Genomic DNA, 55800 nt, shown 5'->3' on the forward strand with positions numbered 1-55800 from the left:
TGGGCCGGCAGTCTGCGGGCCACCGAGTACCTGATCGGGCTGGGACACCGCCGGATCGGGTTCGTCGCCGGCCTGCCGCAGTTGATGTGCAGCCGGGCCCGGATGGACGGCTACCGCGCGGCACTGGAGACGGCCGGTATCCCCGTCGACGACCGGTTGATCCAGGTCGGTAACTTCTATCACGAGGCCGGGTTCTCCGGCGGGGTGCGGTTGCTCGGGCTGGCCGATCCACCGACGGCGATCTTCGCGTCCAGCGACCAGATGGCGTTGGGGGTGTACGAGGCGGTCCGGCAGCGGGGTCTGCGGGTGCCGGACGACGTGAGCGTGGTGGGTTTCGACGACCTTCCCGAGGTGCGCTGGTCATCGCCCCCGCTGACGACGGTGCGTCAGCCGTTGGCCGAGATGGGGATGCTGGCGGCGCGTACGGTGCTGCGGTTGGCCAAGGGCGAGAAGGTGGAGAGCCCCCGGATCGAGCTGGCCACCGAATTGGTCGTCCGGGACAGCGCGGCGGCACCGAGGAGCTGACCGCCGACGGCCCGACGGATCTGCCCCACCTCCCGGTATGCGGGTGAAAATTCCGGCACTAGGGTGGGGGTTGTCGGCTGCCTCGCCGGGTGGGTCGCCGTACCGGGTTGGGTGGGTGGAGCTGTGGTTGCCAGAGAGACCCCCAGGGTCACGATTTCGGCGATCGCCGATCTGGCCGGCGTGTCGGTGCCGACCGTGTCGCGGGTGATCAACGGGCGTTCGGACGTGGCTCCGCAGACGCGTCAGCGGGTGGAGGAGTTACTCACGCGGCACGGGTACCGGCGGCGTCCGCCGAGTATGCGGGCGAGTTCGGGGTTGGTGGACCTGGTCTTCAACGATCTGGACAGTCCGTGGGCGGTGGAGATCATTCGGGGTGTGGAGGATGTCGCGCACGCCGCCGGGGTGGGCACGGTGGTCTCCGCCATCCACCGGCAGGCCGCCTCCGCCGAGCAGTGGTTGACCAGCCTGCGTGGGCGGGGCACCGAGGGCGTCATCTTCGTGACCTCGATGGTCGAAGCGCCGATGCGGGCCGAGTTGCGCCGGATGGACGTCCCGGTGGTGATCGTCGACGCCGACGGACTGCCGCCGCAGGACGCGCCGACGGTCGGCGCCACGAACTGGGCCGGAGGGCTGCGGGCCACCGAGTACCTGATCGGGCTGGGACACCGGCGGATCGGGTTCATCGCCGGGCCGCCGCAGTTGATGTGCAGCCGAGCCCGGATGGACGGCTACCGGGCGGCGCTGGAGGCCGCCGGGTTGGGCTTCGACGACGCGTTGGTCTGCCCGGGCGACTTCTATCACGAGTCCGGTTTCGTGGGCGGCACCCGGCTGCTGGGGCTGGCCGATCCACCGACGGCGATCTTCGCGTCCAGCGACCAGATGGCGTTGGGGGTGTACGAGGCGGTCCGGCAGCGGGGTCTACGGGTGCCGGACGACGTGAGCGTGGTGGGTTTCGACGACCTTCCCGAGGTGCGCTGGTCATCGCCGCCGATGACGACGGTGCGTCAGCCGTTGGCCGAGATGGGGATGCTGGCGGCGCGTACGGTGCTGCGGTTGGCCAAGGGGGAGAGGGTGGAGAGCCCCCGGATCGAGCTGGCGACCGAGTTGGTGGTCCGGGACAGTGCCGCCGCCCGACCGACGATCGGTTGATCTACCGATATTTTTCCGGAAGTTGTTGACGGGCGTCTCGGTGGCGACGACGATTTAGCGTGCCAACCTTCGATGAAGGAGCCGGCCAGGGGTGCCCGCCGTGCCCGCGGCACCGCCCTGCCGAAGCCCGTGCCCGGCGCACGCCACTGGCGGACGCCGGGCACGGCACTGTCACGTCGGGCACGGTGCGGTCCGGCTTCTGCCCAGGGCAGATCCGCTGAGGGTGAACGATCTGTCCCACCACGCCCGACACCCGGCAGGGTGGACCACATGAGAATGCTCATGCTGGGCGGCAGCGGGTTCGTGGGCCGGGCGACGGTCGCCGAGGGCGTCCGTCGTGGATGGACGGTGGCCGTGTTCAACCGGGGGCGGCACGGGGCTCCTCCGGCGGGTGTACGGCACCTGACCGGCGACCGCACCACAGCGGACGGGCTGGCCGCGCTGGCCGACGGCGAGTGGGACGTGGTGGTCGACACCTGGGACGGTGCGCCTCGGGACGCCCTCGCCGGCGCACGGATGCTCGCCGGGCGGGTCGGGCACTACGTCTACGTCTCCTCCGGATCGGTCTACGCGCCGCCGGTGCCCGCCGGGGTGACCGAGGACGACGCGGTGGTCGACGCCGACCCGGCCGCCGCCGACGGCGACTACCCGACACTCAAGCGCGGCAGCGAGCGGGCGGTCCAGGAGGTCTTCGGCGACCGGTCGTTGTTGGCCCGGGCCGGGCTGATCCTCGGCCCGGGCGAGGACATCGGTCGGCTGCCGTGGTGGTTGACCCGTGTCGCCCGGGGCGGTGACGTGCTCGCGCCCGGTCCCGCCGACCTGCCGGTGCAGTACGTCGACGTGCGCGACCTGGCCGGCTTCCTGCTCGACGCCGGGGCCGCCCGCCTCGCCGGCCCGGTCAACGTGGTGGACCGTCCCGGGCACACCACCATGGGTGGACTGCTCGCCGCCGCCGTCACGGCGACCGGTGCCGACGCCTCGCTGCGGTGGGTCGCGCCGGAGCGTCTGCGTGACGCGGGCGTGTCCCCGTGGAGCGAGTTGCCGGTGTGGCTGCCGCCCGGCCACGAATACCGGTGGATGCAGCAGATCGACGTCAGTCGGGCGTACGCCGCCGGGTTCACCGGTCGGCCGGTGTCCGACACCGTCACCGACACCTGGGAGTGGTTGCGCCGAGTGGGCGAGGTGCCCGCGCGGGCGGGGCGGCCGGCCCGAGAGCCGGTGGGTCTCGACCCGACCCGGGAGGCCGCCCTGCTCGCCGAGTTCGGCACGGGCGACCCGGCCCGCTGAGCGTCGGCCCGGCCCTCCCCGCGACGTCGCCCGGTCCACCCCTCGTCGGCGGTCAGCCGAGGTGCACCGGCAGGTCCAGCGTCTCGTCGACCGGGCGGCGTGGGGTGGGCCGGCCGGGCCGACCGAACCCGATCCGCATCACCATCTGCGGGGTGCCGAACCGGCCCAACGACATCCGGAGCTGCTCACGGGCCGAGGGCACCTCGATCGGCTGGGACAGCATCGACACCGACAGCCCGGAGTCGGTGGCGGTGAGCAGGACCCGCTGCAACGCCTGTCCGGCGACGACCTGGTCGACGGCGGTGTTGCCGGCCGAACCGAGCACCGCCACCAGGGGCTCCGGCTCGAAGTCGCGGCCGGGTGCGCGCGGGGCGCCGCCGAAGCCACGTGACGGCAGCAGGTCCTGCGGTTCGGCCTGCGGCCCGCCGGCCAGTGCCGGCACCCCGTCGGGCGCGGGCTCGGCGCGTACCCAGGTGAGGCGTTCGGCCCGGTAGGCGGGATCACGTTCGAGGACGCGGTGCGCGCCACGGGCGATCTCGGCGAAGGCGGTGACCGCGCTCACCCCGATCAGCAGTTCCAGCCAGCAGTGCTCGGCGCGGGCCGCCTCACCGAGGCGCCAGCGGGTGTCGGCGGGCACCGGGTCGGGCCAGAACGGGGCGCGGTTGCTGAACCGGCGGTGGATCGCCGCGTGCAGGTTCTGCTCGGTCGGGGTCGGTCGGCGCGGCAGGTCCGGCACCAACCGGGCCAGCACGGTCGGTTCCGCCGGGTACGGCCGCAGCCGGACGGTGGCCGGGTTTCCCGCCACCGCCAGCGCCAGACGCAGGTTGAACAGTGCCGCGCCACCGGCGACCCGGGCACCCCAGCCGCTCGGGTCGGTGGCGGGTAGTCCGCGTCGCGGGTCGAGAAGCACCTCGATGCCGCCGTCGCGCAGCCGGAACCGCCAGGGCTGGACGTTGTGCAGGGACGGCGCCCGCACCGCGTCGGCCGCGGCGACCCGAAGCTGCTCGGCGGTGTAGCCGTTCTCCATGGTCCTGCCCCCTCACGCTCGCCGGTACCACCCCACGGTGCGCCTCGGCGACCCCCGCCCAGCAGGGCCACACGTCCCGAACCCCCGGGACACCCCGCCCCTCACCCGGGACCGTGCACCGGCGTCGACTCCATCTCCGACCAGGGGACGGTGGTGGGTCGGGACCTTCGGCCCGTGCGTGCGGTGGGGGAGAACGGGTAGAAACGAAGGATGATCCGGGTGTTCCTGCTCGACGACCACGAGGTCGTCCGTCGTGGCCTTGCCGACCTGCTCCAGGCCAGCGGCGACATAGAGGTGGTCGGCGAGTCCGGCTCCGCGCCGGAGGCCGCCCGCCGGATCCCGGCGCTCCGCCCCGACGTGGCAATCCTCGACGCCCGGCTACCCGACGGCAACGGCATCGACGTGTGCCGGGACGTGCGGGCCGTGGACTCCTCGATCAAGGGCCTGATCCTCACCTCGTACGAGGACGACGAGGCGCTGTTCGCGGCGATCATGGCCGGTGCCTCCGGGTACGTGCTCAAGCAGATCCGCGGCACCGACCTGGTCGACGCGGTGCGCCGGGTGGCGGGCGGGCAGTCGCTGCTCGACCCGGCGATCACCACCCGCGTCCTGGACCGCATCCGCAGCGGCGTGGAGCAGCCACGCGAGCTGCAGTCCCTCACCGAGCAGGAACGGCGGATCCTGGAGTACGTCGCCGAGGGCCTGACCAACCGGGAGATCGCCGGCAAGATGTTCCTGGCCGAGAAGACGGTCAAGAACTACGTCTCCAGCGTGCTGGCCAAGCTCGGCCTGGAACGGCGTACCCAGGCCGCCGTGCTCGCCACCCGGCTGCTCGGCAAGTCCCGCTGACCGTACGCCGGCACCCGCCGGTCAGTCCCGCAGCGGGATCGACCAGCGCAGTTCGGTGCCGTGCGGACGGGCCGGGCGGACCTCGAAGGTGCCGTCGTGGCGTTCCGCGCGCTCGCGCAGGTTCACCAGCCCGCCCCGGGCGGCGGCCGGGTCGCATCCCACCCCGTCGTCGGTGACGAGCACGGTCACCCGACCGCCGTCGACCCGTACCGACACCGTCACGGCCGACGCCTCGGCGTGGCGTACCGCGTTGGACAGGGCCTCGCGGAGCACGGCGGTGAGATCGGGGCGGACCGCGTCCGGGACGGCGCTGTCGACCGGGCCGTTCAGCTCCAGCCGGGGACGGAAGCCCAACGACTCGGCCGCCACCTCCACCGCCTCGCGGATCTCGGTGCGCAGCGCCGCGCTCACCGGACTGCGCAGCTCGAAGATGGTGCGGCGGATGTCGGAGATGGTGGCGTCCAGGTCGTCGACCGCCGCGTTGATCCGTTTGGTCAACTCGGGCCGCGTGGCCAGCGGCACCGCGCTCTGCAGGTGCAGGCCGGTGGCGAACAACCGCTGGATGACCACGTCGTGCAGGTCACGGGCGATGCGTTCGCGGTCCTCCAGGACCACCAACTGCTCGCGTTCCTCCTGGCCGCGTGCGCGTTCCATGGCCAGCGCGGCCTGCCCGGCGAAGCTGCCGAGCAGCGCCACGTCCTCGTCGGTGGCGCCACCGTGCTCGACCGCGTGCGCGATCACCAGGACACCGTGCAGGGTGTCGGCGGTGGCCAGCGGCGAGATCACCGCCGGCCCGGTGTGCAGCACCGCCGGCCAGGGAGCGGCGTGGGCGAGGTCGTCCACCGAGTCGTGCCGGCCCTCGGCGATCGGCCCGGCGAAACTGGTGTCCGCCGCCGGCAGCACGGTGCCGACCAGCGCGCGGGCCTGGCTGCCGGCACCGTCGACCACCTCGACCGTGAAGTGGTCGGCCTCGTCGTCGTAGAGCAGCACCAGGGCCAGCTCGGCCTCGGCGACCTCGCGGGCCCGTCGCGCCACCAGCGTCAGCGCGTCGGTGCGGCGGACCTCGCCGAGCAGCAGTGAGGTGATCTCGGCGGTGGCGGCGAGCCAGCGTTCCCGCCGGTGCGCCAGCGCGTACAACCGGGCGTTCTCGATCGCCACCCCGGCCGCCGCGGCGAGGGCCACGACGATCTCCTCGTCGTCGTCGGTGAACTGCGCGCCGCCCTGCTTCTCGGCCAGATAGAGGTTGCCGAAGACCTGGTCGCGGATGCGGACCGGCACGCCGAGGAAGGTGTGCATCGGCGGGTGGTGCGGCGGGAACCCGTAGGAGCGCGGATGCTGGGTGATGTCCGGCATCCGCAGCGGCTTCGGATCGTCGATCAGCAGGCCGAGCACGCCCCGGCCGTGCGGCAGGTCACCGATGGTGGCGTGCAGCTCGGGGGAGATGCCGTGGGTGATGAAGTCGTGCAGCGTCCGGTCGGTGCCGATCACGCCGAGCGCGCCGTACCGGGCGCCGGCCAGGTCGCAGGCGGACTGCACGATCCGTTGCAGGGTGCTGCGCAGGTCCAGGTCGGTGCCGATGCCGACCACCGCGTCGAGCAGGGCCCGCAGCCGTTCCCGGCTGGTCATCACCTCCCCGACCCGGTCGAGCATCTCCTGGAGCAGCTCGTCCAGGTGGACGCGGGAGAGCGGGCTGAGGCCGAGGGAGGGCGGCTCGTGCCGGGGGTGGGGTTCGCCGACGGTCACCCGGCGATGCTAACCGGCGGGCGGCCGTCGGCTCATCCCGCTGTTCCCTCCACCGCCGAGGTGTCCACCACCTGCGCGCGATCCAGTCGCTGGGTGTGCGGCGGACCCGCGTGCGCCGGGTCCGCGACGCCGAGTCGCAGGACGAGGTACGGGTGGCCGAGCCCGGCCAGCACCCCCCGCAGGACCTGCCGGGTCGCCGGCACCTCGACCACCCCGCTCAGCGGCACCACCGAGACACCCAGCCGGGTGGCGGTCAGCCAGGCGGCGGAGAGCGCCTCACCGGCGCGCAGCCAGTCCACCGGCTCGTCCTCGTCGCCGTAGAGCACCGCGTACGACGCGGCCCGGTCGTGGCCCGGCCCCACCGGCAGCGTCCCGGGGCGGCCGAAGTCCCGGCCCGGCACGGTGGTCTGCGGGGCCTGCTCGGGCAGCACCTCGGCGGTCAACCCGGTCCCGGCGGCCCGGCTGGTCCAGTAGTCCAGTTCCTCGCGCAGCCGGGAGTCGTCGGCCTCGACGGTGGCGGCGCGCGAGGCGGCGGCGGCCAACTCCAGCACCTGGTCGCGATCGAGGATCTCCAACCGGGCGCCCTCCTGGCGGGCGGCCGTGCTGACCGCGTCCAGTCGTTCGTCGCCGACCGGCTCGTCGCTGACCGGTCGACGGTCGGTGTGCCTGACCTGCATGCACTGGACGGTCCGCATGGCGTCCGGGTCGGCCCCGCTGGGCCGCAGGTCGGTCAGCCGGGCGAGCAGCTCCGGCTCGGCCGGGTCGGGCATCCGCCGTACGGTCGTCGTCCACCCCTCGGCGGCCAGCGCCAACCGGGCGTGGTGCAGTGCCGCCCCGCAGCTCAACCGGACCAACTCGCCGTCCGGATCGGTCGCCGCCAACTGCGGGTCGTGGACCATCCGCAGCTCCAGCGCGTCGGGCAGGACCCGCCAGCGCCACGGCTGCGCGTTGTGCACCGAGGGCGCCCGACCGGCCATCGTGGCGGCCTCCGCGAGCGCGGTGGGCAGCGGGCGATGCGTGGCCGGCGTCTGGTGGCTCATTGTCACGACCTTTCGTCTCTGCTCATCGTGCCGCACCTCGGTGCGGCCGTGGGCCGGGTCTGGCCCATCATGCGACATCCGCCGGGGGTCACGCACGGTCCCAACGTCCCGGCACCGAGGGGTAGTTCGGCCCGGGATCTGGCCGGAGTGCCCGACGGTGGGGCGCGGTGCCTGCGACGATCCGCGCATGGCGGAACCGACGTCGGACGCGCCGGACCACGGTCCCCGCGAGTGCCTGGCGCCGCGCCCCGTGCCGTCGGGTGGACCACGGTGGTGGTGGCTGTGGGCGCCGCTGACCGCACTGACCGCGTTGGTCCTGGCCGGAGCGGCGGCACGACTGGCGGGACGGGTCGGGGTCGCTGACGCGCTGTGGGCGGCGGCCACTTTCGTCGCGTTGCTGCCGGCGGCCGCCTCGATGCTGCGCGAGCTGTGGCGGCGACGTTTCGGCGTGGACGTGATCGCCGTCCTCGCGTTGGCCGGGGCGCTCGTCGTCGGCGAGTACCTGGCCGGTGCGGTGGTCGCGCTGATGTTGGCGACCGGCCGGACCCTGGAGGCGTACGCGCACCGGCGGGCGACCCGTGACCTGCGCTCCCTGCTCGCCCGTGCCCCGCGTACCGCCCGTCGGCGTACCGCCGACGGCGGCGTCGAGGTGGTGCCGGTGGACCGGCTGGCGGCCGGGGACCGGTTGCTGGTCGGCCCCGGTGACGTGGTCGCCGTCGATGGTGTCGTGGAGTCCGCGGCGACCCTCGACGAGTCGGTGGTGACCGGGGAGTCCCGGCTGGTCGAGCGGGCGGCGGGGGAGCGGGTGGCCAGTGGGGTGGTCAACGCCGGGGCGGGCTTCGGACTGCGGGCCACCGAGAGCGCCACCCGCAGCACGTACGCGGGGATCGTCCGGTTGGCCGAGGAGGCGACCGCCCGCAAGGCGCCGACGGTGCGGCTGGCCGACCACTACGCCGCCGCCTTCGTGCCGTTCACCCTCGTCGTGGCCGGCCTGGGCTGGTTGCTGTCCGGTGAGTTCCTGCGGGCGGTGGCGGTGCTGGTGGTGGCGACCCCGTGCCCGCTGCTGCTGGCCACCCCGATCGCCATCGTCAGCGGGCTGTCCCGGGTCGCCCGGCGGGGGATGCTGGTGCGCGACGGCGGGTCGCTGGAGGTGCTCGGTCGCGCCCGTACCCTGCTGGTCGACAAGACCGGCACGCTCACCCTGGGCCGACCGAGGGTGGCCGACCTGGTGGTGGCCCCCGGCGGCGACGCCGACGAGATGCTGCGCTCGGCCGCCTCGGTGGAACAACTCTCCCCGCACGTGTTGGCGGCGGCGCTGGTCCGTGATGCCCGGGGACGCGGGATGCGGCTGGTGACGCCGACGGAGGTGACCGAGGAGGCGGGCCGGGGAGTGCGCGGGCGGGTGGGTGGACGACGGATTCGCGTCGGTCAGCTCGACGCCGACCCGCCGCCGTGGGCGGTGCCGGTCCGTACCCGCGCCGAACAGGCCGGACACAGCGTGGTCTGGGTGTCCGACGAGGCCGGGCCGTTCGGCGCGGTGGTGCTGGAGGACCCGGTACGCCCGGACGCCCGCCAGGTGGTGGACCGGCTGCGGAAGGCCGGGATGACCCGGATCGTGATGGTCACCGGCGACCGCCCGGAGACGGCGCACCGGGTCGCGCGGGACGTCGGCGTGGACGACGTGCTGGCCCGGTGCACCCCGACGGAGAAGGCGGCCCGGGTCCGCGCCGAGGCGGGGCGGGCGGTCACCGTGATGGTCGGCGACGGTGTCAACGACGCGCCCGCCCTGGCGGAGGCGCACGTCGGGGTGGCGATGGGCGCCACCGGGGCGACCGCCTCCGCCGACGTCGCCGACGCCGTGCTGAGCGTCGACCGGCTCGACCCGCTCGCCGACGCGGTGGAGGTGGCGCGTCGCGCCCGGCGGATCGCGGTGCAGAGTGCCACGGTGGGGATGGGCCTGGCGGTCGTCGCGATGGGGTTCGCGGCGGCCGGGAAGCTGCCACCGGTGGCCGGTGCGTTCCTCCAGGAGGGCATCGACGTGTTGGTGATCCTCAACGCCCTGCGGGCGCTGGGCGGCGGGCCGCGCCGACCGGCCTGACACCGGTCGGCGCGGATCGCCTCAGCGTTTCCGGACGACCGCCACCGGGCAGTGCGCGTGCTGGATGAGCTGCTGGCTGACCGAGCCGAGCAGCATGCCGCGCAGGCCGCCCCGGCCCCGGGTGCCGACCACCACCAGTTGCGACCGGCGGCTGGACTCGATCAGCAGCCCGGCCGGTGCGGAGGTGCCCGTCTCGACGCTCACCTCGACGTCGGGGAAGGTCTCCCGCCAGCGGCGCACCGCCTCGTCCAGCTCCGCGCGGTCCTCGGCCAGGGCCGCGTCCCGGGCCTGCTCTCCGGTGAGGTTCGCCTGCTCGCCCCTGGGCTGCCAGGCTCGCAGCACCCGCAGCGGCACCCTGCGCAGGGCGGCCTCCTCGACGGCGTAGCCGAGGGCCACCAGCGAGGGTTCGGAGCCGTCCACCCCGACGGTGACGTGCCCGGACCGGGCGGCGTCGGCGGTGTCGCGGCGAACCACCACCACCGGGCAGTGCGCGTGCGCGGTGACGCTGACCGCCGTGGATCCGGCGAGCAGGCCGGCGAAGCCGCCGTGTCCCCGGCCGCCCAGCACCACCAGGTCGGCCTCCGCCGAACTCTCCTCCAGCACCAGGGCGGGCGGGCCGTCGCGGACCTCACCGTGCACGGTCAACTCGGGGTTGGCCGCACCGGCGTCCGCGGCGGCTTTGCCCACCAACTCCTCGACCTGCTGACGGGCCTGTTCGTCGGGCCACATGCCGGGCGTGACTCCGGGACCGACCCAGCCGGCCACGGTGAGCCACTCGAAGACGTACACCAGCCGGACCGGTCGGCCGGACCGGCGGGCCTGGTCCAGCGCCCAGTCCAGGGCCGCGGCCGCGTCCGGCGAGCCGTCGTAGCCCACCACGATCTCCGCGCCGTCCGTACTCCCGGTCATGGTGTCTCCTTTTCAGGGGTTGGTGGGGTCGGTCTCGCGGACCCAGCGCCACTCGGCGACCCGGGGGTCGTCCTCCCCGAACCGGCGGGTGTGGTCGCGGGCCGCGTCGCGGGCGTCGGCCATCTCCTGCCGCAGGTACGCCACCCGGTCGCCGAGCCCCGGCACCCGGTCGATCACGTCGATGACGAGGTGGAACCGGTCCAGGTCGTTGAGCATCACCATGTCGAAGGGCGTGGTGGTGGTGCCCTCCTCCTTGTACCCGCGTACGTGCAGGTTGCGGTGGTTGGTGCGGCGGTAGGTGAGCCGGTGGATCAGCCACGGGTAGCCGTGGTAGGCGAAGATGATCGGCTTGTCGCGGGTGAACAGCGTGTCGAACTCGTTGTCCGGCAGGCCGTGCGGGTGCTCGCTCGACGGCTGGAGCCGCATCAGGTCGACCACGTTGATCACCCGGACCTTCAGGTCGGGCAGGTGCCGGTGCAGCAGGTCCGCCGCCGCCAGGGTCTCCAGGGTGGGCACGTCCCCGGCGCAGGCGAGGACCACGTCCGGCTCGCTGCCGCCGTCGGTGCCGGCCCAGTCCCAGATGCCCACCCCGCGCCGGCAGTGCTGCACGGCCTCGTCCATGGTCAGCCAGTTCGGCGCGGGCTGCTTGCCGGCCACCACCACGTTGACGTAGTGCCGGCTGCGCAGGCAGTGGTCCATGGTGGAGAGCAGGGTGTTCGCGTCCGGCGGCAGGTACACCCGGACGACCTCGGCCTTCTTGTTCATCACGTGGTCGATGAAGCCCGGGTCCTGGTGCGAGAAGCCGTTGTGGTCCTGCCGCCAGACGTGGCTGGAGAGCAGGTAGTTCAGCGATGCCACCGGCATCCGCCAGGGGATGTCCCGGGTCACCTTGAGCCACTTCGCGTGCTGGTTCACCATCGAGTCGACGATGTGGATGAACGCCTCGTAGCTGGTGAAGACGCCGTGCCGCCCGGTCAGCAGGTAGCCCTCCAGCCAGCCCTGGCACAGATGCTCGGAGAGCACCTCCATCACCCGGCCGTCGGGGGAGAGGTGGTCGTCGCCGGGGACCGTGGCGCCCATCCAGGCCCGGTCGGTGACCTCGAAGGCCGCCTGGAGCCGGTTGGAGGCCACCTCGTCCGGCCCGAACAGCCGGAAGGTCTGCGGGTTCGCGGCGATCACGTCCCGGATCCACCGGCCCAGTACGCCGGTGGCGCCGGTGGCCGTCGCACCGGGACGTGGCACGTCCACCGCGTAGTCGCGGAAGTCCGGCAGGACCAGGTCACGCAGCACCGACCCGCCGTTGGCGACCGGGTTGGCGCTCATCCGCCGATCCCCGGTGGGCGGCTGGGCGGTCAGCTCCGGGACCGGGGCGCCGGTGGCGTCGAACAGCTCCTCCGGGCGGTAGCTGCGCAGCCAGCGCTCCAACTCGGCCAGGTGCTCCGGGTTGCTGCGGACGTTCGACAGGGGCACCTGGTGGGCGTGGTACGTGCCCTCGACCTGCTTGCCGTCGACCTCGCGCGGACCGGTCCAGCCCTTCGGCGTACGCAGCACGATCATCGGCCAGCGCGGACGCTCGGTGGTGGCTCCGGACCGGGCCCGACGCTGAATCTCGGCGATCTCGTCCAGCGCCCGGTCCAGAGTGGCGGCGAGTGCCTCGTGCACGGCGGCGGGTTCGTCACCGGCCACCACGTACGGCTGGTAGCCGAAGCCGCGCATCATGGCGAGCAGGTCGGACTCGGGGATCCGGTCCAGCACCGTCGGGTTGGCGATCTTGTAGCCGTTGAGGTGCAGGACGGGCAGCACCGCGCCGTCCCGGGCGGGGTTGAGGAACACGGTCGACAGCCAGCTCCCGGCCAACGGGCCGGTCTCCGCCTCGCCGTCCCCGATGACACAGGCCACCAGCAGGTCGGGGTTGTCGAACGCGGCACCGTAGGCGTGGCTGAGCGCGTACCCCAGCTCGCCGCCCTCGTGGATCGAGCCCGGCACCTCCGCCGCCACATGGCTGGGGATGCCGCCGGGGAAGGAGAACTGGCGGAACAGCCGGGCCATGCCGGCCTCGTCGCGGCCGACGCCCGGATACCGCTCGCTCCAGGTGCCCTCCAGCCAGGTGTTCGCGACGATCGCCGGACCGCCGTGACCGGGGCCGGTGACGAAGAGGGCCGACAGGTCCCGGTCGACGATCACCCGGTTCAGGTGGGCGTAGATCAGGTTCAGGCCGGGCGAGGTGCCCCAGTGCCCCAACAGCCGGGGCTTGACGTGCTCCGCCGTCAGCGGTTCGCGGAGCAGGGGATTGTCGAGCAGGTAGATCTGCCCGACGCTGAGATAGTTCGCGGCCCGCCAGTAGGCGTCGAGGCGGCGCAGTTCCTCGTCGGTCAGGGTGCTCGGGATGTCCACGGCCGTGTCCATACTGCTTGAGCCTCTCGCGGGTCGGTGGATTCTGCATCCGCAGCGCGGGTTTCCTGCCTCCAGCTTTCCGGGATCGGCGGGCGTGGATCAGGGCCGTTGGTCCCGCCCGGCCGGGTGTCCTGGCCTGTCGTCGGCGGGCGGCCCGGAGACGCCCCGGACCACCAGCACCGGGGCCGGGGCGTGGTAGAGCAGCGACTGGCTGACCGCGCCGAGCATGCCGCGCCACGGTTCGTCACCGCGCGCGGCGACCACCACCAACTGCGCGGCGCGCGACTGTTCGACCAGGACGTCACCCGGTTCGCCCCGGACGACCCGGCACTCCACCATGACGCCGCGCTGCCCGGCACCGTGTCGGGCCACGAGCGCGGCGAGCCGGTCGGCGGCCTCACCCACCGCCGCGTCGGACTCGACCACCCAGACCACCAGCAGGTGCGAACGGTGCCGGCTGGCGCAGGCGTACGCCCAGGCCAGGGCGATCTCGGCGGACGCCGAGCCGTCCACACCGACCAGGACCGGCCCGGTCGGCGGGGGTTCCTGGCGGGCGACCAGCACCGGGCAGTCGGCGCGGGCGGCCACCTGGACGGCGGGACTGTCGGCCGGGATGCAGCGGTCGCAGTGGGCCATGCCGCCGTCCCCGACGGCCACCAGGAACGCCGTCTCGGACTTGCGGACCAGCGTCGCCACCGCCGAACCCTCGATGATCTCGGCGGTGACCGGGACGTCCGGCTCGCTCTGGTTGGCCGCCACGGTGGCCTCGGCGAGTAGTTCCTCGGCGTGCGAGCGGGACGCGGTGACCGCGGGCGCCTCCATCGCGGCCCAGTTGAACGCGTGCATCAGGTGCAGCGCACGGCCGTGGGCGGCGGCCACCCGCGCGGCGGTACGGGCCACCGGCAGCGCGCCGTCCGGACCGACGCCGACCAGCACCGGCGTCGTCCCGCTGCCTAGGGCCATCCGCCATCACCCCCGCAGCTGCGTTCGGCCTGCTGTTGAGGCTAGTCGCGCCGGTGCGGCCCCGGGGCGTGATCGCCCGACGGCCGCCCTGCTCAGGACGCCGATCCCACCCGGAGCACGACCGCGCTGGCGGGTGGCGCGGACCAACGCCGGGTGTCAACCGGGATTGACAGGCTCGGGCCTGTCAATGTAAGTTGACGCCATGAGTCAGGCGACGGAACTCGCGGCCGCAGCGGGCAGCACCGACCCCAGGGTCGGGCTACGCGCGGTCCGCGCCCTGCGCCGGCTGCTCGAACGGCTTGAGGTGGTCCAGGTCGACAACGCCCGCCGACAGGGCTGGTCCTGGCAGGAGATCGCCGACGCGCTCGAGGTCAGCCGGCAGGCGGTCCACAAGAAGCACGCCGGGCGACCGGCGGTCGGATCCTCCCGGGAGGCATGATGTTCGAACGGTTCACCGACCGCGCCCGCACCGTGGTGCGGCACGCACGCGACGAGGCGCGGGCCGAGGGGCGAGGACCCGTCGGCACCGAGCACCTGCTGCTCGGCATCCTCGCCGACGGCGACGCGCTGGCCGTCCGGGTGCTCCGCGACGTCGGGGTCACCGGTGACGACCTGCGGGAGCGGGTACGCCGCCACACCGTCCGGGGCGACGACGGGCTCGCCGAGGCCGACGCCGCCGCGCTGCGGGAGATCGGCATCGACCTGGCCGCGATCGTGGCCCGGATCGAGGAGTCCTTCGGCCCGGACGCGTTGCGTGAGGCCGTGCCGGCACCGCGTCGCCGCTGGGGTCGGCTCCGGCGGCACCCGGGCGGGCCGTTCTCCGCCCGCGCCAGGAAGGTGCTGGAGCTCTCCCTGCGCGAGGCGATGCGGCTGCGGCACCGGCACATCGGCACCGAGCACCTCCTGCTGGGGCTGCTCCGCGAGGGCAACGGGCTGGCCGCGCTGGTGCTCACCGAGGCCGGGGTGGACCTGGCCGACGTACGCCGCCGGGTGGAGACCGCGCTGCGGGCCGCCGCCTGAGCCGCCACGCCACGGGTCGGCGTCACACCTGTCGGGTGGGTGAACCTGGTCACCCGGCGTCGGGTCGCCGAACCGCCTACCGTGCCGCACACTGACGCCGTGGAAGCTGGACGAGACGGACAGGCACTGCGCAGTGCGGTCGTGGTCAACCCGGTCAAGGTGGAGGATCTCGACACGTTCCGCCGCACGGTCGTCGACGCGCTCGCCGCCGCCGGCTGGCCCGAGCCGCTGTGGCTGGAGACCACCGTCGACGACCCCGGGCGCGGCCAGACCGAGCAGGCCCTGGCCGAGGGCGTCGACGTGGTCTTCGCCTGCGGCGGCGACGGCACCGTGATGGCCTGCGTCAGCGCGCTGGTCGGCACCGAGGTGGCCCTCGCCGTCCTTCCCCAGGGCACCGGGAACCTGCTCGCCGCCAACCTGGGACTCTCCACCGACCTGGCCGCCGGGATCGAGGTGGCCGTCGAGCGCGGACGGCGTCTGCTCGACGTCGGCGAGGTCGACGGGCAGCACTTCGCGGTGATGGCCGGCATGGGCTTCGACGCCCAGATGCTCGCCGCCACCAACGAGACGACGAAACGGCGGATCGGCTGGCCGGCGTACGTCGTGGGCGCCGCCCGGCACCTGCGCGACCGCCCGATGCGGGTGTCGATCTCGCTGGACGACCAGCCGCCGCTGCGCCGCCGCGCCCGCTCGGTGCTGGTCGCCAACGTCGGTCGGCTCCAGGGCGGCGTACGCCTGCTCACCGAGGCCGAACCCGACGACGGCTACCTCGACGTCGCCGTGCTCACCCCGCACCGGTTGCGACACTGGATCAGGCTCGGCTGGGCGGTGGTACGCCGCCGCGACCGGGTGCCCCGGATGGAGGTCTTCCGGGCCCGCCGGGTGACCATCACCAGCAACCGCCCCCAGCCGCGCGAACTGGACGGCGACCTGATCGAGCCCGGCCACGAGCTGAGCGTGCAGATCCGTCGACGGGCCCTGTGGCTGTGCGTACCGCAGCCGGAGAGCACACCCGACCTGGCCGAGGACGCGTCCGGCGCCGCCGAGCGGGGTGAGCGGCTCATCGAGGAGGGCCGGGGTGAGTAGCACCAAGATGGTGCCGGAGACCCGGCTGATGGCCGACGAGCAGCTCTGCGCCGACCACGCCTGGCAGACGCTGCGCCGCGAGGGCGGCTGGCACCTGCTGCACGACGCCTTCGTCCGGTTCCGCTACGGCGACGGGTTCAGCCACGCCCGCGCCTTCGCCTTCCAGCTCTGCCTGGCCGTGGTGCCGTTCCTGATCGCGCTGACCGGGCTCATCTCGGAGCTGGGGGCGGCCGAGGGCGGCGAGGTGGTGGCCGACACCGTCCTCGCGCTCACCCCCGGCGCCAGCGAGGCGGTCGTCGCCGATCTGCTCGGCGAGGGCGCGGGCGGCGAACGCGTCGAGGACATCGGCGAGGTGGCGCTGGCCCTCGGCCTCGGCACCGGGCTGGTCGCGCTGACCAGCACGATGGCGCAGATCGAGCGGGGCGCCAACCGGATCTACGGCGTCGAGCGAGACCGCCCCGCCCTGCGGAAGTACCTGCGCGCCGCGGTGCTCGCCGTCGTCGCCGGCATACCGGCGCTGACCGGGTTCCTCATCCTCGTCGGCGGCGGCCCGATGGGCGACTCGGTGGAACGCCGCTACGCCTGGGGCGAGTGGGCCGCCATCCTCTGGGACGTGGTGCGCTGGCCGCTCAGCCTCGCGCTGACCGTGCTGGCCGTCGCGGTGCTGTTCCGGTACGCCCCACGTCGCCGTCAACCCGGCCTGTCCTGGCTGCTCTTCGGCGCCGGCATCGCCACCGCACTCTGGTGGCTGGCCAGCCTGCTGCTCGCCGGCTACGTGCGGTTCAGTGAGGACTTCGGCCAGACGTACGGCGCGCTGACCGGCATGATGGCGTTGTTGCTCTGGGCCAACCTCACCGGCATGGCGCTCTTCGGCGGGCTGGCCTTCGCCGCCCAACTGGAGGCGGTCCGCATCGGTGTGTCCGAGCCCGCCAAGCCGGACCTGTGGAAGCCGAACGCCCCACGTGCGGGTCTGCACGACACCGGCGAGATGACCGCGCTCTAGACGCCCGCCGTCCGGGCCGGAACGTCCTTCTCCACCCGGGCGGGTGTACGCACCCATCGACGCGGGTACAGCGCCACGCCAGAAGGCGTCGCCGTCGGTCGACGCCCCTGGCGAAGGAGGCTGCCGTGGGCGCGGTCCGGGACGTACTGCGACGACCACTCGGTCACTTCACCGAACGTACCCTCGCCGGGCTGCTGCTCGTCCTCGGCGCCGGGGTCGGTTTCGGGCTGCTCCTGGTGCTGGTCCGGGTGCAGTGGACCCCGCTGTACGACGTGGACCACGGCGTGGCGGTCTGGCTCAACGAGCGGATCTCACCCATCGGTCCGCTGGTGACGGTGCTCACCGCCATCACCGACCTCGGCGGTCGACCGGTGATCGTCTGGCTGGTCACCGTGGCCGTGGTCGGGCTGCTGATCCGCAAGCAGGGTCGGCTCGCGGTCTTCCTGATCGTCACCGGGGCGGGCGCGCTGATCCTCGACCCGTCGCTCAAGACGCTCGTCGACCGGCTGCGCCCCGAGGTGGACGTGCCCATCGGCACGTACGCCGGGCAGAGCTTCCCCAGCGGACACGCCCTCGGGTCGATGGTCGCCTACGGCGCGCTGCTGCTGGTCTTCCTGCCGGCCATGGCGCCCCGCTGGCGCAAGCCGGCGATCGCCCTGGCCGCCACCGTCGTGGTCCTGATCGGATTCACCCGGGTCGCGCTCGGCGTGCACTTCCTCTCCGACGTGCTCGGCGCCTGGCTCCTCGGCGCGGCCTGGCTCGGCGTCACCGCGTACGCCTTCCGGCTGTGGCGGTTGGAACGCGGCCGCCCGGCCGTCCCACTGACCGACGGCCTGGAGCCCGAGGCGGCACACGAGGTGGCCCTGGCACCGGAGGAGGAGAAGCTGCTGCCGCACGCCCGTGCCGGCGTCGCCGAGATCGTGGTCGGCTGGGTGCTGGTCTTCGGCGCCCTCTACGGCTTCGGCATGCTCGTCAGCTACCACGCCGACGGCACCTTCCTGGCCCGGCTCGACGAGACCGTGCCGCAGTGGTTCGCCGACCGGGGCACCCCGTTCCTGGACGACCTGAGCTGGGTGTGGAGCAAGGTCGGCGACACCCACGCCATCCTGCTCATCTCGATGGTCTTCTGCCCGCTGGTGCTGGCGATCTGGCGACGCTGGCGGCCGGTGCTCTTCGTGGCGCTGACCATGTTCGGCGAGCTGACGCTCTTCCTCGCCTCCGCCGCCGCCGTGGACCGGCCGCGCCCGCCGGTGGAGAACCTGGACGGCCCGATGCCGACGTCCTCCTTCCCGTCCGGCCACATCGCGGCCACACTCTGCCTCTGGGTGGCGATCGCCGTGGTGGTCTTCCCGCGTACCGACCGGTGGTGGCGTTGGCTCTTCGTGGCGGCGGCGGTGATCATGCCGGTCGGTGTGGCAGTGTCCCGGATGTACCGGGGCATGCACCACCCGACCGACTTCATGGGCGCGATCATGCTGACCGGGCTCTGGATCGGGCTGCTCTACTGGGTGATTCGCCCCAACGAGGACGTACGGTCCGGCAACCAGCCGGAGATCGAGTCCGAGGACGTGGACACCCTCGACGACGAGCTGGCCAAGGCCGGCCAGCCGGGCTGAGGCGACCGTGTTGCGGGTGATGACCTGGAACATCCGCAACGGCGGACAGGACCGGCACGGCCCGGACCGGCGCACCCTGCTGGCCCGGGTCGTCGCCGCACACCGCCCGGACGTCCTCGCCCTCCAGGAACTGCGCGGCCTCGACGTGGCCCGCTTCGCGTCGGACGCCGGCCTGACGCCCCACCTGGCCCGGTCGCCCTTCGGCCAGCCGGTCGCGATACTCGTGCACCCGCGCTGGCCGACCACGGCGACCGGGCCGGTCCGTCGACCGTTCCACCACGCGGCACAGCGCGTCACACTGTCCACCGACGCCGGGCCGCTCGCCGTCCTCAGCACCCACTTCTATCCGTACCGTGGTGGCCGCCGCCTGGTCGAGGCCGGCTGGGCGGCCGCCGCGCTACGCCGGTCCCGCGCCGACCTCGCCCTGCTCGCCGGAGACCTGAACACCCTCGCCCCGTACGCCGACCACGCCGAGAGTCTGGCCCGGCTGGCACCCGCGTACCGCCGTCGGCACCTGCGCCGCGACGGACGGACCGTGGACACCCGGGCGGTGGCCCACCTGCTCGCCGCCGGTCTGGTCGACCTGGCCGCCACCGCCGGCCCGACCGTGCCCACCGGCTACGGACACACGCCGGAGTTCGCCGAGATGCGCCTGGACTACCTGCTGGCCACCCCCGCCCTGGCCGCCCACCTGGTCGACGTCCAGGTCATCCGCACCCCCGACACCCACCGAGCCTCCGACCACCACCCCATAACCGCCACCTTCACCCTCACCCCACCCACGTAGCGCCACGTCGCCTCGTCCAGCCCCGCTCGCCTGTGCCCACCTGGCTCCTGCCCTGCCCCATCTCCGTAGTGGTCCCCACGTCCGGCACACCCCTACCTGTTCCGGTGCAGTGCGGAGGCACACGCACACACGACGTCCCACGTCCCACGCCCCCGGTGTCCCACGTCCGGTGCCTCGCGGCCGAGTCCGCGTCCGGTGCCTCGCGTCCGAGTCCGCGTCCGAATCCGGTATCCGGCGTCCGGTGTCTCGCCTTCGGTGTCCCGCGTTCTGGCGTCCCGCGTCTGGGGTGTCCCGCGTCTGGCGTCCGGCGGCCCTTGTTCCGTGCCTCGCGTGCGGCATCCCGCGCCGCACCCCGGCTCTCGCCCGCCCTCGCCTGCGGTGATCAAGGAGTTTTGGTCACGGAGAGGTCGTACGAAGGCACAAGCTCCTTGGTCATTGCCGGTGGACGCGGGCGGGATCCGGGAGTGCGTAGCGCTGGGCTACGGCGCCGAGATGGCCAGCGGCTACGGCGTCGGGCTGGTTGGCGGGAAGCGGATACGGTGTGGCCGTGATCGACTCGTCACCGCGCGATCGTGAGGCCGACACCAGGTCGGTGGTGTCCTCACCGGGAAGGGTTGCCGCACGGGCCGTCGCGCTGGTGGTGGTGCTGCCGTTCCGGCTGGCCTGGGAGTTGCTGGTCGCCGTCGGCGGGCTGCTGCACCGGTGGCTGGTCACGCCGACCCTGTGGTTTCTCGACCGGTGTGTATGGCGTCCGATCCACTGGCTGCTGCGCCACCTGGTCTGGATTCCGCTGCTCTGGACGCTGCGGGCCCTCGGATGGCTCTGGCACACCCTGGTGTGGACCCCGTCGAGCTGGATGTGGCGTCGTCTGGTCGAGTTCTGGCACGGCGTACTGCGGCCGCCGCTGCGCTGGTGCGGTCAGGGACTGGCCCGGATGCTGCGCTGGTGCGGCCGGGCGGTGGGCTGGCTGGTACGGGTCGTCGTGCTGGTGCCGTCGTACTACCTGGTGTGGGTGCCGCTGGTGTGGACCGTGCGGGTGCTCACTCCGCCCGCCCAACTGCTGGGCCGATGGCTCGCGGCGCTGGCCGGGTCGCTCGCCGCCGTGCTGGGCTGGGCCTGGCGTACGGCGGGACGCATCCTCTGGTGGTGTGGGGTGTGGACGCTGCGCCCGGTGTTCCGGGCCGGGCTGTGGGTGTGGACGCACCTGCTGCTGCCCGTCTGCCGAGCCGTCGGTGCGGTCTGGCATTCGACGGTCGACTGGCTGCGTCGTGGCGTCCTGGAACCGATCGGCCAGGCCACCCGCGAGGTCCTCGTCGGCCTCGGCCTGCGCCGCTGACCGCGCAGGCGGACCGGCAACGCCCGCCCGATCATGCCCTCGGCGGCGCCCGGATGTTAGGAGGGGTCCCTTCCTATACAGGAGGCGTTAGCAGGGGACCCCTCCTTACACACACAGCAGCAGCAGCAGCGGGTGGTCAGAGCACCAGGTTCAGCAGGACGGTCAGCACGATCGAGGCGACGATCGAGAAGAGGATCATCAGAAGGCAGCCGAGGCCGCCGCCGGCCGGTCGGATCTCCGTGTTGCCGATACGCATCGCTTAATCACCTCCTGCCGGTCACAGTTCGCGCAGCCGGGGCAGCAACTGCTCCTGCGCCCAGTCGAGGAACATCGGTTGGTGGTCGCCGCCGACCTGCACCAGCGCCACGTGCGTGAAGCCGGCGTCGACGAACTTCTTGAACGCGGCCACGTGCGTGTCCACGTCCGGGCCGCAGGAGATGCCGGCGGCCACGTCCTCTTCGCGTACGGACTGCGCGGCGGCCTCGAAGGCGTCGGCGTCGGGCAGTTCGGCGTTGACCTTCCAGCCGAGCCCGAACCAGCGGAACTGGTCGTGCGCGATCTTGCGGCACTCGGCCTCGTCCGGGCCGTAGCAGATGGCCACCTGGCCGTAGCGAGGTTGTCCGGCGCCACCGGCCTCCTCGTACATCTCCACCAGGTGCGCTTCCGGCTCGGTGGCGATCATGCCATCGGCGTACTCGGCGGCCAGGGTGGCGGACTGCCGTCCGGACGCGGCCACCGCCATCGGCACCGGCGTGTCGGGTCGGTCCCACAGGTACGCGTCGGGTACGTCGTAGTGGTTGCCGGAGAAGGTCAGCGTCTCGCCGTTGAGTAGCGGCCGGATGATCTGCAACGCCTCCTCGAACATCTCGTGCCGCTGCTGCACGTGCGGCCAGGCGCCCACCACGTGCTCGTTGAGGTTCTCCCCGGCGCCGAGGCCGAGGGTGAACCGCCCGTCGGAGAGGAGTCCGACGGTGGCGGCCTTCTGTGCCACCACGGCCGGGTGGTACCGCCGGATCGGGCAGGTCACGAACGACATCAGCTCCGCGCGGGAGGTGGCGTGGGCGACCGCGCCCAGCACCGACCAGGCGTACGGCGAGTGGCCCTGCGACTCCAGCCAGGGGTAGTAGTGGTCGGACATGACGAGCTGGTCGAAGCCGGCTGCCTCGGCCCGTACCGCGTGGTCGACGAGTTGCTTCGGGCCTGCCTGTTCGCACATCAACGTGTATCCGATGCTGACCATGCTGTCTCCTTCGCTACCCGGCAATCCGTTTGCGGATACCCGGGCCCGGTTGGGTCAATCCTCATCGACGCTTGACGCGCTCTTCGGCGGCTGCCTACGGTTATCTGAACCGGTTCAGATGCAGGCCGGGAGCCCATCCTGTGGTGGGGATGGTCCGCCCGTGGTGGCCCGGCTTCTCATGGGTCACCACGGGTCGCCGCCCGTCGGCCGAGTTACTGAACCGGTTGCTTCCGAGGCTTCATCGGCCTACGCTGATGCCTGCCTCGCCGGGCCTCTCGCCGCGCGGCTGCCGGGCTACAGCCGCCGCATCTGCCACTCACCGCACTCCCTCCTGGGCACGGGGGAGAGAACTCCTGCGAGGAATCGATGAGAAGACTTTTCGGGGCCGTCGGCGCCGTGCTGCTGGCGACCGTCGCCGCAGTGTTCGCCTTCGGCCCGTCGGCGCACGCCGCCACCGGCTTCACCGTCAGCGGCGGCAAGCTGTACGACGCCAACGGCAACGAGTTCGTCATGCGCGGCGTCAACCACGCGCACACCTGGTACGCGAACCAGACCAGTTCGTTCGCGAACATCAAGGCGCTCGGCGCGAACACCGTCCGGGTGGTGCTCTCCAGCGGTGACCGGTGGACCCGCAACAGTGCCGACGACGTGTCGAACGTGATCCAGCTCTGCAAGACCAACCGGCTGATCTGCGTGCTGGAGGTGCACGACACCACCGGCTACGGCGAGCAGAGCGGTGCCGCCACCCTCGACCAGGCGGTCGACTACTGGCTGAGCATCGCCGGCGCGCTCAACGGCCAGGAACGGTACGTGATCGTCAACATCGGCAACGAGCCGTACGGCAACCAGAACTACTCGTCCTGGGCCACCGACACGTCGAACGCGATCCGGCGGCTGCGTACCGCCGGCCTCGCACACACGATCATGGTGGACGGCCCGAACTGGGGCCAGGACTGGTCCTTCACCATGCGGGACAGCGCGCCGACGGTGTTCAACGCCGACCCGGCCCGCAACACCGTCTTCTCGATCCACATGTACGGCGTCTTCGACACCGCCGCCGAGATCAGCGACTACCTGGGCCGCTTCCGCAGCCGGGGACTTCCGATCGTGGTCGGCGAGTTCGGCCACTATCACTCCGACGGCGACCCCGACGAGGACGCCATCCTCTCCTACACGCAGGCCAACGGCATCGGCTGGCTGGGCTGGTCGTGGAGCGGCAACAGCGGTGGCGTGGAGTACCTCGACATGGCCACCTCGTTCAACCCGAACCAGTTGACCACGTGGGGCCAGCGGCTGTTCAACGGCACCAACGGCATCCGGCAGACCGCTCGGGAGGCCAGTGTCTTCGGCGGTACCCCGCCTCCGACCACGCCTCCGCCCACCACGCCTCCGCCCACGACGCCTCCGCCGACGACCCCGCCGCCGGGTGGCGGCTGCACGGCGACGTACTCGATCACCGGGCAGTGGCAGGGCGGCTTCCAGGGCGACGTCCGGGTGACCGCCGGCAGCAGCGCCATCACGGGCTGGACGGTGCGCTGGACCCTCGCCGGTGGCCAGTCGGTGAGCCAGTCCTGGAATGCCACGGTCACCAGCAGCGGTACCACCGTGACCGCTCGCAACGTCTCCTACAACGGCCAGCTCGGCGCCGGTGCCAGCACCAGCTTCGGCTTCCTCGGCAGTTGGAGCGGAAGCAACCCGGCCCCTGCGGTGACCTGCACCGCGAGCTGACGACCGCACCCCTGACGGTGGCCGGGCCCGACGCGGGCCCGGCCACCCGGGTCGCGCCGCCGGTAGTCCACCACGCCCCCTTTGCTCTGCTTCACCCCACGCACCGATGTGGCGTCCGAACCGTTGCGTCGGGTGAAGCAGAGCAAAGGGGGCCGACGGGACACCTACCAGGGGCGAGAGACCGGCGAGGCGGACAGGACCCAGCGGGCGATCGCGCGGTCCGGGCTCAGGCGAGGCGGGCGGCGCGCATCAGCAGGTAACGCTGCTCCGGCAGGCTGGCGGTCAGACCGGCGGCGCACCGGTACTGGTCCACCGCGCGCTCGTGGTCGCCGGCCATCTCGTACAGGTGGGCGCGGGCGGCGGGGAGACGGTGGTGACCGGCCAGACGGGCCTCACCGTCCAGCGCGTCCAGCGCGGCCAGGCCGGCCCCCGTGCCGTGCACCATCGCGGTGGCCACGGCCCGGTTGAGTGCCACCACGGGACTGGCCGACACCTGTTCCAGCACCTGATAGAGCGCGAGGATCTGCGGCCAGTCCGTCTGCGCGGCGGTCGGCGCCTCGTCGTGGAGCGCGGCGATGGCGGCCTGCACCTGGTACGGGCCGACCGGCCCTCGGGGCAGTGCCCGGGTCACCAGCGCGACGCCCTCGGCGATGGCCGCCGCGTCCCAGCGGCTGCGGTCCTGCTCGGCCAGGGTGATCAGCTCGCCGGACGGTCCGGTCCGGGCCGCCGACCGTGCCTCGGTGAGCAGCATCAGCGCCAGCAGCCCGGTGACCTCGCTGTCGTCCGGCAACCGGGCGTGCAGCATCCGGGTCAGCCGGATCGCCTCGTGCGCCAGGTCGACCCGGTGCAGGGTGTCTCCGGCACTGGCCACGTGCCCCTCGGTGAAGACCAGGTAGAGCACGTGCCGTACCGAGGTCAGCCGGGCCGGCAGCTCCGCCGGCTCGGGCATCCGCAACGGCGTACCGGACTCGCGGATGCGCTGCTTGGCCCGACTGATGCGCTGCGCCATCGTGGACTCGGGCACCAGGAACGCGCGGGCCGTCTCGGCGGTGGTCAGGCCGCCGACCGCGCGCAGCGTCAGCGCGATCGCCGAGGCGGACGTGAGCGCCGGATGGCAGCAGAGCAGGAACAGCTCGAGGGTGTCGTCACGGTCCGCGTCCAGGTGCGCGTCCACCGGCGGTACGTGGTGCGCGTCCCTCGGCTCGCGCCGGGCGACCAGGTCCTCCCGCGCCCGCCGGGCCTGCTCGGCGCGGACCAGCTCGACCATCCGCCGGTACGCGACCTGGATCAACCAGCCGCGCGGGTTGTCCGGTACGCCCGCACCCGGCCAGCCGGTGGCGGCGGCCAGCAGTGCCTCCTGCACGGCGTCCTCGGCGGTGGCGAAGTCCCCGAACCTGCGGGCCAGTACGCCGAGGACCTGCGGCGCCAGTTCGCGCAGCAGGTCCTCGGTCCGTCGGTCGTCCGTCACAGGTCCTGTGGTGGCGCGGACAGCAGCGGGTGCACCTCGATCGGCATGTTCAGCGGCGCACCGCCCGGGCCGGGAGCGGTCGAGATCCAGGCGGCGATCTCCACCGCCCGCTCCGGGGTGTCGGTGTCGACGATCCAGTACCCGGCGAGGAACTCCTTCGTCTCGGCGAACGGGCCCTCGGTCACCACCGGTGCGGAAGCCGCGCCGGCCCGGACGATCTTCGCCTGCGCCGGCCCGGCGAGCCCCTGCCCGTCGACCAGTTCGCCGTCGGCGGCCAGTTTCGCGCCCACCTCGCCCATGAATGCGATGTGCGCTCGGATCTCCTCCGGCGTCCAGGTGTGGATCGGCGGGAAGTCCGTCCCGGCGACGCTGAACTGCATGAGCAGCATGTACTTCACGACTGTCTCCTCACGGCCACGGCACCATTGTCGGTGCCCACGTCCTCTGGTCGAAGCCGCCCAGCCGGTTCTCGACATCCCTGCGACAGGAATTCTGCGCAGATCCTCCCAGCGACCTTTCAGGGCCGCCCGATACGGTGCCGCCGTCAGCGTCCGTTCCTAAAGGGAGCCCGGGCACCAGACCCCGCAGGAGAACTGAATGGTCTTCAAGAAGATGTTGAGCGCGTTGGGCGTGGGCGGTCCGAGTGTGGACACCGTCCTGGCCAACCCGAACACCAGGCCCGGGTTGGCCCTCGACGGTCAGGTCAACCTGCTCGGCGGGGAGGCGGCGGCGAACATCGAGCAGATCGTCATCGGCCTGGTCACCCGGGTCGAGGTCGGCGAGCAGGCCGGGGTGATGGAGTTCCACCGGCAGGTGGTCAGCGGTCCGCTCCAACTCGCCGCGAAGCAGGCGCTGTCCATCCCGTTCCAGCTTCCGGTGCCGTGGGAGACCCCCATCACAGGGCTGTACGGCCAGCGGCTGCACGGCATGACGATGGGTCTGCGTACCGAGCTGGCGATCGCCCGCGCGGTCGACAAGGGCGACCTGGACGAGATCAACGTGCACCCGCTGCCGGTGCAGGAGCGGATCCTGGAGGCGTTCCTCCAGCTCGGCTTCCGTTTCAAGAAGGCCGACCTGGAGCGCGGCAGGATCCAGGGCGTACGCCAGACGCTGCCGTTCTACCAGGAGATCGAGTTCTTCGCCGCGCCGCAGTACGCGCAGACCGTCAACGAGCTCGAAGTGACGTTCGTGGCCAACCCGCACGGCGTGGACGTGGTGCTCGAATGCGACAAGCGGGGCGGATTCCTCGCGCCCGGCCAGGACGTGTTCGGCCGGTACCAGGTGGCCCACTCCGACGCCGAGCGGTCCGACTGGGTGGAGACGGTCGACGGCTGGATCCAGGAGACGATCGGGCGTTTCGGTGCACTGCGCGCCCAGGGGTTCGGCCCGCAGGGCTACGGTGCCCCCGGCTACGGTGCCCCCGGCTACGGCCCGCAGGGTTACGGCCAGCCGGGGTACGGGCCGCAGGGCTACGGTGCCCCGAACAAGTACGGCCAGCCGCAGCGGCGGGGCGGGGTCGGCATGGGCGGTGTGGTTGCCGGTGCGGCGCTCGGCGCGGCGGGCGGCATGCTCGCCGGTCACATGATCGGCAACGCCTTCGACGGTGCCGAGGAAGAGGTCACCGAGGCGGCCGGCGACTTCGGCGGTGACTTCGACGGCGGCGGTGACTTCGGGGGCTTCGAGGAGTTCTGAGCACGACGCCGCACCCCGCTCGGCGGGGCGCGGCGAGACAGGACGGTGGCCCTCCGGGAAGACTCCCGGAGGGCCACCGCACGCAAGGGGTCAGCGCCGCCCGCGCTGCTTGCGCTCCGCGGCCGAACGCCGCTGGCTACCGGCCTTGGCCAGGCCACGGCTACCGAGGTAACCGATGGTCAGCAGCGTGATGAAGAACCACGCCTGGCCGGGGTTGTTCAGGTTCAGGCCGTTCGCGGTGGTCCCGCGCCAGAAGGCAGAGATCACCACGAGGGTGACGGCTGCCGCGTAGATCCAGAATTCGGTCGTCAGGAACGACTGCTTGGTCTCCGTACCCGGAGACGGCATCTCCTCCCGGTGCCCGTCGTGCATCATCGGCATCGGGCGGGTGGCGGCCTCTTGCATGGCCTGCCGGTTCTGGGCGTCCTGCGCCGGACGGTTCATCGGCCTGGTCGATGCAGCCTGCGTGCTCATCTGTCCTCCTCAGGATGTGATGAGTCGTCACCTGCGGCCCTCGCCCCGCTACCGCGTGTCGGCCACGGCACGGTTCGCGCACCTGGCGGGGGCACCCGCCGTCTACCCCGCCGCCGGGAGGCAGTAACCCCCGGCGACCCGGCCGAATCCGTCCGGCGTGGGGATACCTGCCCGGCCCGGCGAATGCCCACCCGAACGGGCCCGATGTCCCGTTCCGACCGTGCCCGGACCACCATCGCTCTCCGCACCACGCGCGGCCGGTGAATGCGCGACCGGATGCCGGCGCGCGGGCCCGGTGGACCGGTGGTGCGGGTTTGTCGGGCCGGTCACCGGGCACGCCATCAGGACCGACGCTTCTGCGAGGTGATGGATCGTGCGTGAGGACGACATGCGACAGGACGCCGCCCGCCGGGCCGAGGAGCGGATCGCCGGCGGCGTGTACGGCGAGGGCGCCGTGGACGAGGTGACCGTGCCGCCCACCGATGTGGAGAGTGAGATCCAGCGCGACGACCGGGACGATCCGGCGCACGTGCCGATCGACCCCACCGTGCTGCGCGACGGCGGCCCCACCCGGGGTCAGGGCGCGCTCACCACGACGGGCGGTACGGCCGGACCGGCCAGCGCCCGACGGGTGGCCCGCCAGCCGGAGCGGCACCGGGGCAAGGTGGCACCGACCACCACCGGCGACGCCACCACCGGCGGGATGAGTACCCCGTCCGGCGGCAGCACCAGCGACCAGTCCACTCCCGCCACCCACGTGGGCAGCTTCGACTGACCCACCCACCGACCGGCCCGGCCCTCACGAGGGCCGGGCCGGTCGGTGGTCAGGGGGTGGGGGTGAGGGTGGTGAGGCGTTGGGTGGCGCGGGTGAGGGCCACGTAGAGGTCACTGCGCCCACGGGGAGACTCGGCGACGATGCGGTCCGGGTCGACCACGATCACCGAGTCGAACTCCAGGCCCTTGGCCTCGGCGACGGTCAGCACCACCACCCGGCTCTCCAGGTCGGGCTGCTCGCCGACGGCCGCCTCCGGTAGCGCGGTGGTGAGCGCGGTGCCGAGGTCGTCGACGCGACCGGCCGGCACGATCACGCCGAGCCGTCCGTCGGTGAGCCCGGCGGCCTCGTCGGCGGCGACCTCGACCAGCTCCGTGGCCAACCGGTCCGCCGGTACGTCCCGCGTGCCGGGCGGGAAGCCGCTGGCGCGTACGGCGCGGGGTGGGCGCAGGGCCGGGTCGATCTCGGCCAGTACGCGACCAGCCACCTCCATGATCTCGGCGGGGGTGCGGTAGCTGACGGTCAACTCGGTGAGCCGCCACCGGTCGGCCACGTACGGTGCCAACGCCTCCGACCAGGACGGGGTGCCGGCCAGGGCCCCGGTCTGGGCCACGTCGCCGACGATCGTCATGGAACGGCTCGGGCACCGGCGCATCAGCAGTCGCCAGGCCATCGGGGAGAGTTCCTGCGCCTCGTCGATGATGATGTGGCCGAACGCCCAGGAGCGGTCGGCGGCGGCGCGCTGGGCGGTGGTGAGCCGGTCGGCCTCCTCCTGCCGTTCCAGCAGCCGGTCGGCGTCGAGCAGGTCGGTCACGCCGAGGATCTCGCCGCCGTCGGCCTCGTCCTCGACGTCGATGGACCGGGAGCCCCGGGCGATCTCCAGTACGCCCTCGGCGTACTCGCGTTCCATGGCGCGGATGCGTTCCCGGCGGGCGGCGGCGGCCCGGTCGTCCTCGCCGAGCAGTTCCGCCGCCTCGTCCAGCAGCGGTACGTCGGCCGGGGTCCAGCCGCCGGGCTCGCGGTGCAGGGCGGCCCGCTCGTCGGCGGTGAGCATCGGCGCGGCGGTGGCGATGCGGTCGGTCGAGGCGTACAGGTCGGCGAGCAGGCGTTGCGGGGTGAGGACCGGCCACAGCTCGTCCAGCGCGGCGGTGATCTCGGGTTCCTCGCGCAGTTCCCGGCGGATCTCGGCGCGGTCGGCCTCTTCGAGCAGGTTGTCGCCGCCCAGCGGGTCGGCGCCGATCCGCTCGGCGATCTGGTCGGCCAGCGCGTGGATGACCTCGACGTCGAAGAGGGCGCGGGCCAGGTTGTGTGGGCGGTCGCTGTGGCGCACGCGGTCCCGGGCGGCCCGGACGGTCGCCGGGTCGAGCACGAGGACCTCCTGCTGCGGCAGCGTGATCTCCAGCGGCTCGTCGGGCACCCGCTGCCGGTCGCGGACCGCGTTGGCCAGCACCTCGGTCATCACCGGCCGTCCCTTGAGGGCCGCGGTGGTGGCCGGCTCCGCGCGCCGGGCGCTGACGCCGGGGAAGAGGTCCCCCTGGGTACGCAGCAGCACGCCGGTCTCGGCCAGCGCGGGCAGCACCTGCGAGATGTACCGCAGGAAGGTGACGTTCGGGCCGACCATCAGGACGCCCCGGGTGGAGAGTTCCCGACGGTGCGTGTAGAGCAGGTACGCGGCGCGGTGCAGTGCCACCGCGGTCTTGCCGGTGCCGGGGCCGCCCTGCACCACCAGTACGCCGGACAGGTCGGACCGGATGATCCGGTCCTGTTCGGCCTGGATGGTCTCGACGATGTCGCGCATCCGGCCGGTACGCCCGGCGTTGAGCGCGGCCAGCAGCGACGCCTCGCCGGTCAGCTCCTCGTGGGCGGTGGGGGAGGCGGTGGTCAGGTCCAGCACCTCGTCGTTGAGGGCGACCACCTTGCGTTGCCGGGTCCGCAGGTGACGCCGCCGCCGGATGCCCTGCGGGTTGGCGGCGGTGGCGAGGTAGAAGGCGCGGGCGGCGGGGGCCCGCCAGTCCATCAGCAGCGGGTCGTAGTCGCCGTCGGTGTCGAAGATGCCGATCCGGCCGATGTAGTGGCGCTCGTCGTCGTCGGTGTCGAGTCGACCGAAGCAGAGACCGTTCTCCACCGCCGCGAACTGCTCGACCTGTTCGGCGTACATGCGGACGGCGCTGTCGCGCTCGGAGCGTGCCTGGAGGGTGCCGCCCGCCGCCCGCAGTTCCTCGGTCAACCGCTGTGCCGCCTGGTCCCGCAGGTCGTCGAGGCGGTGGTAGAGCATCGAGACGTACTCCTGCTCGCGGCCGATCTCGTCGTCGGACGGCGAACCGCCGGAGTGCCTTGACAATCCGTCTCCCGGTGGGTTAGAGTTCGTTTAGGAACGGCTTTTACAGCCGTTCTTTTTTGTTGCCTGAACTGCCGAAGATACCGCGCGACGACCGCCGGAGCCAAGGCGGTCGGGCCCCGTCACACCACGGTGTGCGACGCCCGTGCCCCGACTCCGGGCGGTGTGGTCACCGGCGTTCGGTGCAGACCTCGTCGGATCGCGCGACCGTGTCGGTGGACCAGGCGACCGCGACCGTGAAGCAGTAGTCGAGGCTGCGGTTGAGGCCGTAGACCACGAAACTGTCGGTCCCGGCGGGCAGGTCGGCGAAGGGGCTCTTCGGCTGTCCGCTCCGGCCACCCGAGATGATCACCGGTCCCTCCGCCCCCGCCGGGTACGCCCAGCGCAGCGTCACGCTGTCCCGGTTGTCGCGCAGCGAGAGCTCGGTGGGCGGCGCGCCGGGCGAGGCCGGTGGTGCCTCCGGTGCCGACGCGGACGGAGTCGCCGCCCCGCTCGGGGCGTCCCCGGCGGTGGGGGAGCCCGGTTCGCCCGGCCCGTCGACCCGGGACACCCCGGCGATCACCGCGGCGGCACCGAGCAGCACCACGACCACACCCGCCGCGATGATCGGCACCAGCCGGTTCGGTCGGGGGGAGGGCGCGGCCGGCGGCCGGCGTACCGGCACCGGCAGCAGGCGGGACGACGGACCGGTGCGTTCCGGTTCCAACCGACGCAGCCGGTAGACCCCCGGCGCCTGCGGCGCCGGACCGGTCAGACCCATCACGCTCGGCGGTACGGCTGCCCCGCTCGACTCGGCCGACGGCGTCGGGGTGGGCCGGGACGGGTGGGCGGGATCGGGGGAGGGCGGCTCGGTCGGTTGCCCGGCCCACCAGTCCTGTGGTGGCCCGGCCGGACCGTCCACCGGCTGCCGTGGGGTCGGCACCGGCGACGCCGCCCCGGCGGGCTGCTGACCGACCGGGTGGCCCTGACCGGGGTGGTAGCCCTCGGGCGGGTGCTGCTCCCCGGCGTAGCGGGCATCCGCCGGGTCGCCCGTCGCCGGCCAGCCCGCCGGACCGTGCGGGTCCGTGGGCCAGCGCGCGTCACCGTCGCTCTCCGCCGGCCAGCCCGCCTGGTTCTCCGCCGGCCAGGCCCGTCCGTCGGTGGCCCCGGCGGGCCAGTCCTGCGCACCGCCTGTGCTGTCCCACGCCGCGTCGTCGGCGGTCGACGCCGTCCAGGTCGACGCGCCTCCCGTCGACGTCGTCCAGTCCCGGTCGACGTCGTCCGGGTCGGGCCAACCGCCCGGGTCCGCTCCGGAACCCGCAGGCCCGGACGCCGTCCAGTTCGGGGTGGTTCCGGCGTCGGGGGGTGCGGACGCCGTCCACGTCGGGTCGGGTGCCGGCGCGGACGGTGCCGCCGTCCAGGTCGACGCCGGGCCGGAGGCCGGCGGGGTGGCGGTCGGTGGCCGGGTCGGATCGGTCCCGGCCCAGTCCGCGCGGGGACCGTCCGGCGAGCCCTCGGTGTCGTGGTCGGACCAGTCGGGCGGGGCGGCGGCGGTGGCGCCCTGGGCCGCCCAGTCGCCGCTGGGCGGGGCGTCACCCTGCGACGGGGTCCGCGCGGCCGGTACGACGGAGCCCTCCGCGCCCACCGGCGGGGTGTCGGCGCAGACGTGGTCGGGGTTGGCCGGGGCCCGGGACAGCGACGCCACCTGGGCGGTCAACGGGTCGTCCGGGGCGAGGTGCCGACGGGCGAGTTCCCGGGCCAGCGCGAGGTGGTCCTGCGCCTCGGTGAACTGCCCGCAGTCGCGTTGCATCGAGCCGAGCCGGGCGAGCATCTTGATGCCGCTGGGCTGCCCGTCGCCGTAGACCTCGCGGTGCAGCTCCCACGCGTCCTGGAGACGGTCGCGGGCCACCTGGCACTGGCCACGGGCGTACTCCACGGTGGCCAGGTCGGCGTGTGCGGCGAGGACCCGCAGGGACTCCGGCCCGTCCGAGGCGGTCAGCTCGATGATGACTTCCTGGTACAGCCGGGCGGCGCGGGACCAACTGCCGACCCGGTGCAGCACCGCCGCGAGGGTGGCCGCAGCGGCGACCGTACGCGGGTCGGAGCGGCCGTGCAGACGGGTGGTGGCGGCGTACGCGTACGCCGCCCAGCCTCGTGCGGAGTGCGGCTCGCCGAGGGCGACCAGCACCCGCGCGTGCAGGCCGGCCGCCTCGGCCATCTCGGGTGTCGCGTTGGCCGGGCGCGGGTCGGCGCCGGTCAGCGCGTCGGCGAGGAGCCGTTGAGCGCCGGCGAGATCGCCGGAGGAGACCAGGTCGTGCGCCTGATCAGTCAGTTCACCGAAGCCGGAGGGCACGCCCCATCGTGCTCATCCGACGACGTTATGTACAAGACCCGCGCCGGAGTGGTTCGGTCAGGATCCGGTCAGGGGCGGGTCAGGCGATCGGCCAATGCCTCGCTGATCCGGCGTAACTGGTCGACCTGGGCGGGGCTGAGCGCGTCGAAGAGGTGGCGGCGTACCCCCTCGACGTGGCCGGGTGCGGCGGCGGCCAGTGCGGCGAAGCCGTCGTCGGTGAGCAGGGCGATCTGCCCTCGCCGGTCGGTCGGGCAGTCCTCCCGACGGACCCAGCCGGCGGCCTCCAGGCGGGCCACGGCGTGCGAGAGCCGGCTGCGGGAGGAGCCGCTCGCCTCGGCGAGGTCGCTCATCCGCAGTCGCCGCTCCGGGGCCTCGGAGAGTCGGACCAGGATCTCGTAGTAGGCGTGCGGCATCCCGGCGTCGCGTTGCAGCTCGCGGTCGAGCGCCTCCATCAACGCGCGGGACGCGGTCAGGAACGCTCGCCAGGTGCGCTGTTCGTCCGGGTCCAGCCAGCGGGTCATGACGCCCATCATAGCGGAGATAGTTGAACGCTCAACTAAAATGCGCTAGCCTCGGTGGCATGGGAATCCATCGCCTCAACCACGCCGTCCTCTACGTCAGTGACCTGGAGCGCAGCGTCGCCTTCTATCGCGACGTGCTCGGCTTCCGCCGGGTGCCGATGACCCCGGAGGGGTTCCGGGGCGCTGCCTTCCTCCAGGCACCCGACTCCACCAACGACCACGACCTCGGCCTCTTCGAGATCGGCGCGGGTGCCGGTCGGTCGACCGCCGGCCGGGCCACCGTCGGCCTCTACCACCTGGCCTGGGAGGTGGACACGCTCGACGAGCTGGCCGCCACCGCCCGCCGACTGGCCGGGGCCGGTGCCCTCGTCGGCACCTCCGACCACGGCACCACCAAGAGCCTCTACGGGCAGGACCCGGACGGTCTGGAGTTCGAGGTGGTCTGGCTGGTGCCGGCCGACCGGCTGGACGACGCCGCGCTCGACGCCCGTACCCGGATCGGCCGTCTCGACCTGGCCGCCGAGATCAGCAGGTACGGCGGCGACACCCGGGGTGGCATCGGCATCTCCGTCCCGGCCGCCGCGTCGCACTGACCCGTCCCGGCCGCGTCCCGGCCGGGCGGTGCGGTAGAACGGCAGGGTGGCAGATGAGGTGGGGCGGCAGGTGGTGGTCCGGCACCTGAGGGTCTGGGTGCCGGGCGCGTTGCGACGCGCGCGCCGGGCGACGGTGGTCCTCGGGTACCACGGGCGTGACCCCGCCCTGGCCGAGGAGGTCGTCCGGGTGGCCGGCGAGTGCGCCGGTGACGTCCGTGGTGCCCGGTTGACCGTGCTGGTGCTGGCCGGCGGCACCGAGGAGCTGCCGGCGCGGCTGGGTGCCGCCGAGGCGGGGCTGCCGACCGAGGTCACGGTGCACCTGATGCCCGGCCCGACGGCCCTGCTGCCGGTGGCGCTGCGCGCGTCCGGGGCGTCCGGCGCGCCGGTGCTGTCCTACCTGGAGGTGGCGGACGCGGTCGATCCGGTGGCGCTCTCCGCCGCCGCCTCCGGTCGACCCGGCGAGGTGCTGGTGCCGGCCGGTCCGGGTACGCCGCTGCGGCCGGCGCTGGCCGACGCCGGCTTCCCGCTGGTCGCCGAGGTGGAGTTGCCCTCCGGCCGGCGGATCGGCTTCGGCACCGCCTCGGACCGCAGCCTGGAGTCGTTCAAGGAGAGTCTCTGGGAGGCGGGTGCCGGCCGGGCCGACCCGGCGCCGCTGGGCCGGGCGCTGCTCGCCGAGTTGACCCGCACCGGCCCGCGTACGGTGACCGAGCTGCGCCGGTACGCGGTGACCGACACGGCGTACCGGGCCGTGGACGCGGTGCGGGCCCTGGACGCGCTGCTCGACGCGGGCGAGGTGCGGCGTGACCCGGAGCAGGGGAGGCTCGGCGGGGACGTGGTGATCACGGCCGCCGCTCGGTGAGCCGTTTGACCGCCAGCGACGCGCCGGTGGCGATCACCCCGATGCTGAAGACGAGCTGCGCGCAGACCAGCACCCGGGCGAACTGTCCCTGGGCGTGCACGTCGCCGTAGCCGACGGTGGTCAGCGTGGCGAGCGCGAAGTAGAGCGCGTCCACCCGGGTGTGCAGCGCGACGAACTGCTCCGGAGCGACCCGGGCGACGACGTAGTCGGCCAGGGCGAAGGCGAGCAGCCCGGCGATCAGGGCCACCACCAGGTGCAGCACCGAGGGTGGCTGCCGACCTCGCGCGACGGCGACGAGCTGTCGGCGTACCTGGCCGGTGACCAGGGCGGCGACCCCGCCCAGCAGCAGCAGGGTCAGGGCGACGCGCAGGCCGAGGCGGGTGCCGTCCGGATCGGCCTCGACCGGGACGACGAAGTACACGACCAGGAGCAGCAGGCCGGCCAGCCATGCCCGCCGACGTTCGCGCCGATGGTCCGGTGTCGATTGCATGTCGCGATTGTCCGGTCCGGCGCGCCGCCGACCGGGCGGATCCGTCGATTCCGGGGGTGGCGGGCCGGGGTCGGGGTGGGCCGCCGGCACGTGCGAACGGGGCGTCGGAGTGCTCCGACGCCCCGCGCGACCTCCGGGCTCACGCCCGGGACTTGTCCTGCTTCCAGGAGAGCGGGCCGGGCAGGTCGACGCGGTGCGCCTTGGCCCGCGAGTTCCACGACCAGCGACCGATCTTGATGCTCCAGGACGAGAAACCGTTCTCGGTGAAGTTCAGGATCAGCGGCCCGTACTTCTTGCGTTTGCGGAACATCAGACCCATCGTGGGCCTCCCTTCGTCATCCCCGCGCGGCATCGAAGATTCCCGTATCGACGATCCGCCAAACCATGTCGTGCACAGTGGATGTGAGACGTCCCCGGTGGCCCGAATATCCTATTCATCAGATGGGTGTTGTCGGGCTCAAGATCCTGGTTGAATCATCAGTGTGTGGAGTGAAAGAGCGTTCATCCCAACTCATGGGAGACGCGGAGTTGCCGACTCCACCTGGCGTTTCGGAGAGGACCCCGCATGCACCGCACCCCTCACCCCGTCGCACCGGCCACGCCGACCCGCCGCACGGCACCGGTGACGGCGTGACCACCGCGCAGCGCAGCCGCACCGACGAGCTGCGGCCGGTGGACCCGGAGCTGTTCCGCACGCTGCTGCGCCGCCAGGCCAGCACGGTCACCGTGGTCACCGCCGTGGCCCGGGGCACCCGACCCGCCTGCCTCGGTGACGTGGGCGCCCCGCTGCGGGCCGGGTTCACCGCGACCTCGTTCACCTCCGTGTCGCTGGACCCGCCGCTGGTGTCGTTCTGCCTCGGCGCGACCTCGTCCAGCTCACCGGTGCTCGACCGGGCCGAGCACGTCGCCGTGCACCTGCTCGCCGCGAACCAGACCGAGGCCGCCCGGATCTTCGCCGCCAAGGGCGTGGACCGCTTCGCCGCGTACCCCTACTGGGAGGCCGGTCCGTTCGGGCTGCCGCTGCTGACCGGGGTGCTGGCGCGGCTGCTCTGCCGGGTGGTGCACCGGGTGCCGGCGGGCGACCACTCGCTGGTGATCGCCGAGCCGCTGGCGCTCGCCGAAGGCGTCGACGGCGCGCCGCTGCTGCACCACCGGGGCGGCTACACCACGGCAGCCGCCGCGTGACCGACCGCGCCCGGTGCGGACCGCTGCGTCAGCGGGGTTCCCAGGCGTCGGGCGCGGTGGTCAGCCGACGGACGTGGGCGGGCAACCGGCCGCCCACCACGTCGGCCAGGCTCACCTCGTCGACCACCCGGCGCAACGAGGCCCGCACCGCCACCCACAACCCGGGCAGGTGCTGCGCCACCCCGTCGTAGCTGGTCTCCTCCGGGCGCAGCCCGCGTACGCCGGCCAACGGTCCCTCCACCGCGCGCAGCACCGCCCCGATGGTCACCTCCCGGGGCGGCCGGGCCAGGGCGTACCCGCCCTCGGCGCCGCGCTGGGCGCGGACCAGGCCGGACCGACGCAGGTCAGCCAGGACCGCCTCAAGGAATTTGCGCGGCATGTCCTGCTCCGCGGAGATGGTCTGGGTGGACAGCAATGACGGGTACGCGGCGGCCAGGCTCAGCGCCGCTCGTACCGCGTAGTCGCCACGCGCGGAGATCTGCACCCTGCCATCATGCCCAACCGGCCCGTGCCTGGGCGTCGCCGGGCTGACGGAGTGACCGACCGGACGGGCGCTCTCACGCCTGACGGGCCTCGACCGGCGGGTGGGGCCGCAGCATCGGGGTCGGCTCGGCGGGTGACCGGGGACGGACGACCGGGCTCGGTCCGGGGTGTTCGCGGGCGGCCCGGAACGCCCCCGGGCTGACCCCGACCTCGCGGGTGAAGAACCGGCCGAAGTTGGTCGGTTCGGTGAAGCCGAGCTGCCGACCGATCCGGGCGATGGGCTCGTCGGTGGCGGCCAGCAACCGGCTGGCCTGGAGCGCGACCCGCTCGTCCACCACCTGCTTGGCGCTGCGCCCGGTCACCGCCAGGCAGGCCCGGGTGAGGGTACGCACCGAGCAGTTCAGCCGCTCGGCGTAGTCCTCGACCCGACGGGTGCGCTGGTAACCGCGTTCCACCTCGCGACAGAACCGGCGGAAGGTCTCCTCCTCGGGGCGACCCGCGCGGTGCGCCTCGGACGGCAGCATGCTCAGGCGCAGCAGCAGCACGGTGAGCTGGTGGCGCAGCAGACTGCGGCCGGCCGGCACGTCCTGGTGCCGACGGACGTCCACGGTCAACTGGGTCACCTCGTTGATGACCGCGTCCTCGTCCTCACCGGCGAGCTGCACCCGGGTGGGTACGTCGTCCACGTCGACGTCGAGCCCGCGCACCGCGTCCGGGTGCCAGCGGACCACGGTGGCGTCGAGACGGGGTGGCGGGCAGCGCAGCACCTGCCCGGCGCGTACGCGCAGTAGCGTGCCGGGCCGGCAGGGCTGGGCGCGGAAGTCCACCTCGGCGATGCCGTGACCGCCCGTGCTGAGCACGATCAGCTCGCGGTCGAGCAGGACCGGACGTCGCCACCGAGTGTCGGGCGCCAGATCACGCAGCGTGATCGTGTCGATCTCGGCCGGACCGGAGGCGGCGTCGGGCAGAACCCTGTCGAGGTGACCGGAAGGGACCATCACCTGCGACGTTAGCCCGCGACCGGCCGGTACGCACCTCTGGTGACGGGCGCGTCGCCGAGCCCGTGCCGTCGGCGTCCACCCCTCGACCGACCCGGATGGATGGCGCGCTCTTGTCGGCGTACCGGCCGGCGGTTACGTTACCGATCGGTAGTCATCTGGTCGCCGTGGCGGGCGAACCGTCCGCGTCGACGGGCCGGCCGCCGGGAGGTCGCGGCCGGCTCGCGAGGGGATGCGCATGCAGGATCTGTTCTCGGTCGACGGCAAGACTGTCCTGGTGACCGGCGGTTCGCGGGGAATCGGGCTGATGATCGCCCGAGGTTTCGTGGCGGCCGGCGCGCACGTCATCATCTCGTCCCGCAAGGCCGCCGCCTGCGAGGCGGTCGCGGCGGAGCTGTCCGCGCTCGGCCACTGCACCGCGATCCCCGCCGACCTCGGCAGCGACGACGGCGCACGGCGGTTGGCCGCCGCCGTCCGGGACCGCGTGGACCGGCTCGACGTACTGGTCAACAACGCCGGGGCCACCTGGGGGGCGCCGCTTGAGGAGTATCCGGAGAGCGCGTTCGACAAGCTCTGGGCGGTCAACGTCAAGGCCGTCTTCCGGCTCACCACCGAGCTGCTGCCGGTGCTGCGCACCGCCGCCAGCGCCGACGACCCGGCCCGCGTGATCAACATCGGCTCGGTCGACGGCATCCGGGTCCCGGCCATGGAGGTGTACGCCTACTCGGCGACGAAGGCGGCCCTGCACATGCTGACCCGCACCCTGGCGCACCAACTCGTCGGCGAACGGATCACCGTCAACGCGGTCGCCCCGGGACCGTTCGAGAGCAAGATGATGGCGTTCGTCCTGGACGACCCGGATGCCCGGGCCGCCGTCGAGGCGCAGGTGCCCCTCGGTCGGATCGGCCGCCCGGAGGACATGGCCGGCGTCGCGATCTTCCTGGCGTCGCGGGCCGGCGCGTACCTGACCGGCGCCGTGATCCCGGTCGACGGGGGCATCACCACGCACGGCTGACCGTCCGTGGTGCGGCCCTGGCCGTGGACCGGGTCGCGTGGCGCGGGCGGTGCGGGTGGTGTGCGTACCGCCGGACGAGCGGGGGCCGCGCGGACTCGGCAGATCCGCGCGGCCCCCGCCTACGTCGGTGGTCAGCGACCGGCGAGCAGCCGGTTCACCGCCGTGTCGACGTCCAGGTGCTCGGCCTCCCGGCCGCGCGGGACGACGACGTAGGTCCGCCGCAGGAAGCGCACCAACACGCTGCGCGGCACCTCGAACAGGGCGTTGCCGTCGGGCGACGACAGCGCCAGCGCGACGAAGTCGCCGCGCGGGGTGGCCCACGGCCAGACCCGCACATCACCGATGCCGGCCGGTTCGTCGAGGCCGGTGACCAGCAGTTCGCGAGCGAACGACCAGCTCACCGCCTCGCCACCCGCCGATTCGGCGTGGAACAGGACATGGACCGCATACGGGTCAGCAGGGTCGTAGCGCAGACTGGCGCGCACCGGCAATGCGGTGGCGTCAGGCGCGACTAGCCTTAGCGACGTCTCGACCTCAACGGTCGTCGGTCGGATGACACTCATGGACGTTCTCCCCCCGGCACCGCGTGCGGAACGCGCGTGTCCCGCTTTTCCCATACTCAGGCGCTACCTCTGGCTACGCTCCGCCATACGCTGACTTCACCCAGTGGTGGGAGAGGGTTCGGAAAGGCCGCGAGAATGTGAAAATTCATCTAGGATTTCCGGTTCTGCCCAGTGCCTTGATCCCGCCCGATCATCGGGTAGCTCAGTCGTCGACTTACTCCGGTAACGTCCAGTCGGCCGTTGCAGTGACGGTCCCGCGCCACACTGGGCGTGAAATGATCGGTGAGCGATCCTCAGTGGATCAGCTGGCGAGGCGGGACCCGTCGAACGGCGCGGCCCGCAGAGCCGAACAGCGGGGGTGCGGGTGCCGAACGAACAGCACGACTGGCACGGTCGGTCAGTAGTCGACCACGAACCGGCCGACAATCGCCGAACCGGCCGCAACGAACGAGGCTTCACCGATGGGAATAGCCCCGCCGGACGGGGAAACCCTCACCGCATGCGGAACGAGCGAACCGAGACGGACCGGACCGACGCCGGGCCGGACGCCACCGGCGTACCCGGGCGGCCCCGCTGGCGGCAACGCGTCTCCACCACCCTCGCGCTGATCCGCGCCAACCCCACCGGCCGCCTCGCCCTCCGGGTCGTCATCGGCATCCTCGGCGCACTCGTGGTCACCATCGGCATCGTGCTCATCCCGCTACCCGGCCCCGGCTGGCTCCTGGTGATCGCCGGCCTCGGCATCTGGGCCGTCGAGTTCCACTGGGCCAAACGCCTGCTCGCCTTCACCCGCCGCCACGTCCACGGCTGGACGGCCTGGGTGAAGCGACAGTCCCTGGTCCTCCGCCTGGTCATCGGCTCGGTCGGCCTCGTCTTCGTCGCCACCGTCGCGCTGCTCTCGATCAAATACAGCCTCGGCATCGACGTGATCGCCCAGGTCCTGCGCTACCTCGCCACGAACTGACCCCGGATTCGCGGGTCGGCCGCACGATCGGGTAGAGTCAGCCGCGCTGAGGGCGATTAGCTCAGCGGGAGAGCGCTTCGTTCACACCGAAGAGGTCACTGGTTCGATCCCAGTATCGCCCACGCAGCTCAGGCCACTTCCCGGCTTCGGGAGGTGGCCTTTCTGCTGCCCGTACAGCAGCGAAGTACAGCAGTTCGTCATCGCGTCAGGGATTCGCCGAGGCGCTTGAGCGCGTCTCTCGTCGCCTGCGAGGACACCTGCGTGTAGATCTCCATCGTTACCGAGAAGCGGGCGTGCCGGAGGATCTGCATGGCGACTCGCGGATGGACGTCGAGGTCGGCCAGGAGGGTGGCGCAGGTCCGCCGGGCGTCATGGACGGTGATCGGCTTCGTTGCCGCCTTGTCGCAGCGGGTCTGCCAGGAGCGCTGGAAGTTGCGCGGCTCGATGGGCGTGCCGTAGCGGGTGGTGAACACCAGGTCGTTGTCGTGCCACGCCTTACCGGCCGTCGCGCGGGCCTCGTCGCGTTGGTGTTTGCGCAGTCGCAGTGCGGCCAGGCAGATGTCTGGCAGCGGCAGGGTGGCGTCGGATGCCTGGGTCTTGGTGTCGCGGTGCAGGAGCTTTCCGCGTACGCGTTGCAGTTGCCGCCCGATGGTCAGCTCCCCGGCGCCGAGGTCGACGTCGGCCCAGGTGAGGCCGAGGGCTTCGCCTTTGCGCAGGCCGGTGACGAGGACCAGGGCATACGCGGCGTAGAGCGGATCGGCGTCGGCGCGGGCGGATTCGAGGAAGCGGCGTGCCTCGTCGCTGGACCAGGACTTGCCGCGTCGACGGCGGACGGTGGCGAGGGTGACCGGCACGGCCGGATTCTTGGTGATGAGGTCTTCGGCCTGGGCGTGGGTGAGGGCGGCGCGCAGTGCGGCCCGGATGTCGCTGACCGTGCGCGTCGACGGGACCGCCTGGCAGCAGCGACCGACCGCGCAGCAGCGCCGCTTCTCCTTGCGGCGGGCGGCGTCCTTGCCCTGGGCGCAGCACTGACAGGTGCGGGCCACCTGGTTCAGCCAGGTCTGCACGTCCCGCGCCTGGAGCCGGTCGAGTCGCTTGGTGCCGAGGCCGGGGGAGAGGTAACGCCGGACGAACGTCTCGTAGGTGGCGTAGGTGAGCGGCGCCCGGTTCGGCTCGATGATCTCGGTCAGCCAGTAGGCGAGGAAGCTGCCCACGGTCGGCCCGCTGGTCGCCACCGGTCCGGCCTTGGCCTGCTGGTGCAGCTTGATCCACTTGTCGTGGACGGCGTCCCGGGTCTTGCCGTAGACGTACTTGCGGGTGCGCTTGCCGTCGGGCTTGGTGACCCAGACGTACGCGGCGAAGCCGTTGCGGTACGGGAAGATCGAGCCTTCGCCGTTGGCGCGGGCACGGGCGGGCATCAGGCGGCCTCCTGCCGGTCGATCTGCTCGCGGATGTAGTCGTCGACCCATTCGGGGAGGATGCGGCGGTACTTGCCGTCCTTGATGGAGCGCAGCTCACCGGTGGCGATCTTCATTTTGACCTTGGAGATGCCGAAGCCGAGCAGGACGGCGACCTCGGCGGGGGAGTACCACCGTGGGGTGAGGGTTCGGGTCACGCCGCCACCTCCGACCACAGCTGGTGGGCGAGTTCTTCCCGGCCGACGCGGCGGCGTTCGCGGTGTTGGGCGGCGGCGGTGTTGGCGAGCAGCGCGTCCCCGTCGGTGAGCCATCCGGAGCCGACGAAGGCGAGGGTGCCGACGGTGACGGAGCTGTCGTCGGTGCGGCGGTGGGTGGCGCGGGTGTCGCGGAGCAGTCCGAAGGTGACTGAGTACCGGCGGGCCTTGGTGAGGAAGTGACCGCCGTAGCCGAGCATGTGCGCCCACCGTCGCAGCCCGGCGTAGACATCGGGTGTGATGTCAAGGTTGCCTTGACGGTCGTCGGCCTGGGTGGCGGTGTCGCTGGTGCGGTGCCGGGTGGGGCGGCCGAGTCGCCAGCAGGCGTCGATGAGCCGGGCCAGGTGGTCGCCCTCCGGGTCGGCGTAGGCGTCGACGGTGCCCGGGGTGAGTCGGGTGGAGCAGTGGCCGGTGACCTCGGTGGCCTTGGTGGCGTACTTGGCCAGGTAGGCGGCCACCCTGGCGTCGGTCACGTCCCCGTCGCCGGTGCCGATGCGGCGCACGTCGACCTGCTCACCCCAGGCGACCGCCCAACCCTGCGGCCGATCGGGATGCGGCGGGGTGGCGAAGACGATTTGCCGGGCGGCGGCGTGCACGGCGGCGTCGAGGTCGTCCACGGTGATCCCGACCGGTGGCGGGACGAGGGCGTGCCGGTCGTCAGGGTCGACCCCGTCGAGACGCAGCAGGACGTGGAAGTGCACCGCGCCCCGGCGCTGCATCTCGGCGACCTTCCCGTGTGACACCCGCACCGGCGGCACCCGCCGCACCCGGCCGGAGTCGGTGACGACCTCGACTCTCGGGATACCGCGTCGGCGGCAGAGGGCGGCGAGCTGGCGTTCGACGGCCTGCTTGGTGCGCCGCCACAGCTCACCGGCGAAGACGTTCCAGACGACCTGGTGATCGTGGTCGTAGCAGTCCAGGCAGAGCGGCCGACCGAGCTGCGGATCGGCACGGTCGTGCCGGGCGAAGCAGGCCCCGGGCTGCCCGTGCGGGCAGGTGACAGCATCGCGGCGGGCGTGGCAGGGGGCCGGTCGGCAGTCGCAGCGCCGCCGGTCGGCACAGGTGTGCCGGGCTACGTGCCGGTGGTGGATCGCGCCGAACGACGGCGCGGTGAAGGTGGCGAAGACGACCGGGTGCCGAGCCACCGTGGCGGGGACGTTCTTTCCGCCGGTCAGGCCACAGCGGACGACCTGGAAGGCGTCACCGGCGTAGACCCAGGAGCAGTCCGGGCACTGAGCGGCCCGCCGGTTGCCGCACGCCTTGTAGAGCACCCGGTCGGGCAACTCATCGGTGTGCTGCTCGCCCAGGACCCGCCCGGTGTCCCGGTCGACGGCGGTCATGGTGCCGGTCAGCCGGATCGGACGGGCACAACCCCCGGCCGTCCGGGTGTGCTCCAACCAACCGAAGTAGTCGGGCGTGGCGGCCCGGTGCAGGGCCTGGGCGTCACGACCAGCGGCGACGCTGGGACGGTGCAGGGTGGACACGATCTCTCCTCAGGGCGGGTGGCAGGGACGGGCGACGAAACGCCACCGGTCGCCGGAACGCTGTCCGTCGGTGGTGTTCGTGGTGTCTCCTGGCACCGCCGTGGAGGGCGGCTGACGCCGGAGGGCGGGTGTGGCTGACCGCCGTTGAGGTGTGGTCCTTCCGGTTGCCGTGCTGGGTGAGGCCGGGACGGGTGGGGTGCCTGGAGGTCGGCATCCGGCGGGTTGCCGCAGGTGAGCCCCACCCGTCGAGGGAATGCGAATCCGGGCCATCGTGACGGCGGGAAGGCCGTGCTGGGCCACTCAGCGGATTCCGGGGCCGACATCGCGGCCAGCGTGATCGAGAGCTGGCGGGATCTGGCCCGCATCAGCGGCAGGAAGGCCGCTCAGCATCTCCGTGATCGAGCCCAGCGATCCGGCAGGAAGGCCGCACTGGCGTGCTCGACGACCGCCAGAGTAGCACCGGGTGCCGACTCGTCAACCCGCCGTGAACCTCGGTGCTGAGCTGGTCCGGACCGGCTGCCGACTGGTGTGGGAGGACTTTCTGTACGTCTATCAAGGCGGCCCTGAACGGGCCGCACGCGCCGCCGCCTGGGCGCGTGCCCGTCGCTCCGCTGGCGCTCCGACTCCGGCCACGCAATACGCCCGGCGGCTGGCGCGGAGAGCGGGTAGCCCGGTGGGCCGCCGCATGACGACAGGCCGTTTCCCGGTGGGGTGATGGGCCGGCAGCCGGCCGGGCCGCGCGGCGAGCACCGCGCGGCGTAGGGGAGCGCACGCCAGGTCCGTCGGCGGCTGCCGGGTCGGTGGCGGGGTTGCGGTTACTGCGCCTCCGGCGGGGGCGCTCCGGCTCCAGGATGGCCGGGGCTCCGTCGGCGGCTCGCGGTCCGTGGGTGGTTGCGCGGGCCATCCCGCCTGCCCTCGACCCGGGCAAGCCGAGCAGACCACCGCCCGACCCGCCAGCGTCCGACCGTGCGTCAAGGCCGTCTTGACGTGGCGGGCCGGGCGGCGGCCCGCTCCCCGGTGGGCGGGTCGACGGCAGACGGGATGGTAAGTGCTGGCCGCTAGCTAGCGCTCCTAAATGGCCGAGCGCTACTCTAACCTGGCCATAGTGGTAATAGCTTAACTACACCGTCAGCAATCGCCCCGAAAGGCGCGAGAAGCGCGGCTGTCCGTGCTGAGAAGTCACGGACTTTCGCCAAGAAGCCAGTTCCGGTCTCAGGAGTGTTCTGTAGCGCTGCACCCTCGGCTGCGATGCGTTCAACAATCGATGAAGGAAGTTGCCCGCTCGATTTCAATTCGGAGAGGAAGTGATCTAGCGCTATCCGACTCATAGCTTCCAGGTGCTGCGTAAACTGAATGCTTTGGTCGAATTTTGCCGCAATGTCGGCCGTCGAGTTCGCATTGACTGTTACGCCCGCGCTGTTCAGCGAGGCGGCAAAGCTTCGGCGAAGCTCGACAATTTCCGCCTTCGCGTCTTCCAATTCCTTGGCGAGGGCCGCTTGGGCCCGTGCTTGTCGAATGGCTACATCAATAGTCAAGCTTTGGTTCATTAGAATCTCTTGCAACTTTTCGCTGCTGGGATTTCTGAGCCGCACTATGACCTGTGCCGCCTTGTTGCAATTTGCCCTTGCGATTTGGTAGTGGGCTATTGCCTGCGAATACTCGCGGGACTCAAGAGCCACGAGCGCGGATGCGCGCTCCTTGTTCACAATGCTTTTGAGCTGCTCGGCTTCGAGTGTAATTGCGAGCCAGTCGGGTGCGCTTGCTGCACCTTCCAGGGTTTGTGTGATAACCTCGCAGGCGGCCTCGGCTTCTTGAAGTGCGCTCTCGTAGTGCCCACGAGATACGTGATCCTGGTATGCCATGTTGTGGAACATGTAACGAAACCCATTGACGTCGATCATCATCAGGTCGTCGATATTTGGGGGAAAGCCGAAATCGCCATTACTCCGTGCCTCGACTATTTGACGAGATGCTTCCTCTTGGAGCGCGATGGCTTGGCCCAGTAGAAGGTGGGCTCGCGAAAAGTTCCCACGGTTGCTGGACTGAATGGCTTGACTGAGCAGTAGTTGAGCCTCTGCGCTGGACAGGAACCACCTGGCGTCGTTGTCTTCGCTTGCACGATTCTGCAAATGGTCTACTGCAATACCGAAGAACCTGGCCGATTCCTCTGTATTCTGCATGGTCCTGAAATGCAAACCCATTTGTATGCCATGCATGCCGCCATAAAAATCAGCCGAAGCGCGCAATTCTTCAATAGCCTCGGCGGCCTTGTCTAATTCGTGAAAATTGGCCTCGGTGGAAGTTCGCACCTTGTCTTGTAGTGCAATAGCTGCATTCAACAGCCCTTGCGAGGCGGCCTGATAAAGTGTTCCTGATTTCGAGAATTTCCCTTGCGCTCCATACCCCCCCGCTCTCTCTGCCATCTCATGAAAGTGAGAAAGCAAATCTAGGTAGTGTTCAATCATCTCGGTCGTCAGGGGCTCCGACAGGGCGGCCGTCGCGGCTTCTGCGAGGCTGTCCAATTCGTCCTGCTCTTCCCATAATAGCTGAACATCGAGCACCATCGGTGCATGGTAGTCGTGGGAGGAGAGTTTCGGTCCGGCATGACTGAAAGGCGACACTTCGAACCTTTGGTCGGCCAGCCCTCTTGGCGAAGCATGCCGGAGAGAGAGGAGGCCCTCTCAAGTTGAAGCCCGAGCTCAGGAACCGATGATTGTGGGTGTAAGCCCCGTGGAGCCAATAGATCGGCCGACATCACAAGATCCGGAACATGCGCGGAATGATCAAGCAGCCGGCTGGCAAGCCGGTCGGCTCTCGTGCTGATAGGACGCGGAGTGCTGGTGCCGGCGCTACACCCTTCCTGCACCGTCTGCTAAACGCCGGTGCGGCAAGCTGCGGCGGACCTGCTCGGGGCACGCAGGGGGCACAAGACACCGTCAAACGTCGGCAACCAGCCAGCAGCGACGGCAGCCCACGACGGGGCGTGACCAGCGTGCCGACCAGGTCGCCGCAGGTCACCACCGAGCCGGTCTAAGTTCCGTTTCAACGTCTGACGCCGGAACTGGGTGACGATGGGCACGAGCAACGCTGGACGTCCATGGACTGCGGCGGACCGTCCTGGCAGCTGAGCCCTACTGCTGGCCCAGCTCATCGAAGGCGGGTGGTTCTCGTTCGCACCGAACCGGTCGTCGTGCCCGATGCAGGGGTCAATACCGGCGCGCAGGGGCACACCGGCTGCGGCAAGCTGGACGCTGCGTGCTCCGCCTGCCCAGTGGGACGACTACCCACGGTGCAGATCAGCACGATTCCCAAGCAGAGGGTCGCTGTCCCGACCAAGGGTCTTCATGCGCGCCAAGGCGCTTCGGGATCTCCAAGCGTCTCCAGCATCAGGTTGCACCAGGTAGTGGCAGCCCCAGCGGCAAGACGGGCATGGCGTGGACGGACCCATCCAGGGACTGAGTCACGTCCATGTCCCACACCAACCTGGTTGCGTAACTCAGTGACCCCTTGAGTCAGGCGAGACAGCGATCCGAGGATAGTCTTCAACGCCTTTGCTTCTTCTGTCGTGTCGGCTACGCCGGCAGCATGGAGGCGTAGTGCCTGCTGTGCCTGTGCGACCAGTGCTGGGAGGTCATCCTTTGGGTTGTATTCGACGCCACGTTCTCGCAGGACGAGCTTTGCGGTACTTTCAACCAGGTCTTTTGCGACGCTGACTGCCAGCCGAGGGTCGGTGTCCACACTGGCGGCGAGGCGCTTCAGATGCTCAGTGATGACGGCTGGGTCTGTGAGGGCGTTGAGAGCTGGTACCACCACGGTGCCTGCGGGAACTTGCTCCTGCAACCGGTAAAGCCGCTGGAGCAGGGGCTCGAATGCCTCGCCGACCATCTGTCGACGAGCTGCCCATGATCCGTATCCGTCGTGTGCTAGCCAGTAGCTGCGAAAGGATGTGAAGTCCTGCCAGGGGACTTCGATCGCTAGGCCGAGCCGGGCGCAGGTCGACCGTAGGGCTCGCAGAGCGAGGCGGGCCTCAGCGTCTGATAACCGCTCTCCTCCTCCCGTGCCAAAAGCCATGAAGTCGCCGTGTAGCAACAATGCGAGGGCTTCGGCCACATCCACATCATCAACGGCATCGACCGGACCTCGACGCAGCTGTTCCAGCAGATCAGTCTTGAATTTGCTGTCTACCGTAGGCCAGCTGCCGCCGAAGCCAGTGGTGGTCGTGGTATCGAAGAGGTCGTCAGGCGTCATCGCAAGCTCTCCGTGAGGTAAGGGGCGGCTGACGTTGTGATCACCATACGACGAGTTGGGATAGCAGTATGACTGGGCGTCTTTGCCGAACAGTCAGCCCGCTGCTGCCGACAGCAACGGTGACAGCAACAGGGCCAGACGTAGAGAGCCGGTGGTGGAGGGCTACGGATCAGCGCCCGACGTCATAGACGTGCGCGGACGGTGCCGGACAGTACGCCCAGAACTTACAAGCGAGGGGTCCGGATACCACTCCGGCGTGGAACGGGTCGCTGGCGTGTGAGGGTTATGGGGCGTCGGGCTGGTCGGTAGCGTTGGCGGTGGTGGCGGCCGATGGGTCGGTGGTGCGTCCTGTGCTATGCGAGGGGGGTCCGGGTGGATTCCTTGCCGGAGTTGACGTTCGGGCAGCGGTTGAAGGTCTATCGGGAGCGGTCCGGGAAGTCTCGGACGGTGCTGGGTGGGTTGGTGGGCCGCAGCGCCGAGTGGGTCAAGGCGGTGGAGACGGATCGGATTCTGCCGCCGCGAATTCACATGCTGGATCGCATCGCGCGAGCCTTGAAGATCGACGTGTCCGCCTTGGCTGCGGAGCTGGGCGATCGGTCTGTTGTGGTCAACGGGCCGGAGCATCCGGCGTTGGTGTCGGTCCGGGCGGCCCTGAATCAGGTGGCGCTTCCTGATGACGCGCCGCCGGAGTCGTTGTCTGGTCTGCGGGAGCGGCTTGCGGCGGGGTGGCGGGCGCGTCATCAGGCGGCGGATCACCGTACGGTGCTGGGCGGGCTGTTGCCGGGGTTGCTGCGGGACGGGCAGCGGGCCGTGTTGGCGTACGAGGGTGACCAGCGGCGGGAGGCGCAGGCCCTGTGGGCGGAGACGCTCGGGCTGGCACAGATGTTCGTCGCCTACCAGCCTGCCGCCGAGTTGTTGTGGCGGGTGACGGATCGGGCGATGGTGGCGGCGCAGGAGTCCGGTGATCCGGAGGCGCTCGCCCGTGCGGGGTGGTTCCTGTGTCAGGTGCATCGGGAGGCCGGTGACTGGGACACCGCGATGAGGGTGACGCTGGAGGTGTTGTCGGCGTTGGAGGCGCGGGCGGCTGACGGGAGCACCAATCTGTTGGCGTTGTGGGGTGCGCTGAACTTCGAGGCCGCGTACACGTCTGCTCGTGCTGGTGAGGAAGGTCGTGCCTGGCGGTACTGGGACCGCGCGGACCAGGTGGCGCAGCGCCTGCCGGAGAGCTTCTATCAGTCGCAGACGTCGTTCTCGCGGGTCATCATGGGTGCTCATGCGGTGACGGTGGCGGTGGAGTTGCAGCAGTCGGGCGAAGCGGTGCGGCAGGCCCGTCGCCATGATGCGGCGGCGATTCCGTCGAGGCCGCGTCGGGCACGCCACCTGATCGAGGTCGCGCGGGCGCACTACGGCAAGGACGACAAGGAAGCGACCGTGGCGGCGCTGCGGCAGGCGTACGAGTCTGCTCCGGAGACGATCCGGTTCAACGGGTACGCCCGCCAGATCACCATGGACCTGCTCGACGGTCCGCGTTCCACCCGGGATGCCGCCCGTGACCTGGCGACGAAGGTCGGACTCGTCTCCTGAACCAGGGGTAGGAACCTTACCCATCCCGCCCGGCCACCGACCGTAGCTTTCCGCTCACGGGATGCGGTGGTCGGTGCGAGTCACGCCCGGCCGCCGTGTCCCTCAGCCAGAGGGCGACCGAGCCGCCCTCATGAGCGACGAGGGAGGGTACGTGCGGCGCGTCTCATACGACGAATACGTCTCCGCCACCGCGTTGACCTTCGCCCGGCGGCATCGGCCGGTGTGGTCCTGGCAGCACTGGCGGCGCATCTGCAACTGCGGAGCCGACCTGCCGTGCCGAGCCCGACACCGGATACCGATCACCCGAGGACGCTGGCCGCAGACGGAGGACCAGCGATGACCAGCCACGGTCCGATGATGCCGATCTGGAGCTGCGGCGGGTGTGACCTCCCGTGGCCGTGCCCGACCCGGCGGCGGGAACTGCGCGCGGAGTACGCCGACGCGCCGGTGTCGCTGGCGCTCTACCTCGGGGCCTACCTCATTCAGGCCGCCGAGGACATGCCCTGGACAGCAGCCGGCACCCTGCACCGCCGATTCATCGGCTGGACGAGACAGCCGCCGGAAGTACAGCAGCGAAGTACAGCAACCGTGCCACCCGCACCGGACCGGAACGAGCGTCACCAGCCCAGATGACCTCGTACGACACCCGATCCGGCCGGTCTGCCGTGAGTTCACACCGAAGAGGTCACTGGTTCGATCCCAGTATCGCCCACAAGTCCCCAGGTGCCCCCTGTCCGCAGAATGCGCGGACCAGGGGGCCTTGTCATTTCTGCTCCGGGGGCCGAGCCCCCGGATAGCCCACGATGCGGTGGGTGCGGCGCACAGAGCTTGTAAGCGAGTGCTCCGGGGTATCACCGGCCCCGGCATGCCAGCATGCTGCGCGGACGGCCGCGACCGAGTAAGCGGGGGTCGCATAGCAAGTCACTAGCTTGGAACGCGCAGCCGGGCACCAGTGCCGGAGGCCGGCCTCGCGATGCCGGCAAGCGCGCGTCTGGCCAAGAGCATGCGGAAGGCCACGGCCGCCCGTTGGTACTCAGCCTCAGCTTCCGGGCTCCGCTGCGTCCGTGTCGGCTCCACGGCGGCTGGCGCTTGCGTCGATGATGCTGGCGGCTGAGCTTGCAGTGTCGCGTCCAAGCCCCGTGGAACCGGAGGCGCTTCGATGGTCGCCACGCCCTCTGCATTCCCTTGATGACGAGCAAACGTGTGCCACACGTGCCAGCCCATCAGTGCGCTAATCACCGCAAAGAGTGCAGCGGCCGGCCACATCTCGGCATCCTGCGACGCTGTACCCACGACCGCTACCACGGTGTTGATACCCATGATGGCGAGGAGGCCGACCCGCGCGGCTGGCCACTTGATGTACGCCTTCACGATCCAGTACATGGCAACGAACGGGATTGCGATCATGGCGCCGGCAATCCACAGACAGCCCACTCTGCCCGTCACGGTCGGGGCGGAACTCGGCTGGGAGAGTGCAGTGGAGCGGGTGCGATTGACGCGGTGGTCATTGACCCAGTGGCCACGTCTCCAATGCCTACGACGCCGGTAGGTCGTCATGGCTCCCTCGCTGGGCATCGGCGATCGCTCCTTCCCCCGCAACCGGACTACGAAAGCGCACCGCCATGTCAGCAGGCCATGGGAGAGGCCCACGGCGTACCAGGGCCCCAGCGGTGTTTCCTCAATTGTCAGCAGAGAATCCAAAGGGGAAACCTTCAGGATCCGCAGGGGCAGGGTAATCACCAAGATCCACTATGGCAGTCGTCCGACCGGACACTCCAGGACGAGACACTGCGGCAGGGGCCAAGGCGGCAGAGGCGCCAGGGCCCCCGAGCAGCCGAGGGAGCAGCCAAACCGGCGAGCACCTGTAAACGACCACGGACCGGGACGGCATCTTGAACAGGAAAAGCAGGCGTAGACCCAGCGCCGGGAGACGGACTCACATGAGCAGGTCAGCCTCTATCGCAAGGTCCGGAAGGGAAAACAGCAGCATCGGCCAGCGGCAGACGGCATGGGACGGCAAGGTCGCCGAGCTTCCGTCCGTACAGGCGTCAAGGTTGTCTTGGCGTCAACCGGACTGCGCGGTCTCCTATCCGACAGGCATCATGCAGCGCCAACACTCGATGCTACTTTCTGTGATGGAATTTCCCACTGTGCGTGGTGTGTCGTCGAGGCTTGGAGGGTTTGATGAGGATCAAGCGAGCCATGGCGGTGCTCGCCTCGGTGATTGCCGCGACGGCAGCGATAGTCGCCGTCGGGACACCGGCGCAGGCGTTCGGCCCGTCCTACTGCAACAGTTCCACCTGCTCGTTGTCGAACTCACCGAGCACCGGTGGCATCTACTTCGAGATGCCACGGGCCACCGCAGTCACGATGCTGTGCTGGACTGACAATCAGTGGTGGAACGGTACCAACCGCTGGTTTAAGGTCGACTCGGTGTACGGGCGTGGTTACATGATCGCCACCCAGGTGTCGAACCAGACGAAGGTCGGCCACTGCTAGTACGACAGCCATCGATTGCCCGTTCCATGTCCGACGCAGAGGGCGGCATTGGTCTGCACCCGACAACCGGCTGAGGGTCAACGTTCCGTGGCCGCCGCGAGTCAGGCCGGCACGGTTGCGCCGGCCAAGCCCACCAGACCACGTCCCGTCGCCGCATGGCACCAGTGTAAGTCGATCAATCGGGTGACCAACTGGATGACGACCGGGGCGGTTGACGCCAAACCCGACGGACGACGGTGAACAACCGAATAGGTCGCTGCCGGACAGCAGCGACCTACCCCGCCGACGTGTTGTAGCGATCAAGTGTCGCTTTAGACGTCGAGGCGTCGCGGAAGACGAGTTCCCACGGGCCGGTGTTCACGTCCATGTCCTTGCCGAAGCCGATCCACTTTCCGGCCATCCGTCGACCGGTCGGCTCGGCGATGAGCTGGATTGCCCCGTGGTACCGGGCGCCCCGGTAGTAGCCGGTCGGGTCGGTCTGCTCTACCCAGGTGCCGGTGACGACGGCACCGTCCAGAGTCAGGTCCAGCGAGAGAGACGAGGACGCCGAGCCAGGCAGGCTGCGTGCCGTCAGTCGATCGCCGTGCTGGAGCAGCACCACGAAGTGTTGTCCAGCGAAGGAGTCCCCCCGCCCGCTGGAGTAGAACTGGTAGCGGCTGAGCCACACGCCTTCGTATGAACGGCCGGTTGTCGTGGGCTTGGACGTCGGTGTCGGCGTAGCCAGGCTGGACACGGGAGAAGTCAGGTCGTGGCCGCCGTGGTCGTCGTCGGCGACATGCCCGTTGGGTACCGCTGCGAAGCCCAAGAGTGAGATGGGTAGCCCGGTGACGACTTCCAGCGCGCGGGCGTAGACGGGGCGCGGCGCGGCGATCGTGCCGGACTCCCATCGCTGGACGAGTCGCTTGTTGGCGTCATTGGGCTCGCCGACGCGGTGGCCCGCGGCCTGGAGCGCGCGAGCGAAGTCGTCCTGGCTCATCCGCATGCCGGTGCGGACAGCGCGCAACGCGGTGTTGGGGGCGGTCATGACCGTCACCCTAGCGTCATGTCGCCCAAATGTCGCCGGCTATGTGGTTGATTTGTCGGGTCTTGTGCCGTCGCAACAGGTGACATCCCGACGTCACTGTGGATCTGCGACGGTCAGCGTGCCGCCGCTTCCTACAGGCGGAGGTCAAGGATGCCGGGTAAAGGCGACGAGCCGGCGGTCAGTCGGGGTGAGCAGATCCAGGCGGCCGAGCGGGAGGCGGCGAAGCGTCGGCTGTTGGCCGAGGCGGAGGCGGATCGAATCCCGGTGGAGGAGACCACGCGGGCGGTGCCGGATCGGCGGTGGCGTCGTGGGCGTCGTTGAGCTGTTGCCGGTGGGGCGGCGGGTGGCGTACTGGCGGGGGCGGCGGAAGCTGTCGCAGCAGGTGTTCGCCGATCGGTTGGGGAAGTCGAAGAGTTGGGTGGACAAGGTCGAGCGGGGAGTGCGCTCGCTGGACAAGGTGTCCACGCTCCAGGAGGTCGCTACGGTCCTGCGTATCGACACGGCGGTGCTGCTGGGCCGGGACGTCCAGCCGACGGATGTGTCCGACCGGACCGCAGACGTCGAACGGGTCCGCGCGGCTCTGTCGCGGTACGCGATTCCCCTCGGCCGACCGGCGGGCAGTCGACCGCTGCCGTCCGGTGCGCAGGTGGACCGGCAGGTCGGTTACGTGTGGACGACTTTCCAGCACGCCCGCTACGAGCGGGTGGCCGACCGGCTGCCGGAGTTGCTGGCCGATGTCGAGCGCGTTCACGCGGCGGATCCGGTGGCGGGTCGGGGGTCGCTGGTCGAGGCGTATCGGATCGCCGCGTCGCTGTTGGTGAAGATGGGTGAGCCGGATCTGGCGTGGCTGGCGGTCGATCGGGCGATGACCGCTGCCACCGGGGACCGCATCCTGGTGGCTGCGGCAGCGGTGCAACTTGGTCAGGTGCTGCGGGGGTGTGGGCAGGTGCGGGCGGCCAGGTCGGCGATGTTGGCCGCCGCCTACCGGATCGCGCCGCAGGTCGTCGAGGAAGGCGCACCTGAGGAACTGTCGCTGGGCGGGGCTCTGCTGGTGCAGGCGGCGTTGGCTGCCGCCCGATCAGGTGACGAGACGGCGGTGGCTGATCTGCTCGACGAGGCGGCAGCGTTGGCCGTCCAGGTCGGTGACGGGCATGATCACCACCGCACCGGGTTCGGGCCGACGGCGGTGCAGGCGGCCCGGGTGAGCGCAGCGGTGGAGTTGGGCGACGGCGGTGACGCCGTGGCGTGGCACGAGAAGGCGACCGACCGGGACGGTTGGCGGTGGTTGCCCGTCGAGTACCGCGCCGGGCACCTGATCGACGCCGCCCGCGCGTACCTGCACACCGATGATCCGATCAACGCCGGCCGGGCACTGATGGAGGCCGACCGGATGGCGCCGGCCGAGGTCCGGCACCGTCCGGCGGGCCGGGACGTACTCGCTCAGATCGTCCGCGACCCCACCGCCCCGACCACGCTTGTGCACCTCGCCGCCACCATCGGGGTGGGCTGAGGATGACCGCGCCGTTCCTGTCCCTGGCCCAGATCCGCAACCGACTGATCCTGACCGCCCGCTGGGTACTGCGCGACCACCGACCCGGCCCCGACGGCTGCTGCCCGATCTGCCGCACGGCGGACTGTCCAGTGGCTGCCGCCGCGCGGGACGTCCTCCGATCGGCGAAGGAAACACGGCTGTGGAGTACCGCAGGACAGCCGGAAGAGGGTGACTCCGGCTGACGGCGGCCGTCGACCTGCATCGGTTGACCTCAACCTGACGTCAGGTTGCATGCTCTCGATGTTCGCGTCGGCGAACGGACGGGAGCGGGTGGAATGCGAGTGGTCCAGGTAGTTCGTTTCGGGGGACCCGAGGTGCTGGTGCCGGCTCAGGTGCCAGATCCGGTGGCCGGACCGGACCAGGTCGTGGTCAGCGTGGCGGTGGCGGGGATGACGTTCGTCGAGACGCAGATCCGGCGTGGCACCGACAGGTGGCATGAACGGCCGGAGGTGCCGTACGTGCCGGGAACTCTGGTCGCCGGGCTGGTGAGCGCGGTCGGTGCGCAGGTGGATCCGGCGTGGCGGGGACGGCGCGTTCTGGCCCGCACGCGCGAGACCGGCGGTTTCGCCGAGCAGGTGGTGGCGCTGGTCGGGGATCTGTTTCCGGTGCCGGACGGCCTGGGTCTCCCGGAGGCCACCGCCCTGTACAGCGACGGCAGCACGGCGCAGGGGTTGGTCGAGCACGCCACGATCGGCGCCGGTGAGTGGGTTCTCGTCGAAGCGGCGGCAGGTGGGGTGGGCAGCCTGTTGGTGCAGCTCGCCCGTGCGGCGGGCGCGAGGGTGGTCGGAGCTGCGCGCGGGTCCCGGAAGCTCGATGTGGTCAGGGGCCTGGGCGCCGACGCGGTGGTCGACTACTCCGAACCGGGCTGGGCCGGGCGGGTCCTCGAAGCGACCGGCGGCAGGGGAGCGGATGTGGTGTTCGACGGTGTCGGCGGCCCGATCGGGCGGGCCGCGTTCGAGGTGACGGCCCGTGGCGGTCGGTTCTCGGTGCACGGTGCGTCCAGCGGCGAGGCCACGGTCATCGAGCCCGCCGAGGCGCGTCGCAGGGGTGTGGAGGTGATCGGCATCGAGCAGTTGTTCGGGTTCGGGCCGGAAGTGGCGCGGTGGGCGGAGCAGATGTTCGCCCGGGCGGCGGCCGGAGTGGTGCGGCCGGTCATCGGGCAGACCTTTCCGTTGGAACGTGCCGCCGAT

The 55800-nt window shown here is 71.4% G+C and carries 53 protein-coding genes and 1 tRNA gene (2 of these 54 cut by a window edge); 29 read left to right on the forward strand and 25 right to left on the reverse strand.

Annotation, left to right across the window (positions count from 1 at the left end; translation table 11 throughout):
* The 3 genes from ABZ738_RS10920 to ABZ738_RS10930 form a co-directional block, all read left to right on the forward strand.
* Positions 1-525, forward strand: partial view of a LacI family DNA-binding transcriptional regulator gene (locus ABZ738_RS10920; RefSeq protein ID WP_131051334.1) — the 3' portion only. Its footprint begins 495 nt before the window's first position; the window shows 525 of its 1020 coding nt (coding positions 496-1020); its start codon lies beyond the left edge, outside the window; it ends in the stop codon at positions 523-525.
* Between the two features lie 123 nt (positions 526-648).
* Complete coding sequence (locus ABZ738_RS10925; RefSeq protein WP_176093134.1) at positions 649-1674, forward strand: LacI family DNA-binding transcriptional regulator; 1026 nt, start codon at positions 649-651, stop codon at positions 1672-1674.
* Between the two features lie 270 nt (positions 1675-1944).
* Positions 1945-2961 (forward strand): NAD-dependent epimerase/dehydratase family protein, encoded by a 1017-nt coding sequence (locus tag ABZ738_RS10930; protein ID WP_357212436.1) that lies wholly within the window; start codon positions 1945-1947, stop codon positions 2959-2961.
* 52 nt (positions 2962-3013) lie between these two features.
* On the opposite strand, the gene ABZ738_RS10935 is transcribed toward ABZ738_RS10930, so the two are convergent.
* Positions 3014-3988 carry a nitroreductase gene (locus ABZ738_RS10935; protein ID WP_131051331.1) on the reverse strand — a complete coding sequence of 325 codons (975 nt, stop codon included), beginning with the start codon at positions 3986-3988 and terminating at the stop codon, positions 3014-3016.
* A 210-nt stretch (positions 3989-4198) separates the two neighbouring features.
* Between ABZ738_RS10935 and ABZ738_RS10940 the strand changes: the two genes are divergently transcribed.
* Positions 4199-4837 (forward strand): response regulator transcription factor, encoded by a 639-nt coding sequence (locus tag ABZ738_RS10940; RefSeq protein WP_131051330.1) that lies wholly within the window; start codon positions 4199-4201, stop codon positions 4835-4837.
* 21 nt (positions 4838-4858) lie between these two features.
* Here the strand turns inward: ABZ738_RS10940 and ABZ738_RS10945 are convergent, their stop codons facing one another.
* Both ABZ738_RS10945 and ABZ738_RS10950 read right to left on the reverse strand, forming a co-directional pair.
* Positions 4859-6487 (reverse strand): GAF domain-containing sensor histidine kinase, encoded by a 1629-nt coding sequence (locus ABZ738_RS10945; RefSeq protein ID WP_236145563.1) that lies wholly within the window; start codon positions 6485-6487, stop codon positions 4859-4861.
* A gap of 125 nt (positions 6488-6612) precedes the next feature.
* Entirely contained in the window at positions 6613-7698 is a 1086-nt protein-coding gene (locus tag ABZ738_RS10950; protein ID WP_357212727.1) for a nitroreductase, read from the reverse strand.
* A 109-nt stretch (positions 7699-7807) separates the two neighbouring features.
* On the opposite strand from ABZ738_RS10950, the gene ABZ738_RS10955 reads away from it, so the two are divergent.
* Positions 7808-9718 (forward strand): heavy metal translocating P-type ATPase, encoded by a 1911-nt coding sequence (locus ABZ738_RS10955; RefSeq protein ID WP_357212439.1) that lies wholly within the window; start codon positions 7808-7810, stop codon positions 9716-9718.
* Positions 9719-9739: 21 nt separating this feature from the next.
* Here the strand turns inward: ABZ738_RS10955 and ABZ738_RS10960 are convergent, their stop codons facing one another.
* The 3 genes from ABZ738_RS10960 to ABZ738_RS10970 all read right to left on the reverse strand — a co-directional run bounded on the left by ABZ738_RS10960 (position 9740) and on the right by ABZ738_RS10970 (position 13984).
* Entirely contained in the window at positions 9740-10627 is an 888-nt protein-coding gene (locus tag ABZ738_RS10960; RefSeq protein WP_357212441.1) for a universal stress protein, read from the reverse strand.
* 12 nt (positions 10628-10639) lie between these two features.
* Positions 10640-13033, reverse strand: coding sequence for a phosphoketolase family protein (locus tag ABZ738_RS10965; protein ID WP_357212443.1), 2394 nt, complete (start codon positions 13031-13033; stop codon positions 10640-10642).
* Between the two features lie 87 nt (positions 13034-13120).
* Positions 13121-13984 carry a universal stress protein gene (locus ABZ738_RS10970; RefSeq protein WP_357212445.1) on the reverse strand — a complete coding sequence of 288 codons (864 nt, stop codon included), beginning with the start codon at positions 13982-13984 and terminating at the stop codon, positions 13121-13123.
* A 202-nt stretch (positions 13985-14186) separates the two neighbouring features.
* On the opposite strand from ABZ738_RS10970, the gene ABZ738_RS10975 reads away from it, so the two are divergent.
* The 7 genes from ABZ738_RS10975 (at position 14187) to ABZ738_RS11005 (ending at position 20832) form a co-directional block, all read left to right on the forward strand.
* Positions 14187-14423 (forward strand): HTH domain-containing protein, encoded by a 237-nt coding sequence (locus tag ABZ738_RS10975; RefSeq protein WP_357212447.1) that lies wholly within the window; start codon positions 14187-14189, stop codon positions 14421-14423.
* Positions 14420-15004, forward strand: coding sequence for a Clp protease N-terminal domain-containing protein (locus ABZ738_RS10980; RefSeq protein WP_254876759.1), 585 nt, complete (start codon positions 14420-14422; stop codon positions 15002-15004). The genes ABZ738_RS10975 and ABZ738_RS10980 overlap by 4 nt, the downstream gene beginning before the upstream one ends.
* Before the next feature lie 99 nt (positions 15005-15103).
* On the forward strand, positions 15104-16090 hold the full coding sequence (locus tag ABZ738_RS10985) for a diacylglycerol kinase family protein (RefSeq protein WP_236145559.1): 987 nt from the start codon (positions 15104-15106) through the stop codon (positions 16088-16090).
* Positions 16083-17093, forward strand: coding sequence for a YihY/virulence factor BrkB family protein (locus tag ABZ738_RS10990; protein ID WP_131051320.1), 1011 nt, complete (start codon positions 16083-16085; stop codon positions 17091-17093). The genes ABZ738_RS10985 and ABZ738_RS10990 overlap by 8 nt, the downstream gene beginning before the upstream one ends.
* Before the next feature lie 125 nt (positions 17094-17218).
* A complete protein-coding gene (locus tag ABZ738_RS10995) occupies positions 17219-18709 on the forward strand; it encodes a phosphatase PAP2 family protein (protein ID WP_176093144.1) in 1491 nt (496 codons plus the stop codon).
* Positions 18710-18728: 19 nt separating this feature from the next.
* Positions 18729-19496, forward strand: a complete 768-nt coding sequence (locus ABZ738_RS11000) for an endonuclease/exonuclease/phosphatase family protein (protein ID WP_357212729.1) — start codon at positions 18729-18731, stop codon at positions 19494-19496.
* A gap of 547 nt (positions 19497-20043) precedes the next feature.
* Positions 20044-20832: a hypothetical protein gene (locus ABZ738_RS11005; protein ID WP_131051317.1), complete on the forward strand. Its 789-nt coding sequence runs from the start codon at positions 20044-20046 to the stop codon at positions 20830-20832.
* Between the two features lie 277 nt (positions 20833-21109).
* Here ABZ738_RS11005 and ABZ738_RS11010 read toward each other — a convergent pair whose 3' ends face one another.
* A complete protein-coding gene (locus ABZ738_RS11010) occupies positions 21110-22072 on the reverse strand; it encodes a TIGR03557 family F420-dependent LLM class oxidoreductase (RefSeq protein WP_131051316.1) in 963 nt (320 codons plus the stop codon).
* A gap of 366 nt (positions 22073-22438) precedes the next feature.
* Here ABZ738_RS11010 and ABZ738_RS11015 point away from each other — a divergent pair, with 366 nt between their 5' ends.
* On the forward strand, positions 22439-23800 hold the full coding sequence (locus ABZ738_RS11015; protein WP_357212451.1) for a cellulase family glycosylhydrolase: 1362 nt from the start codon (positions 22439-22441) through the stop codon (positions 23798-23800).
* 226 nt (positions 23801-24026) lie between these two features.
* Here ABZ738_RS11015 and ABZ738_RS11020 read toward each other — a convergent pair whose 3' ends face one another.
* Positions 24027-25268, reverse strand: coding sequence for a sigma-70 family RNA polymerase sigma factor (locus ABZ738_RS11020; RefSeq protein WP_131051314.1), 1242 nt, complete (start codon positions 25266-25268; stop codon positions 24027-24029).
* Entirely contained in the window at positions 25265-25657 is a 393-nt protein-coding gene (locus ABZ738_RS11025; protein WP_162854325.1) for a YciI family protein, read from the reverse strand. The genes ABZ738_RS11020 and ABZ738_RS11025 overlap by 4 nt, the downstream gene beginning before the upstream one ends.
* 208 nt (positions 25658-25865) lie before the next feature.
* Here ABZ738_RS11025 and ABZ738_RS11030 point away from each other — a divergent pair, with 208 nt between their 5' ends.
* Positions 25866-26960, forward strand: coding sequence for a sporulation protein (locus ABZ738_RS11030; protein ID WP_176093149.1), 1095 nt, complete (start codon positions 25866-25868; stop codon positions 26958-26960).
* 90 nt (positions 26961-27050) lie between these two features.
* On the opposite strand, the gene ABZ738_RS11035 is transcribed toward ABZ738_RS11030, so the two are convergent.
* Positions 27051-27434: a hypothetical protein gene (locus tag ABZ738_RS11035; protein WP_131051311.1), complete on the reverse strand. Its 384-nt coding sequence runs from the start codon at positions 27432-27434 to the stop codon at positions 27051-27053.
* Positions 27435-27807: 373 nt separating this feature from the next.
* On the opposite strand from ABZ738_RS11035, the gene ABZ738_RS11040 reads away from it, so the two are divergent.
* Positions 27808-28209, forward strand: a complete 402-nt coding sequence (locus ABZ738_RS11040; RefSeq protein WP_131051309.1) for a hypothetical protein — start codon at positions 27808-27810, stop codon at positions 28207-28209.
* A gap of 49 nt (positions 28210-28258) precedes the next feature.
* Here ABZ738_RS11040 and ABZ738_RS11045 read toward each other — a convergent pair whose 3' ends face one another.
* The 3 genes from ABZ738_RS11045 to ABZ738_RS11055 form a co-directional block, all read right to left on the reverse strand.
* Positions 28259-30481 carry an ATP-binding domain-containing protein gene (locus tag ABZ738_RS11045; protein ID WP_357212732.1) on the reverse strand — a complete coding sequence of 741 codons (2223 nt, stop codon included), beginning with the start codon at positions 30479-30481 and terminating at the stop codon, positions 28259-28261.
* A 232-nt stretch (positions 30482-30713) separates the two neighbouring features.
* Entirely contained in the window at positions 30714-32876 is a 2163-nt protein-coding gene (locus ABZ738_RS11050) for a tetratricopeptide repeat protein (protein ID WP_357212454.1), read from the reverse strand.
* A gap of 68 nt (positions 32877-32944) precedes the next feature.
* Positions 32945-33406, reverse strand: a complete 462-nt coding sequence (locus tag ABZ738_RS11055) for a MarR family transcriptional regulator (protein ID WP_131057363.1) — start codon at positions 33404-33406, stop codon at positions 32945-32947.
* 50 nt (positions 33407-33456) lie between these two features.
* On the opposite strand from ABZ738_RS11055, the gene ABZ738_RS11060 reads away from it, so the two are divergent.
* A complete protein-coding gene (locus tag ABZ738_RS11060) occupies positions 33457-33990 on the forward strand; it encodes a VOC family protein (protein ID WP_131057361.1) in 534 nt (177 codons plus the stop codon).
* A 46-nt stretch (positions 33991-34036) separates the two neighbouring features.
* The gene (locus ABZ738_RS11065; protein WP_357212457.1) at positions 34037-34849 is read left to right on the forward strand and encodes a hypothetical protein; all 813 of its coding nucleotides are present in this window, start codon (positions 34037-34039) and stop codon (positions 34847-34849) included.
* Here the strand turns inward: ABZ738_RS11065 and ABZ738_RS11070 are convergent.
* Complete coding sequence (locus ABZ738_RS11070) at positions 34830-35339, reverse strand: potassium channel family protein (protein ID WP_357212458.1); 510 nt, start codon at positions 35337-35339, stop codon at positions 34830-34832. The two genes, ABZ738_RS11065 and ABZ738_RS11070, sit on opposite strands and share 20 nt — an antisense overlap.
* Positions 35340-35478: 139 nt before the next feature.
* Positions 35479-35658, reverse strand: a complete 180-nt coding sequence (locus tag ABZ738_RS11075) for a DUF4236 domain-containing protein (protein WP_131056659.1) — start codon at positions 35656-35658, stop codon at positions 35479-35481.
* A gap of 311 nt (positions 35659-35969) precedes the next feature.
* Here ABZ738_RS11075 and ABZ738_RS11080 point away from each other — a divergent pair, with 311 nt between their 5' ends.
* Positions 35970-36524 (forward strand): flavin reductase family protein, encoded by a 555-nt coding sequence (locus ABZ738_RS11080; RefSeq protein ID WP_131056661.1) that lies wholly within the window; start codon positions 35970-35972, stop codon positions 36522-36524.
* A 28-nt stretch (positions 36525-36552) separates the two neighbouring features.
* Here the strand turns inward: ABZ738_RS11080 and ABZ738_RS11085 are convergent, their stop codons facing one another.
* Together ABZ738_RS11085 and ABZ738_RS11090 are read right to left on the reverse strand one after the other, a co-directional pair.
* Entirely contained in the window at positions 36553-37008 is a 456-nt protein-coding gene (locus ABZ738_RS11085) for an Rrf2 family transcriptional regulator (protein WP_131056663.1), read from the reverse strand.
* Positions 37009-37081: 73 nt separating this feature from the next.
* Positions 37082-38005 carry an AraC family transcriptional regulator gene (locus tag ABZ738_RS11090; RefSeq protein WP_176093154.1) on the reverse strand — a complete coding sequence of 308 codons (924 nt, stop codon included), beginning with the start codon at positions 38003-38005 and terminating at the stop codon, positions 37082-37084.
* Positions 38006-38243: 238 nt separating this feature from the next.
* On the opposite strand from ABZ738_RS11090, the gene ABZ738_RS11095 reads away from it, so the two are divergent.
* Positions 38244-39020 carry a glucose 1-dehydrogenase gene (locus tag ABZ738_RS11095; RefSeq protein WP_131056667.1) on the forward strand — a complete coding sequence of 259 codons (777 nt, stop codon included), beginning with the start codon at positions 38244-38246 and terminating at the stop codon, positions 39018-39020.
* Between the two features lie 131 nt (positions 39021-39151).
* Here ABZ738_RS11095 and ABZ738_RS11100 read toward each other — a convergent pair whose 3' ends face one another.
* Positions 39152-39583 carry an SsgA family sporulation/cell division regulator gene (locus ABZ738_RS11100; RefSeq protein ID WP_007457244.1) on the reverse strand — a complete coding sequence of 144 codons (432 nt, stop codon included), beginning with the start codon at positions 39581-39583 and terminating at the stop codon, positions 39152-39154.
* 499 nt (positions 39584-40082) lie between these two features.
* Here ABZ738_RS11100 and ABZ738_RS11105 point away from each other — a divergent pair, with 499 nt between their 5' ends.
* Together ABZ738_RS11105 and ABZ738_RS11110 are read left to right on the forward strand one after the other, a co-directional pair.
* Positions 40083-40547 (forward strand): TIGR02611 family protein, encoded by a 465-nt coding sequence (locus tag ABZ738_RS11105; RefSeq protein WP_176093155.1) that lies wholly within the window; start codon positions 40083-40085, stop codon positions 40545-40547.
* Between the two features lie 50 nt (positions 40548-40597).
* Positions 40598-40669: transfer RNA gene (locus ABZ738_RS11110), tRNA-Val, on the forward strand.
* A gap of 75 nt (positions 40670-40744) precedes the next feature.
* Here ABZ738_RS11110 and ABZ738_RS11115 read toward each other — a convergent pair.
* The 5 genes from ABZ738_RS11115 to ABZ738_RS11135 form a co-directional block, all read right to left on the reverse strand.
* A complete protein-coding gene (locus ABZ738_RS11115) occupies positions 40745-41965 on the reverse strand; it encodes a tyrosine-type recombinase/integrase (RefSeq protein WP_357212461.1) in 1221 nt (406 codons plus the stop codon).
* Positions 41965-42162, reverse strand: a complete 198-nt coding sequence (locus ABZ738_RS11120) for an excisionase family DNA-binding protein (RefSeq protein WP_236145548.1) — start codon at positions 42160-42162, stop codon at positions 41965-41967. The genes ABZ738_RS11115 and ABZ738_RS11120 overlap by 1 nt, the downstream gene beginning before the upstream one ends.
* Positions 42159-43703: a replication initiator gene (locus tag ABZ738_RS11125; RefSeq protein WP_131051203.1), complete on the reverse strand. Its 1545-nt coding sequence runs from the start codon at positions 43701-43703 to the stop codon at positions 42159-42161. The genes ABZ738_RS11120 and ABZ738_RS11125 overlap by 4 nt, the downstream gene beginning before the upstream one ends.
* A gap of 1091 nt (positions 43704-44794) precedes the next feature.
* Complete coding sequence (locus tag ABZ738_RS11130; RefSeq protein WP_131051204.1) at positions 44795-46267, reverse strand: hypothetical protein; 1473 nt, start codon at positions 46265-46267, stop codon at positions 44795-44797.
* A 778-nt stretch (positions 46268-47045) separates the two neighbouring features.
* On the reverse strand, positions 47046-47951 hold the full coding sequence (locus tag ABZ738_RS11135; RefSeq protein ID WP_131051205.1) for an abortive infection family protein: 906 nt from the start codon (positions 47949-47951) through the stop codon (positions 47046-47048).
* A 372-nt stretch (positions 47952-48323) separates the two neighbouring features.
* Here ABZ738_RS11135 and ABZ738_RS11140 point away from each other — a divergent pair, with 372 nt between their 5' ends.
* From ABZ738_RS11140 to ABZ738_RS11150, 3 genes are all read left to right on the forward strand, one after another.
* Positions 48324-49535 carry a helix-turn-helix transcriptional regulator gene (locus tag ABZ738_RS11140; protein ID WP_131051206.1) on the forward strand — a complete coding sequence of 404 codons (1212 nt, stop codon included), beginning with the start codon at positions 48324-48326 and terminating at the stop codon, positions 49533-49535.
* A 151-nt stretch (positions 49536-49686) separates the two neighbouring features.
* Complete coding sequence (locus ABZ738_RS11145) at positions 49687-49875, forward strand: hypothetical protein (RefSeq protein ID WP_236145549.1); 189 nt, start codon at positions 49687-49689, stop codon at positions 49873-49875.
* A complete protein-coding gene (locus ABZ738_RS11150; RefSeq protein WP_131051208.1) occupies positions 49872-50168 on the forward strand; it encodes a hypothetical protein in 297 nt (98 codons plus the stop codon). The genes ABZ738_RS11145 and ABZ738_RS11150 overlap by 4 nt, the downstream gene beginning before the upstream one ends.
* 291 nt (positions 50169-50459) lie before the next feature.
* Here ABZ738_RS11150 and ABZ738_RS11155 read toward each other — a convergent pair whose 3' ends face one another.
* Entirely contained in the window at positions 50460-50942 is a 483-nt protein-coding gene (locus ABZ738_RS11155; protein WP_357212466.1) for a hypothetical protein, read from the reverse strand.
* 777 nt (positions 50943-51719) lie between these two features.
* Between ABZ738_RS11155 and ABZ738_RS11160 the strand changes: the two genes are divergently transcribed.
* Positions 51720-52034, forward strand: a complete 315-nt coding sequence (locus ABZ738_RS11160; RefSeq protein WP_131051209.1) for a hypothetical protein — start codon at positions 51720-51722, stop codon at positions 52032-52034.
* 274 nt (positions 52035-52308) lie between these two features.
* Here the strand turns inward: ABZ738_RS11160 and ABZ738_RS11165 are convergent, their stop codons facing one another.
* Positions 52309-53058: an XRE family transcriptional regulator gene (locus ABZ738_RS11165; protein WP_176093841.1), complete on the reverse strand. Its 750-nt coding sequence runs from the start codon at positions 53056-53058 to the stop codon at positions 52309-52311.
* A gap of 150 nt (positions 53059-53208) precedes the next feature.
* Here ABZ738_RS11165 and ABZ738_RS11170 point away from each other — a divergent pair, with 150 nt between their 5' ends.
* The 4 genes from ABZ738_RS11170 to ABZ738_RS11185 form a co-directional block, all read left to right on the forward strand.
* Positions 53209-53379 (forward strand): hypothetical protein, encoded by a 171-nt coding sequence (locus ABZ738_RS11170; RefSeq protein WP_236145550.1) that lies wholly within the window; start codon positions 53209-53211, stop codon positions 53377-53379.
* Positions 53366-54568 (forward strand): helix-turn-helix domain-containing protein, encoded by a 1203-nt coding sequence (locus tag ABZ738_RS11175; protein ID WP_357212469.1) that lies wholly within the window; start codon positions 53366-53368, stop codon positions 54566-54568. The genes ABZ738_RS11170 and ABZ738_RS11175 overlap by 14 nt, the downstream gene beginning before the upstream one ends.
* A 2-nt stretch (positions 54569-54570) precedes the next feature.
* The gene (locus ABZ738_RS11180; protein WP_131051212.1) at positions 54571-54792 is read left to right on the forward strand and encodes a hypothetical protein; all 222 of its coding nucleotides are present in this window, start codon (positions 54571-54573) and stop codon (positions 54790-54792) included.
* 93 nt (positions 54793-54885) lie between these two features.
* A protein-coding gene (locus ABZ738_RS11185) for a zinc-binding dehydrogenase (protein WP_131051213.1) crosses the window boundary here: on the forward strand, positions 54886-55800 show its 5' portion. It continues 57 nt past the right edge of the window; only the first 915 of its 972 coding nucleotides appear in the window; the start codon lies at positions 54886-54888; its stop codon lies off the right edge, out of view.

It is taken from the genome of Micromonospora sp. NPDC047793, assembly GCF_040642635.1.
GTDB lineage: Bacteria > Actinomycetota > Actinomycetes > Mycobacteriales > Micromonosporaceae > Micromonospora.

Excerpts from the sequence above, each read along its gene's own strand:
- ABZ738_RS10930 (WP_357212436.1), top strand. The coding sequence starts at position 1,945 with ATGAGAATGCTCATGCTGGGCGGCAGCGGGTTCGTGGGCCGGGCGACG.
- ABZ738_RS10935 (WP_131051331.1), bottom strand. The coding sequence starts at position 3,988 with ATGGAGAACGGCTACACCGCCGAGCAGCTTCGGGTCGCCGCGGCCGAC.
- ABZ738_RS10940 (WP_131051330.1), top strand. The coding sequence starts at position 4,199 with ATGATCCGGGTGTTCCTGCTCGACGACCACGAGGTCGTCCGTCGTGGC.
- ABZ738_RS10945 (WP_236145563.1), bottom strand. The coding sequence starts at position 6,487 with ATGCTCGACCGGGTCGGGGAGGTGATGACCAGCCGGGAACGGCTGCGG.
- ABZ738_RS10950 (WP_357212727.1), bottom strand. The coding sequence starts at position 7,698 with ATGTCGCATGATGGGCCAGACCCGGCCCACGGCCGCACCGAGGTGCGG.
- ABZ738_RS10955 (WP_357212439.1), top strand. The coding sequence starts at position 7,808 with ATGGCGGAACCGACGTCGGACGCGCCGGACCACGGTCCCCGCGAGTGC.
- ABZ738_RS10960 (WP_357212441.1), bottom strand. The coding sequence starts at position 10,627 with ATGACCGGGAGTACGGACGGCGCGGAGATCGTGGTGGGCTACGACGGC.
- ABZ738_RS10965 (WP_357212443.1), bottom strand. The coding sequence starts at position 13,033 with ATGGACACGGCCGTGGACATCCCGAGCACCCTGACCGACGAGGAACTG.
- ABZ738_RS10970 (WP_357212445.1), bottom strand. The coding sequence starts at position 13,984 with ATGGCCCTAGGCAGCGGGACGACGCCGGTGCTGGTCGGCGTCGGTCCG.
- ABZ738_RS10975 (WP_357212447.1), top strand. The coding sequence starts at position 14,187 with ATGAGTCAGGCGACGGAACTCGCGGCCGCAGCGGGCAGCACCGACCCC.
- ABZ738_RS10980 (WP_254876759.1), top strand. The coding sequence starts at position 14,420 with ATGATGTTCGAACGGTTCACCGACCGCGCCCGCACCGTGGTGCGGCAC.
- ABZ738_RS11000 (WP_357212729.1), top strand. The coding sequence starts at position 18,729 with ATGACCTGGAACATCCGCAACGGCGGACAGGACCGGCACGGCCCGGAC.
- ABZ738_RS11010 (WP_131051316.1), bottom strand. The coding sequence starts at position 22,072 with ATGGTCAGCATCGGATACACGTTGATGTGCGAACAGGCAGGCCCGAAG.
- ABZ738_RS11015 (WP_357212451.1), top strand. The coding sequence starts at position 22,439 with ATGAGAAGACTTTTCGGGGCCGTCGGCGCCGTGCTGCTGGCGACCGTC.
- ABZ738_RS11025 (WP_162854325.1), bottom strand. The coding sequence starts at position 25,657 with ATGCTGCTCATGCAGTTCAGCGTCGCCGGGACGGACTTCCCGCCGATC.
- ABZ738_RS11030 (WP_176093149.1), top strand. The coding sequence starts at position 25,866 with ATGGTCTTCAAGAAGATGTTGAGCGCGTTGGGCGTGGGCGGTCCGAGT.
- ABZ738_RS11035 (WP_131051311.1), bottom strand. The coding sequence starts at position 27,434 with ATGAGCACGCAGGCTGCATCGACCAGGCCGATGAACCGTCCGGCGCAG.
- ABZ738_RS11045 (WP_357212732.1), bottom strand. The coding sequence starts at position 30,481 with ATGCTCTACCACCGCCTCGACGACCTGCGGGACCAGGCGGCACAGCGG.
- ABZ738_RS11055 (WP_131057363.1), bottom strand. The coding sequence starts at position 33,406 with ATGGGCGTCATGACCCGCTGGCTGGACCCGGACGAACAGCGCACCTGG.
- ABZ738_RS11060 (WP_131057361.1), top strand. The coding sequence starts at position 33,457 with ATGGGAATCCATCGCCTCAACCACGCCGTCCTCTACGTCAGTGACCTG.
- ABZ738_RS11070 (WP_357212458.1), bottom strand. The coding sequence starts at position 35,339 with ATGCAATCGACACCGGACCATCGGCGCGAACGTCGGCGGGCATGGCTG.
- ABZ738_RS11075 (WP_131056659.1), bottom strand. The coding sequence starts at position 35,658 with ATGGGTCTGATGTTCCGCAAACGCAAGAAGTACGGGCCGCTGATCCTG.
- ABZ738_RS11090 (WP_176093154.1), bottom strand. The coding sequence starts at position 38,005 with ATGGTCCCTTCCGGTCACCTCGACAGGGTTCTGCCCGACGCCGCCTCC.
- ABZ738_RS11095 (WP_131056667.1), top strand. The coding sequence starts at position 38,244 with ATGCAGGATCTGTTCTCGGTCGACGGCAAGACTGTCCTGGTGACCGGC.
- ABZ738_RS11100 (WP_007457244.1), bottom strand. The coding sequence starts at position 39,583 with ATGAGTGTCATCCGACCGACGACCGTTGAGGTCGAGACGTCGCTAAGG.
- ABZ738_RS11105 (WP_176093155.1), top strand. The coding sequence starts at position 40,083 with ATGCGGAACGAGCGAACCGAGACGGACCGGACCGACGCCGGGCCGGAC.
- ABZ738_RS11115 (WP_357212461.1), bottom strand. The coding sequence starts at position 41,965 with ATGCCCGCCCGTGCCCGCGCCAACGGCGAAGGCTCGATCTTCCCGTAC.
- ABZ738_RS11130 (WP_131051204.1), bottom strand. The coding sequence starts at position 46,267 with ATGGTGCTCGATGTTCAGCTATTATGGGAAGAGCAGGACGAATTGGAC.
- ABZ738_RS11135 (WP_131051205.1), bottom strand. The coding sequence starts at position 47,951 with ATGACGCCTGACGACCTCTTCGATACCACGACCACCACTGGCTTCGGC.
- ABZ738_RS11150 (WP_131051208.1), top strand. The coding sequence starts at position 49,872 with ATGACCAGCCACGGTCCGATGATGCCGATCTGGAGCTGCGGCGGGTGT.
- ABZ738_RS11155 (WP_357212466.1), bottom strand. The coding sequence starts at position 50,942 with ATGATCGCAATCCCGTTCGTTGCCATGTACTGGATCGTGAAGGCGTAC.
- ABZ738_RS11160 (WP_131051209.1), top strand. The coding sequence starts at position 51,720 with ATGAGGATCAAGCGAGCCATGGCGGTGCTCGCCTCGGTGATTGCCGCG.
- ABZ738_RS11165 (WP_176093841.1), bottom strand. The coding sequence starts at position 53,058 with ATGACCGCCCCCAACACCGCGTTGCGCGCTGTCCGCACCGGCATGCGG.
- ABZ738_RS11170 (WP_236145550.1), top strand. The coding sequence starts at position 53,209 with ATGCCGGGTAAAGGCGACGAGCCGGCGGTCAGTCGGGGTGAGCAGATC.
- ABZ738_RS11180 (WP_131051212.1), top strand. The coding sequence starts at position 54,571 with ATGACCGCGCCGTTCCTGTCCCTGGCCCAGATCCGCAACCGACTGATC.